The following is a 57,530-nucleotide window of genomic DNA, read 5'->3' on the forward strand; positions in this document are numbered from 1 at the left end:
CTCACCCTCGGCCAGCCAGCGCCGCCGCCACACATACACCGCATTCTGCGACACCCGCAGCCGTCTGGCGATCTCCGGCACCGCAACCTCCTGGGCCAGCATCTCCGCCGCCTGCAACCGAACCACCTCACGCCGGGCCCGGCCCTCGGCCGTCAGCCCACCACCATCGGGATAACGCACCCGAACCAGATACAGCACCCGACCAGCCAATGTCAGCCCGACACGCCGTGATCAAATCCTGACAATTCAACCTCTGTAGCAGATTCTCGATGGGTTGCTTGCGCAGATCTCTGGTCGCGAGGCGTGCTGTCGCGGGAAACGCGGCGTCGGCCATGCAGTGAACGTATCAGTGCAGTGCAGTCACGGACCGTTCGAACATCACTGCTTGAATACACAGAGAACCCCGGTGCGCTGCGAGCACCGGGGTTCTCTCGTGTTGCTGGTCAGACCCTGACGTGGCGTCCCATTGCTTCCAGCATGTACTGGAGGCAGTCCCGCACGTCGCCGAGGTCGTCTTCCAGGAAGGCCGACTCCGGGCTCTCACGCCAGACCTGGCCGATATACACCATGTTCTGCTCCACAACCGTCGCGTCGTCGGCGTGCCCCTCGGCCCGTAGCTGCGCGGCGGCGGTCATAGCTCGCTGCTCCAAGGTCACGGCTCCACCTTTCGCATATGGTCAGCCTCGAACTCGTGCCGCTCGTAGACCTTCCATCGACCGGCGTTCGTCCTGACAAGGTACTGCCCAACCACGGCCACAAGCTCGCCATCACCCTGAGTGATCCAGAACGACCGGGGCCGATGCGTATCCGGGCTGCCCTCCACATCGACTCCGGTGCTGAGCACCAGCGCGGCGGCCTGCTCAATGTTGTCCTCGGTCAGCAGCACGGCCGTGACCTTTTGGGGCTTCACGCGCCAGGTCTCGCCGATCTCCCCGGCCAACCGGCGATACTCGGCCATCCGCCGGCCCCGCTCCCTGCGCTGGTCGGCGCGCTGGGCCTCCAACTCGTCGAACATCCGCACGATATTTAGCTGGAACCGCTCGAATGGCTCTAGCTCGGAATCGTCGGCCGCCATCAGGGTCTTCACGTCGCGACTGGTCACGCTGCCTCCTTATTCTCGATGAGCACCCGGTCGCGGAAGTCGCCCACGAGGTGTTGAGGCTTGCGCCCCTTCTTGCCCTTCAAGATCGTGACCGTGCACAGCGCGTCCACAATCGCCCGCTTCCGCTCGATCGGGGTCTTCTCCGGGTTCATGAACACCTCGGCCGGATTCGGCGCATCAGCGACGCCGCTGAGCACCGAACTGGTGGAGCGGGACGCCAAGTCGGCGTTGACCATATCCAGCTTGGTCATGATCTTGTCCCGCTGCCGGAGGAACGCCGGGCGCGACAGCTCGCCCTCGCCCAACATGTCCTCCAGTTCGACGATCCGCGCCCGCAGCGTGTTCGCCTTGGCACGCAGGTCCATCGCGTCTCCGCTGGGAACCTCGATCAGGTCCGCGCCGTGCTTGGCGAGCCGAGCACAAACGTAGGTGTTCACGATCGCGTCGACCGGGTCCGCAACAACCGACAGGTGATTGAGCTGCCTGCACCGGTAGGTCGCTTCCCCCGACGACCGCATCAGGTCCTGGCACACGGAGCAGTTGTAGAGGTTCGTACCCATCCACTTGAGCGACCGGCTGCCCCAGTACGTGGTCCGGTGCTCGGTGTCGAGCAGGATCGCGCGGACGGCGTGGTACTCGTCCTCGGTGATAATCGGTGGCCAGACGGCCTTCACACCCTCCAGCACGACGCCGCGGTGAGCCACCAGTCCCACGTTGCGGGGACGGACGAGAATGCGCCTGAGCGTGGCCGGGAGCCAACGCTTCGACCCGCACGGGGTCGGTACGCCCGAAGCGGTCCACCTTCGGCAGATCGCGTACAGGCTCTCGCCGGAGATCACCCGCTGCACGGCGTCCTTGATCATGGCCGCCTCGTGCTCGATGATCTTGACGCCGACCTCTTCGCGGTTGAGCACGTTGCCGTAGGCATCCTGGATCGGTCCCGCGTAGCCGAAGGGCCGACCGCCGCCGATCCACTCGCCGTTGGTCAGCGCCCGCAGCTTCTGAGCGGAGATGCGCTCGGACATGTGCTCGACCTCGTACCGGGCGGCGGCACCGAGGTTTCGGGCGACCAGGCGACCCGCCGGGGTGGTCAGGTCCAGGTGACCGGCCTTGACGCAGTGGGTGGCGACGTCGCGGGGTTGGCAGACCTGGATGTACTCCTCCAGCTCGCTTGGCGAGCGATGGAGCCGGTCGGTGTGCCAGGCCAGGATCAGCTCGCCCCGGCCTACGCGGAGGTCCCCGAGCATCCTGAGGTACTGCTTGCGCGGCTTGCCCGAGTATGCGGACATGTCGTTGTCCACGTAGACCTCGACCACGACCACCTGCTTGCCGAACTGCCGGGAGAGCATCCCGGCGAGGTCCCGGCAGTCACCTTCCTGGCGTTCAACACCGAGGCCCGCGCCCACCCTGTCCTTGCTGATCCGGACGTAGATGAAGGCTCGAATCACGTCGTCGGAGACGGTCTGGTTCAGGACTCGGCGGCTCATGCGCGCCTCCCGTAGCTCGCTGACCAGGGGATATGTACACTTCCGTAGGTGTCTGTTGAAATCACTTTAACAGTGTCACACGTGAACCAATGCCCAGGCACGCGAGTTCCCGGTCCAGGCACCCGAGTTCCCGGCTCAGCCGGGCGTGTCGGTGACTGACGTAGTTTCGAAAACCGTTGTTGCGACGGCAGGAACGGCTTCGCGCGCTGACCGCGGTGGGCTCACCTGTGGTGCACTACCTGGCCATTGGCCACGGTCAGCGCGGCGCGCACCAGGTACAACTCCTCGGCCGGGACGGTGAAGGGATCACGATCCAGCACCGTCAGGTCGGCGGGTGCCCCGGCGCGCACCCGGCAGTCGTCCCGGCCGTTGAGCCAGGCCGAACCCACCGTCCCCGCGCGCAGTGCGGTCGTCAGCTCCAACTCCTGCCCCTCCCCCAGCGGCGCCGCCGCGGGGTCGCCGGGCGGCCTGCGGTTCACGGCGACGTGGATCGCGGCGACAACGTCCGGAGTGGACACCGGCCAGTCCGAGCCCAGCGCCAGCCGCGCCCCGGACCGGTGCAGCGCGCCGAACGGGAACTGCCGTTGCGCGCGCTCGGCGCCGAGCACCGGAAAAGTCGTGCTCAGCATCTCGGTGTCGCGGCAGGCCCACACTGCCTGCAGGTTTGCCGCGACGCCCAGGCCGGCGAACCGCGGAAGGTCGGTGTCGTGCACGAGTTGCAGGTGCGCGAGGTGATGCCGGTTGCCGGTACGGCCGTTGCGCGCGCGTGCCCGCGCGAACGCGTCCAGCGCCTCGCGCACCGCCCGGTCGCCGATGGCATGCACGTGTACGGCGAACCCCGCCGCGTCCAACCGGGTCACCACTTCCCCGAGTAGCTCGGACGGTAGGTGGGACAGGCCGGTAGCGCCGCAGCCGCACGCCCCGGCGTAGGGCGTGAGCATGGCCGCGGTGCACGTCTCGGCCACGCCGTCCTGCATGATCTTGACCGCGTCCGCGCGAAACCGGCCGCCGCTGAGCGCGGCACGACGGCGCACCAGTTCGTCCACCCGGTCACCGATCTCGGCGGCGCTCGTCTCCGGTGGCCACCACAGCGCGCCGACCACCCGCGCGGTCAGCGTCCCGCGCGCGGCCGCCTCGGCGTACACGCCGCCGTGGTCGGGGTGGCCGCCGTAGGCGCCGACGATGGCGTCCTGCCAGCCGGTGATGCCGAAGGAGTGCAGGTAGCGCTGAGCGCGCGCGAGACCAGCCGCGGCGTCCACATCGGACGTTGCGGGCACCAGTTTCTCGACCAGTGCGCGCGCCCTCTCGTGCAGCAACCCGCTCGGCGTGCCGTCGGGTGCGCGGTCGATCCGGCCGTTGGCCGGATCGGGCGTGCCGGCCCCGACCCCGGCCAGCTCCAGCGCCGCCGAGTTCACCCAAGCCGAATGGTGCGCGGCGTCGAGCAGGAACGCGGGCCGGTCGGGCACGACCGCGTCGAGTTGCCCGCGGGTCGGCGCGCCGGCCGGGAAATGGTGCGACTGCCACCCACCACCGAGGATCCACGGCGACCGCGGCCGTGCCGCGGCGTAGGCCGCGACCGCGGCGATCGTCGACGTCTCGTCGGCGCAGCCGGAGAGGTCGCACTGATCGAGTTCGACGCCGCCCATGATCGGGTGGACGTGCGCGTCGGTGAATCCGGGCAGGATCATCCCGCCGGGCACCCGCACGGTTTCCCGTGCCCGGCCCACGACCGCTCGCACCTGTTCGTCGGTGCCAACCGCGGTGATCCGCCCGTCCGTCACCGCCACCGTGGTCGCGGTGGGGTGCGGCCGCGTCCCGGTGAACACTGCGGCGCCGCGAAGCACCAGGTCGGCCGCCGCGCTCATTGGACCAGACTAGCGAGAACTTCCCGCGCGGCACGCTCGCCGGAGCGGATCGCGCCGTCGATGTACCCGTTCCACACCTCGGAGGTCTCGGTACCCGCCCAGTGGAGCGGGCCGCACGGCGCACGCCAACCGGCCGCGCCATGCGCCACCCAGGCGCCGGGCGCCGGGTTGGCCGCGTAGCCACCACCCACCCAGGGATCATGCGGCCAGATCTTCTCGACATACTCCGCGGGTTCGGCCGCCGCCGGCCCGAACAGCCGAGTCAGTGTCTGCAGCATGCAGGCCCGCCGCTCGCCGTCGTCGCCGCGGGACCAGCGGCGCAGGCGGTCGCCATAGACGAAGGCGACCAGTACCCCGGCACCGCCATCCGGCGGGGAGTTGTCGAAGACGACACCGGCCGCGTCTTCGCCGTAGAGCGAGGCGATCCCGGACAGCCCGTCCTCGCGCCAGAACGGCCGCGGGTACACCACGTGCACCTTCGCGACGTCGCCCATCACGCTGCGCTGCAACCAGCGCGCCCGAGCGGTGGGCAAGCCGGGCCGGAACCGGATCGCCGCGGTGGCGGGCGGCGGCGTCGCCACGATGACCCGCTCCGCTCGCACCTCCCCCGCCGCGGTGGTGAGCCGCACGGATTCCCCGCTCCAGTCGATCGCCTCGACCGGACAGCGCAACCGGACCGCCGCGCCGAGGTGATCGGCCGCGGCGAGTGCGGGCGACTGGGCGCCCGCGTGGAACCGGGCATCTTGAGCGGCGTTCCTGGTGTCCATCAGCTGCGCGAAACCACCGGCGCCGGCGACATAGAACAGCAGGTGTAGCAGCGAGATCTCGCGCGGTTCCATCGCCCACACGCCCTGCACCGCGAGCGCGAGCCTGCGGCGGGCGTCGGGGCAGTCAACGGTGCGCTCGAAAAAGGAGTGCACGGTCTCGCTGTCCCACGCCTCGGCCTCGGCAGCGGCGGCGGGATCGCTCACCTCGACTCGCCGGGCCAACTCGTCGATGCGGGCGGTCGCCTCGGCATAGCCGTCCGCGCCGGGGGCTTCGTCGGGGCCGCTCCCGCGGTAGCGGCGGACCGTTCCGTCGTGCCAGGCCTCCAGATGATCCCCGGTGTCCCAGGTCGGGAAGGTCTTACAGCCGAAGCGTTCCGCCCAGGCCAGGATGCGGTGCTGGGTGGGACCGACCCACTGGCCACCATGGTCGATCAGCGTGCCGTTTTCGGTGCGACGGCTCCAGATCCGGCCGCCGACGCGGTCGGAGCCTTCGAGCACCAGGACGGGCACATCTTCGTCGCGCAAACTCAGCGCCGCGGACAGACCGGCGTAGCCCGCGCCGACGACGGCGACGGGCACCGTGGCCGGCAAGGCGGGCATACTGCCGGACGGAGACAGGGATTGTGGCATGGAGCCATGCTCAACATTCTTGGCCGATCAGTCAATCTTCAACACGGGCCGTGTCCAGCCGGTCCGATTTTCCTTGTTACAGAAGATGCCCTTGACAGACTGTGGAGCGGATCACACACTGCAATAACTAATTCGCCAGTCAACTATGGGAGCCGGCATGCCAGAGAAGACAGCCGCCAGTACCGACCCGGCCTTCGAAGCCGAACTGGAGCGCCGGCTGACGTTACTGCAGGATCCCGCCAGTGGTGAGGGCTTCCTGGACGACCTGCCCTGGCATGACGTGGTGATCGCCGCGGTGGTGCTCGCCGCGCTGTGCGTGGCGCTGACCTGGTGGGGGTACCCGGCATGAGCGCCTCCGCCGAGTCCACGACCACACGGGCCACGGGCGCCGATGCCACCCTCAACGAACTGCCACTGCTGCGCGGCGAGCGGCTGTGGGGCTTCTGGGGCTACTCCTCGGTCAACGTCGGCCTGTCCATCGCGACCTGGGCATTCCTGCAGGGCGGCGCGGTCGCGCTGTACGCGGGCGCGAAGGCAGGCATCGCCAGCATCGTGGTCGGCTACGGGATCAGCACGTTGCTGGTCGCGCTGGCACCGTGCCTGCCCTCGGCCAAGTACGGCGTCGAGCAGTTCGTCGGCCTGCGCAGCGCGTTCGGCTCGGCAGGTGCCCGCGTGCTGATGATCGCGATGTCGGCGGTGCTGGCGGCGGCCTGGTCGGCCGTGCTGGCGATCATGTGCGGACACGCGCTGGCCAACGTCGCCAACACGGCCTTCGGCACCCGGCTGAATGCCGCGAGCCCCGCGGTCAGCCTGATCGCACTGCTGGCGGTGGTCGTGTGCTGGGTGGTGCTGTCCCGCGGGCCGGTGTCGGTGGAGTGGGTCAACCGGATCGTCGCGCCTGGGCTGGTCGTGGTCACCATCGGCATGCTGATCATGATCTTCACACAGACCTCGTGGTCGGAACTCGCCGCGATCCCGCCACTGTCCCCGTCGGGAGACCCGCACCTGGACTTCATGCTGGCCGTCGAACTCAACATCGCGGGCGGGTTCGCGTGGTGGCCCAACGTCGGCAACCTCGCCCGGCTGACCACCAGCAGCCGCGCCGCGTTCTGGCCGAACATGCTCGGCCTGTTCGTCACCTCGGTGCTGGCCGCCGTGGTCGGCGCGTTCGCCGCGCTGGCCCTCTCCTCCGAAGACCCGACGAAGTGGATGGTGCCGCTCGGTGGGGTCGTCCTCGGCATGATCGCGCTGGCCTTCGTCGGCTTCGCCAACATCACGAGCGTCGTGGCACAGGGGTATTCGTCGATGGTGGCGCTCAAGGGCGGTGGCGGCCGGCTGCTGCGCCGGGTGCCATGGCCCGTGCTGGCCGGCGGTATCCTGCTGCCCGCCGCCGTGCTGGTGTTCTTCCCCGGAGCGGTGTACGACAACTATTCACAGTTCGTCTCTTGGGGTGCGACGCTGGTCGCGCCGTTGTGCGCGGTCCAACTGGTCGACTACTTCCTGCTCCGGCGCGGCAGGCTCGCGCTACGTGACCTCTACCTGTCCAGCGCGAAGTCGCGGTACGGGTTCTGGCGCGGAGTCAATCCGGCGGCGTTCGCTTCGGTCGCCGCGGGCGCGGTGACCTACGCGTTGCTGCTCAACCCGGTCACCTACGAGCCCGCGGGACCGTTCCGGTACCTGACCGCGTCCCTGCCCGCCGTGGTGGTCGCGGGCGCGCTGCACTACCTGCTCACGATCTGTGTGGTGCGCCCGCTGGGCAAAGGGGGTTACCGGGACACCGCCGAATCGCCCCACGTTGACTGACGGGTGAGTCAAGTGCGCACGCTACAGTGAACGGGCAGCGTACCCACCGGGAGGAGTAGGAGCGCGAATGCCGCGACCCAACGTCGAAGCGGAGCGCAGGGAGCAGATCCTCCAAGCGGCTTGCAAGGTGATCGCCGAGCGCGGCTTCCGCGCCGTCCGCGTCGCCGACGTAGCCAAGGCGGCCGGGCTGTCCTCGGGCATCGTGCACTACTACTTCAGCAACAAGCGGGATCTCGTGCACGCGGCGTTCGAGCGGAATTTCACGCACTCGCTCGAACGCCGCACCGCGATCCTGGAATCCGAGGACGACGCGGTCACCAAGCTGCGCGCGCTCGTCGACGCCTACCTGCCGGCGGACGACGAGACGGTCGAGGCCTGGCACGTGTGGGCCGAACTGTGGGTAGAGGCCATCCACGATCCCGATCTGCAGGAACTCAATGACCGCGCCTATGGCGAGTGGCGGCGCATCGTGGCCGGGATCGTGCGCGACGGCCAGGCCGCGGGCGAGATCGGCAAGACCGACGCCGTGGAGGTGGCCAACCTGCTGGTCGCGGTGCTGGACGGGCTGGCACTGCAGGTGCTCGCCGGCTCCCGCAACATGGATCTGCGCCGCATGCGGCGGACCTGCCGGGCGTTCGTCGATCGCCTCCTGCCGCTTCGGTGACCTCCTGCCCGCCCGACCCAATGTGACCCTGCTCGAATTTTAACTGATTATTCAGTTATTCATAAGTCGCATGCACGCTGACGGTGCCGACGGAACGGAACACGCACCGACTCCGACTGCGGTTCCGCGATCCAGTTCGGACACCTCAGCAGGCAAGCTGTTCGGCCGACCGCCCCACGGTGCTACGCATGGATGTGCAACACCGTGGGGCGGTCGGCGGCGAATGCGGCTGTCACCGCGTGAGTAAGGGCCGCGGGGCCTGACACGTGTTCGCCGTGGCATCCCATCGATCGGGCCAACGCGGGGAAGTCGATGGACGCAAGGTCGACCGCGACCGGAGTTTCACCGCGCTCGCGCATCTCGTTGCGGATCTCGCCGTAGCCACCGTTGTCCACCACGAGCACCGGTAGCGCAAGCCCGAGTTGGGCCGCGGCGGCCAACTCTGCCACGGTGAACATGACGCCTCCATCGCCGAGAAGGGCCATGACCGACGCTTCGGGATCGGCGAGTTTGGCGCCGATCGCGGCAGGCAGGCCGTAACCCAGGGTGCCTCCCCCGGTGGGATAGAGAAATCCGGCGGGGCGGCGCACAGTGAGCCCGGACAGCGCACCGTAGTAGCAGGCCATCGTGCTGTCGCCGGCGACCACAGTGGACCTTTGCATCAGCGGAGCCAATGCGTCCAGGATTTCGCGATAGAGTGCACCTTCCCGCGCCGCGTCAGCTCGCAGTTCGGTTCGTGATCGGGCGGATCGTTCGGCGCCCGCCCGGTCCGCGCGTGGACGATCGGCCAAACGCGTCAACAGCGCGTCGATCGTGATGGCGGCGTCGCCGAGCAACCGGACCTGCGGGTCGGCATTCGTAGTGAGCGCGCCTGGGTCGACGTCGATCCGCACCAGCGTGCCGGCGGGCGAAAGCGGTCCATACCACAAATCCGAGGGCGCCAACTCCGTGCCGACCGCAAGAACCACGTCGCTGTCCGCCACCAGCGCTCGTACCGACGGCTGGTGCAGTCCTGCGCCCACCGCCAGCGAGTGTGCCTCGTCGAACACGCCCTTGCCGTTGGCGCTCGTCACCACCGGTGCGTCCAAGCTCTCGGCGAGCGCGCACAGCGGCGCGGCCGCGCCCCGTGCCCCACCTCCCGCGATGATCATTGGCCGGCGAGCCCCCATCAGCACGTCCATCGCCGCGTCCAGCGCCTCCGCCGCGGGCATTCCCGCCGCCCGGGGCAGCGGATCGACCGGGGCAACGGCTGCCACGGCAGCCAGCAGATCATGCGGGATCTCCAGATAGGCGGGGCGGGGGCGCCCGGACAGCATCGCCGCGAACGCGGCCGCGACCGCCTCGGGTATTTCCGCCACCGAGTTCACCCGATGGGCGTGCGCCAGGAGGGACGCCATCGCAGCACGCTGGTCACGCACCTCGTGCAACTGCCCGTTGCCCAGACCGCGATGATCGGTGGGCGGGCCTGGGGCGACGAACAGCACCGGCACCGAGTCCGACCAGGCCTGCGCGGCCGCGGCGGAACAGTTCAGGATCGCCGGCCCGGAAGTCGTCACGCAGACTCCCGGGCGGCCGCTCACCCTGGCGTAACCGTCGGCCGCGTATCCGGCACCCTGCTCGTGCCGGGTGAGCACGGTGCGCACGCCCATCTCGCTCAGTGCGGAGAAGACCGGGAGGTTATGGGTGCCGGGGATTCCGAACACTGTGTCCACTCCATGCCGGCACAATCCGTCAACCAACGCGCGGCCACCGGTACACCGCCTCATCGCCCTGTCCTCTCCAACGTCGTTGTTCTGATTCGGTCGACTGTTGTGCGCTGCCATGCCGGCTACCGGAATCAGTGTTGGTCACCAAGATGGCCGAAGTGCGTCGTCAGGTCCGTCAAGCGCTCGGTGGCCATGGCGAAGGCCGCACTGCGCGGACTGACCCCCTCCCGTTCCGCGCGCGTGAGCGTCTGGCGGCTGAGGGTCCCGATGCGATCGGCGATCTTGGCGAACGACTGCCCGGCGCTGCCGTCGATGTCGCCGAACAGAACCCACCACCACCACACGTTCGTACCCGAGTTGGCCAGGAAGTCCGGCATGATGGTGATTCCACGCTCCGTCAGCCGCTCCTCCGCTTCCGGCGTGATGGGCATGTTCGCCGCCTCCGCGATGACACGGGCCTGGACCCGGTCCTGGTTGCCGGAATGGATGCAGTAGGACATCGCCGCCGGCACGAGCAGGTCGGCGGGAACGTCCAACCAGCGCTCACCGGACTCCACGCGATCGCTGTCGCGCAACTCCGCGCGGTTCACCGCCCCACCGCGCCCCCTGGTCAGCAAGAGCCGCTCGACGTCCAGGCCGTCCGGGTTGGTGACCACTCCCTGAACATCGGCGATCCCGACCACGCGGACTCCGGCACGCGCGAGATACCGGGCGGCCGCTCCGCCCATCGAACCGAATCCCTGCACGAACGCCGTGGTTTCGGCCGGATCCAGCTGTCGGTGCCGAAGCGCGGCGAGCGCGGCTTCGGCCACGCCGAAGCCGCCGACCAGCTCATCCAGCGCAACACCGTCGACCTGGGTGCTGAAAGCGCTTTCCATGCGCACCTTGGCGGCATCGAGATCGGCCACGACGCGGTGGGCGGCCTGCACCGAGCTGGTCAGGCCGATGCGGTCGATCAGCCGGTCAACCGTGTCCTGCTGCACCCCGAAGTCCTCACCCATCGTCCAGCGCTGCTCGATCAGCGGAGCCATGGCCGCGAGGTAGCGCTCGAGCACGCCTTCGGCGTCCGGGTGGTACGGGTCGAAGTCGATTCCTCCCTTGGCCCCGCCCAGCGGCACGTAGTGGCCGCCCGGCTCGTAGTGGAGGGCCTCTTTCAGGGTCATTCCCCTGGCCAGCCCGCGCACCTCCGTCATGGTGCATCCCGCGCGCATCCGCAGGCCACCACTGCAAAGACCCCGGACCAGGCGATCGATCACCAGGTACCCGGTCGCGCTCGATTCCGTGTCGTGCCAGGTGATCTCGAAGAACGGTGCGTCCGCGGCTGCGGTTTCCGCGGACACTTCGTGGGGCAGGCTGAGCGTCAACTTCGCCTCCGTTACTAACTGAGCAGTCAGACAGTTAGTAACGGAGGCGAGGCTCTCCCGTCAAGGAGTGACGCCCAGTTCCGCGGCCAGAGCGGTCTTGGTCCAGTTGTCCACATCAGCGCGCGAGACGGCTTCGTCGAGTGCGGTCCGCTGCACGGCCAAGCCGTCGAGCATCGCGGTGATCCGCCATGCCGCACCACGCGGGTCGGCCGTGGAGAACTCGCCCGCCGCCACACCCTGTGCGATCAGGTCGGTGATGACCGCCCGCCACCGGTTGTCGAGCACCCGGATGACCGCGCGCAATTCGGTGTGGTGCAGAGAGGCGGCCCAGCCCTCGATCCACAGCCGCCAGCTCAGCGCGTCCCCGGTCGGCCCGTACTCGTGCAGGGCGGAAAGGAGCCGCTGGGTGGTACTGCCGGCTTCGGAGGCAAGCAACTCGTCCAGCCGGTTGAGATCGCGCTCGGTGGCGTACCGGAACGCGTCGACGATGAGCTTGTCGAGCGACTCGAAGTGGTAGAACACCAGCGCCGGACTGACGCCGAGCCGGGACGCCACATCGGCACCGCGGAGCCCCTTGATTCCCTGCTCCGCGATCAGTTCTCCGACGGCCGCCAGGATCTCCTCGCGACGCGCACCTGCGCTCTTCTTGCCCCTGGCCATGCCGACGAAGTTACCCGAGGGGGTTGACACGGTGTGACCGCTGTCCCAGACTCTGCGCACACTATCTGATTGATCAGTCAGTAATGACGGCCCGGCGCACCGCCACGAGCATCCCCAATGACGAGGAGGATCCGTGCCCGACCAGATCACCGCCGATGGTTCCGATTTCCTGCAGGTGGACAGGACCAAACTCAAGCGCGGGTTGCGGCGGCTGGATGCCTTCTTCGTGCTCCTGTGTTCGCTCGTCGGCTTGGACACGATCGGATCGCTGGCCGCCGCCGGCCACGAGGCGTTCACCTGGCTGCTGATCCTGTCCGTCGCCTTCTTCATCCCGTACGGGTTGATCGTGGCCGAGCTGAGCGCCACGTTTCCTCTGGAAGGAGGCCTGTACACCTGGTTGCGCCTGGCGTTCGGCAAATCCCTCGCCGGCGTGGTGCAAGCCGTGTACTGGTTGTCGAATCCGGTATGGGTCGGCGGCACGCTGTGCGTGGTGGCGATGGAGACCTTCGCCAAGTTCGTCCATCCGCTACCTGGTTTCTGGAGCTATGTCGCGGGTCTGGTGTTCATCTGGGCGGGTGTGCTCTCCACGTCGGCTCCGGTCCGCCTCGGACGGTGGGTTCCGGTGGTGGGCGCCTGGGCCAGGATCGTGCTCCTCGGGTTCTTCTTCGTGTCCACTGTGGTCTACGGCGTCAGCCGCGGAACCCAGCCCTTGCACGGGGCCGACTTCGCCCCCACCTACGTCGGGTTCATCGCACTCGTACCGGTCATCGTCTTCACCTTCGTCGGCTTCGAGGTGTCCAGTTCCGCGGCGGAAGAGATGGAGCAACCACAGCGCACCATCCCACTCGGCGTGCTGCGCTCGGGGGTGCTGTCGTTCGTGATGGTCGCCGCGCCGATCGCGGGGATCCTGCTGGTCCTGCCCGGTGACCAGGTCACCGGGCTTGGTGGGTTCATCGACGCGGCGAAGGCGGTTTTCACCGTCTACGGCGGTGAAGTGCTTCCCGATGGAACCGTCGAGCTGACCGGATTCGGCGCCGTGGTCGGTGTGATCTCGGCGGTGGGACTCATCGTGGCCCTGTTCACCAGCGGCGTGTCGTGGGCAATGGGCGAATGCCGCGCACAGGCCACAGCGTGTGCCGACGGTACGGGCCCGCGGTTCTTCGGCGTGATTTCCGCCAAACACGGCACCCCGGTCCGGATCAACATGCTCTCCGGTGTCCTCGCGACGGGCGTCATGGTCGCCGCGTTCAACTTCACCAACGGCGACACCGGGAAGTACTTCAGCGCCGGGCTGAACCTCGCGATTTCCCTGACGATGCTCGCCTACCTGTTCCTGTTCCTCTGTCTCCCGGTACTGCGCCGCAAGTTCCCGGACGCGCCCCGGCCGTTCCGGATTCCGGGCGGGCGCCTGGGCGTCTGGGCCGCGTCGATCCCCACCACGGCCATCGTCGCTTACACGTTGCTGCAACTGATCTGGCCGGGGCTGGGTTTGGGCTGGTTCGGCACGGGCGGCCAGTCGGACGACGCGTTGCCGAGCGGTTTCGCGGATCAGCGCTGGCCCTACACCCTCGCCCAAGTCGTGCCACTCGCCGCGTTGCTCCTGATCGGCGTTGCGTTCGTCGCTCTCGGTCGCCGGCAAACTCGCGGCGCCGTCCCGGCACGCACTCGGTCCGAAGGCACCGAGCCGGTCGGCTCGCGAACATCATCCGAGTGACAACGGACTCGCGGTTTCCCGCAGTCCCAGGAGAATCCGCCCGGAGGGCGCAGCGGGGCTCGTCGACGCACCAGCGCCCTGCGGCCCCTCCTCGCCGGCCGGCCCGGACTGCGCTCGGCCGGCCCATTGACAACGTGTGGCAACGCACTCAGACTGTTCGTACGGCGTCGATTAACTGACGGGTCAATTATCAAACCGCCGCTTCTGGTCCGCACCGTGAGGTTGATTGCTCATGCCCCTGCCACACCCGACACAGCCCGCCTATCAGGTCGTCGATCCCGCGACCGGTGAGCTGGTCGAGTCCTTCCCATACGCCACCGATGCCGAGGTCGGTGAGATCCTGGCTACCTCGCGGTCGGCGTACCTCGACTGGCGAGACCGCGCCCTCGCCGAGCGCACGGATCTCATCCGCCGAGCCGGGGCCAGGTTGCTCGACCGCGCGCACGAACTGGCCGAGACGATGCGGCTGGAGATGGGCAAGCCTGCCGCCGAAGGGGTCGAGGAGATCGAGTACTGCGCGTCGATCTTCGATTACTACGTCGACGAAGGCCGTGGACTGCTTGCGGACGAGGAACTTCCGACCCGCGGTGAAGGCCGCGCGATCGTGCAGCACCGCCCGATCGGGCCCCTGCTTGGCGTCATGCCGTGGAACTATCCGTGCTACCAGGTCGCGCGGTTCGTGGTTCCGAATCTCGTGCTGGGCAACACCGTGATCATCAAGCACGCCGAGTCGGTCCCGCGCACCGCCCGCGCGCTCGAGCAGGTCATGCTCGACGCCGGCCTGCCCCACGGGGCCTACCTCAACGTGTTCGCCACCCACGAGCAGGTCGAAACCATCATCGCGGATCCGCGGGTCCAGGGCGTGTCGCTGACGGGATCCGAACGCGCGGGTTCGGTCGTCGCCGCGGCAGCCGGGCGCCACCTGAAGAAATGCGTGCTCGAACTCGGCGGCTCGGACCCGTTCATCGTGCTCGACTCCGCGGATGTGCCCGCCATGGCGGACCTGGCGTGGCAGACGCGGATCCACAACAACGGGCAGGCCTGCAATTCGAACAAACGCATGATCGTGATGGACGAAATCTACGACGAGTTCGTGGCCGCGCTCGTGGCCAAGGCCGAGGCTGTCGAGGACACCGCGCACCCCCCGCTGGCCTCCCGCGCGGCGGCGGAGCACCTCGCCGCCCAGGTCGACGATGCCATCGCCAAGGGCGCGCGCCTGCTGGCCGGTGGTGTCCTGGCGCAGGACGGGTCGGCTCGCTACACCCCCGCCGTCCTGGTGGGTGTCACCGAGGGGATGCGTGCCTACCACGAAGAGCTGTTCGGGCCGGTGGCCGTCGTCTATCGCGTGCTGCACGACGATCACGCGGTCGAATTGGCCAATTCCTCCGCGTACGGGCTCGGTGGAGCCGTCTTCAGCACCGATCCCGAGCGGGCGCGCCGCGTCGCGGAGCGATTGGAGATCGGTATGGCAAACGTCAACACCCCGTCCGGAGACGGACCCGAACTGCCGTTCGGCGGCGTCAAGCGTTCCGGCTTCGGCCGGGAACTGGGCCCGGCCGGAATGAGCGAGTTCGTGAACAAGCGGCTCGTCTACACGGCGGCGAACCCACATGCCTGACCCGCTCGAGAGCATCGATCAACCCGACCCGGCAGAGTCCCCCGCTATCCCGGAATCCAGGAGGCCATCCGTGTCATTTCCCCAGGCCTTCACCGACCCGTCGTCCGTCGCCGTCGTCGGCGCCACCGAGGACCACGCCAAATGGGGCTACTGGCTCGCCACCGGAGCCCTCGCGGGAGCCGATCGACGGAAGGTGTGGTTGGTCAACCGCCGCGCCAGGCAGGTCCTCGGCCACCCGTGCTACCCGGCGGTGAGCGATTTGCCGGGCACCCCCGCCCTCGTCGTGCTGTGCGTGCCGGCCGAGCACGTCCGATCGGTTGTCCGGGACGCGCTCGCGAAGGGATGCCGCGCGTTCCTGGGGATCACCGCGGGGCTCGGCGCCGACGAGGACGAGCTCGCCGCGATGCTGAGCCGGGCAGGCGCACGGATGATCGGGCCGAACAGCCTGGGGCTGTTCAACGGTGCCACGAACCTCCGGCTCGCCTGGGGAAACTTCACTCCCGGGAGTCTCGCGATCGTCTCGCAGAGCGGTCAGCTCGGCTCCGAGATCGCCGGCCTCGGCGCACGAGCCGGATTGGGCGTGTCGCGGTTCTACTCGATCGGAAACCAGCTCGATCTGGGGGCGGCCGACGTACTCGAATCGCTCATCGACGACGAGTACACCACGACGGTGGCGCTCTATCTGGAAAGCTTCGCCAACGGAGCACGCATCACCAAGGCATTGAAGGACCTCCGCCTCGCCGGCAAGCACGCGCTGGTGCTCACCACCGGCGCCAGCGAAGGCAGCCGCCGGCTCGCGCGATCCCACACCGGGTCGATGACCTCGGCACTCGACGTCGTCGACGCAGCGTGCCGCGCCGCGGGAGCCCTCCGCGTCTCGACGCCGCGCGAACTCGTCGACTTGGCCCGCGTCCTCGACGCAACCGCACCACCAAGCGGACGCCGTGTGGCCATCGTCAGCGACAGCGGCGGTCAGGGCGGGATCGCCACCGACATCGCCGCGTCCCAGGGACTCCTTACCCCGGTCTTCACCGGCCGGCTGCAAACCCGTCTTTCTGCCCTGCTCCCCGCCACGGCGGCGGTGTCCAATCCGATCGACCTCGCGGGCGCGGGGGAAGCGGATCTCGAGGTCTATGCGAAGGTCGTCGAACTGCTGGCCGCCTCCGGTGAGGTCGACTCGATCGTCATGTCGGGATACCTCGGCTGCTACGGCGAAGACTCCCCGAGCATCTCCAGCGCCGAGCTCGCCGTCATCGATCGTCTCGGCCGGCAGACCGGCAACGCGCACGTGCCCTTGGTCGTGCACAGCATGAGCGCGGCCTCGCCCGCGGTCGCTCGCATGTGGGAGCACCGCATCCCGGCCTTCGACACCATCGACGCCACCCTCGGCACGCTGGGCCGAGCGGTCCGGCTGAGCGGGAATCCCGGCCGTGGCCTGGCGACGACGCGAATCGCCACAGCTGCCCCGGCATCCGGCTACTGGTCGGCTCGACAGTTCCTGCTGGCACAAGGCATCGCGATGCCCCAGGCGAGACGAGCCACCGACGCCGGCGAGCTCGCGGCGGCCTGCGGGTCCCTGCAACCGCCGCTGGTGCTCAAGGCCGACTGGATCGAGCACAAGAGCGAACACGAAGCCATCAGGACCGGACTGAGCCGGGACACCGCCGTGGCGGCGTTCAACGAGATGTCCGAGCGGCTCGGCCCGGGGAACTACGTCGTCGAGGAGCAGGACACTCGGCGAGGTGTCGTCGAGATGCTGATCGGCGCTCGCCAGGACCGTGACTTCGGTCCCACGGTGGCCGTGGGCTACGGCGGGGTCCAGGCCGAGCTCTGGCGAGACGTGTCCGTCGAGCTGGCACCGGTCGACCGGCGCACGGCGGCCGGAATGCTCGACCGGTTGCGGTCGCGTCAGTTGCTCGACGGCTGGCGAGGGCAGCCGCCAGCCGACATCGAGGCGCTGATCGACGCGATCGTCATCCTGTCCGAAGCGATCGCGAGCAACCCCGGTGTGGACGACATCGAGGTGAACCCGATCCGGGTCGGACCCGACGGTGCCCTCGCTGTAGACGCACTCGTTGTCACCCGTTCCACACCAGCAGCCTCCGGGGTGAACGGCCATCGGGGAATCACGAAGAAAGAGGAGAAATCGCGTGAGCACGTCCACTGAACCCTGGCCGCTGACCGATGAGCAGCGGGCGATCGTCGAGCTGTGCCGAGAGTTCGCCACGAAGGAGATCCGGCCCCGGGGCCGCGAAGTCGACGAGCGTGACGTCGAATCGCCGCTGGATATCTTCCAGGCGGCCGCCAAGGTCGGCATCACCGACTTCATGTTGCCCGAGCAGTACGGCGGTGGCGGATTCACCGATGTCGTGACCCAGTGTCTGGTCCAGGAGCAGCTGTGCTGGGGCGACCCGGGAATCGGCAACTTCGTGTGCTCGAACGGTTTCTTCGCCGACCCGCTGCTGGAACTGGGCACCGAGCAGCAGCAGGAGGAGTGGCTGCGTCCCCTTGCGGGGCCGAACCCGCTCTACACCGCGCTGGCGACGACCGAACCAGGAGCGGGCTCGGACGCCGCGTCCATCACCACGACCGCGACCCGCGTCGACGGTGGCTACTCGATCAGGGGCCAGAAGGCATGGATCTCCAACGCGGGCCTGGCCGACCAGTACGTGGTCTTCGCCAAGACCGACCCCGCCCAGCGATCCTCGGGAGTCACCGCCTTCCTGCTGCGTAAGGGCGCGGAAGGGATGACCTTCGGCGAGCCCATGCGCAAGATGGGCCAGCGCGCCATCGTCTGCCGCGAGATCTTCTTCGACGACGTCTTCGTCGGAGAATCCGACCGCCTCGGCGACGAGGGGCAAGGCTTCCACGGCTTGATGAAGACCTTCGACATCTCACGCATCGTGCTGGCCGCCGCGGCGACCGGATCGGCGCGGGCGGCCTACGAATACGCACTGCAGTACGCCCGCGAGCGGACCCAGTTCGGCAAACCGATCATCGAGCACCAGTCCGTCGCGTTCCGGCTGGCCGACATGGCCACCCGTATCGAGTCCGCGTGGCTGCTCACCCTGCACGCAGCGCGGCAGCTGGACGCCGGGGCCGACGCCACCAAGCTCGCCGCCATGGCCAAGCTTCAGGCCTCGGAGACCGCGATGGCGGTGACCTGGGGCGCCGTGCAGACCCTGGGTGGCTGGGGTTACTCGCGCGAATATCCCGTCGAGCAGTGGATGCGCGACGCCAAGCTCGAGGAGATCGAAGAGGGCACCTCGGACATCATGCGCCTGGTCATCTCGCGGCGCCTCTGAAAACTTCCGCGCACCCGCTTCCCAGTTCTCCCATCAGGAGTGACATGAGTTTCGACAACGAGTTCACGGAGATGTTCGGGGTCGAGCACCCCATCGTGTGCGGCGGAATGCTCGCGGTGGGGACCGCGGAGCTGATCTCGGCCGTCGCGAACGCCGGTGCGCTGGGCTTCCTCAGCGCACTGACTCAGCCCACCCCGGAGGCGCTCGCGCGGGAGATCGCGCGCTGCCGTGAGCTGACCGACAAGCCGTTCGGCGTCAACCTCACCATCCTTCCCACCATCGAGCCGGTGCCCTACGACGAATACCGGGCAGTCATCATCGACTCGGGTGTGAAAGTCGTGGAGACGGCCGGCAGCAACCCCGCACCGCACCTGCCCGCGTTCAAGGAGGCCGGGGTGAAGGTCGTGCACAAGGCGGTAGCTGTCCGGCACGCGCTCAAAGCCGAGGCCCTCGGCGTCGATGCCGTCAGCATCGACGGGTTCGAGTGTGCCGGGCATCCCGGCCAGGACGACGTAGGAGGCCTCGTCCTGATCCCGGCGGCGGCGCGCAGGCTGCGCATCCCGATCATCGCCTCGGGTGGCTTCGCCACCGGCGGCGGCCTCGTCGCCGCCCTGGCATTGGGAGCGTGCGCGATCAACATGGGCACCCGGTTCGAAGCAACCCACGAGGCCCCGATCCATCCGAACGTGAAGGCGCAGATCGTCGCCAACGACGAACGTGGCACGCAGATCGTCTTCCGGGAGTTCGGCAACACCGCCCGGGTGGCGCGGAACTCGGTCTCGGAGGACATCGCCCGCACAGGCGCGCGACCTGGCGCCACGTTCGCCGAGGTCGCCCAGCTCGCCTCGGGGAAACGGGGCAGGCAACGGGTGCTTCGTGAGGGCGACGTCGAGGGCGGGATGTGGTGGGCTGGTCAGGCCCAGGGCCTCATCGACAGCGTGGAGAGCTGCGAAACGGTCGTCCGCACGATCGTGGAAGACGCCGAGATGATCATCCGCGGACGCCTTCAGCGGCAACTCGCCCCAGCAGCCGGCCTCATGGGCAGGTAGTCAGGCCGGAGGAAGCCCGTTCGCCGGGGCGGGCGGCGGCGTGACCGTGTAGGGCACGATCGGTCCGTCGCCGTCGTCCGTGGTCAAGGCCGTGCCGGAGAACACCTGCTGGCCGCCGTGGATCGTGGCGATCTGCCCGCCCGTGTACCCGGCGTGCGAGGCCGCGCTGTACCGGAACGGCACCAGTCCCGGGCCGGTGAACCCGCCCTTGTTCAGTCCGTCGATCAGTCCCTGCCGGGTCGGCGTCTTTCCCGCCGCTTGCAAGGCTTGCACGAAGGTATAGGCGTATGCCATCGCGTAAACGACGTTGCCGTCGAACGGGACGTTCGGAATGTACTGATCGTGGATCTTCTTGAACAGCGCGGTCCAGGAATTGCTCAGATCACTGGTCGCGGGGAGATACGCGCTGGTGACCAGGCCCTCGATGAGATCCGCGCCGTTGACCGCGGTTCCGGCCTGCTTCGCGAAGTTCTCCAGAAGCCCGGAAACCGTGGTCGGGTCCGCGCCCACGCTCGAAACGACCAGCTGCGGGTTGTAACCGAGTTTCAGCGCGCCGAGCTTGAACAGCGCGGTGTAAGCCGGAATGGTTTCGAGCACCACGACGTCCGCGCCCGAGCGGGCGATCGCCGAGACCTGCGGCGCGATGTCGGTGTTGCCCGGCTGGTACGGCTGCCGGGTGACCACCGAAGCGGGGTCGATGTACTTGTCGAGCCCCTTCATCCCGTCATGGCCGAAGTCGTCGTCCTGGTAGAAATAGGCGACCTTCTTCCCGGCGAGGTTCTTCTTGACGTAGTCACCGAGAATCTTGCCCTCGACCGTGTAGTCGGGCTGCCACCCGTAGGTGTAGGGATGCTGCTGCGGCTGGTCCCAGCAGGTGCACCCCGAGGCGACGAAGAGGTCCGGCACCCGCGAGCTGTTCAGGAAGTCGACCACCTTGGTGTGGGTCGGCGTGCCGAGCGAACCCAGCATGGCGAACACGTTGTCCTGCAACACCAGTTGCTTGGTCAGTGTCACCGTGTTCGCCGGGTTGTAGGCGTCGTCGAGGTACTTGAAGGTGATCTGGCGACCGTTGACCCCGCCGTTCGCGTTCACGTAATCGAAGAACGCCTTCGCCGCCGGGCCCTGCTCGCTGTACCCCGGAGCCGCGGTACCGGTCAACGGGAGCGTGCCACCGATCGTCACCGTCGAGTCGGTGATCCCCGGAGTACTCCCGCCGCCACCGCTTCCCGCGCAGGCGCTCAGCGCCAGTGCCAAGGCCGCGGTCAAGGTGACCGTGGTACTCCTGTGCTTGAGAATGGGCCAGTTTCCGGGCACGGCCATGATCTCTCCCTTACCGTTATTCATCGTTGAACAGCCGTACGGAGAAGGCGTCCCACCCGCACCACACCCGCCTGGATGCCGCCGGGAAAGAGCACGATCACCACGATCAGCACCACGCCATAGAGGATCAGCGGCACATTGGCGTAGACGTCACGCGGCAGGTTCGCCGCTTGCGCCAGGTTGGTGGACCAGTTCGGCAGCAGCGTTACCAACACCGCCCCGTACACCGCACCGGCCAGACTGCCGAGCCCGCCCAGCACGGCCGCCGTCAGCAGGGACAGCGAAAGGGTCAGCGTGAACGCGCCTGGGGCGGCCAGATTGTTGACCATCGCGAACAAGCCGCCCGCGAGCCCCGCGCAGGCAGCGCTGACGCAGAACGCCAGAATCTGCGTCCGTGCCACAGGCACGCCGGACAGCGCCGCCGCTTCCTCGTTCTCGCGGACGAACCGCATGTTCTGCCCGAACCGGCTGCGCACCAGATTCGCCAGCAGGAACAGGGTTATGATCAGACACAACCCGCCGATCCAGGCCTGCCAGCGTTCCAACGGGAACGACTCACCCAGCGAAAGCGGCGGCGGTTGCGGCGTCACGATCAGCCCGTTGGCGCCGCCCAGGACATCCCGCAGCCCGTGATAGTCCGCCAGTGAGGGCAGCCCGACCGCAAGCGCGAGGGTCGCGCCCGCGAGGTAGGGGCCGCGTAATCGCGCCGCGGCCACACCGACCAGCGCGCCCAGCGCACCGGTGATCACGGTGGCGGCGATCAGCACGACACCGAGCGAGGTTTGCTTTCCCAGCAACAGTGCCGCCGAGTACGCGCCCACCGCCACGAACGCGCCGTGCCCGAGCGAAATCTGTCCACTCAGGCCGGACAGCACGGTCAGCCCGGCCGTCGCGATCGCCAGGTAGGAGATCTGCGCGAGTTGCAGGTTCGCGAACGCGTCGAGCGAAACCGACAGCAGGTAGTAGCCGACCAGCCCGAGCAGCGCCCAGAACAGGTGGCGAAGCAACGTGGACTGCCGCCAGATCCGCAGCAAGGCCTTCGGCGGTTTCGCGGTGCCCTCGGTGGTCGCGGCCTTCGTCATACCCGCCGCCCGGTAGCCGCGCCGAACAAGCCGCTGGGACGCACCATGAGCACCACGATCAGCACGACCAGGGCTCCGAACGTGACGATGTCCGAGCCGAGGTATCCCGCCACGTAACTCAGCACCACGCCGAGGATCAGTCCCCCGGCCACCGCGCCCGGCGGGCTGTCCAGTCCGCCGATCACCGCTGCGGTGAACCCGAACACGAGCACCGCGTCAAAGCCCGTGGGGCTGACGAACGTGCTCGGCGCGATCAGCACCCCCGCCACGGCGCCGACGACCGCGGCCAGTGCCCAGCCCAGCGTGAGCATCGGCCCGACACGCACGCCGAGCAGCCGAGCGACCTCCGGCGCGAACGCGGCCGAGCGCATCCGCAGGCCGAGCGAGGTGCGCCGGAACACCACCGCCAGCACGGCCATGCCGCCGAGCACCACCAGGACCACCCACAAGTCGTTGGGAGAGAACAGAAGCTGGTGACCGGCGAGCCGGAACCCGGCGATGCCGAACGCCGGTGGATAGGACCTCGGGGTGCCACCGAAAAGCATGCCGGCCAGCCCCTGCAACAACACGAGCAGGCCGAAGGTCACCACGACCGCGTCCAGCGGCGGCCGCTTCTCCACCGGACGCACCAGCAACCGCTCCACCAGCGCGCCCAGGACCAGCCCACTGACCACCGCGACCAGCAACGCCAGCCAGTACGAGCCGCCATGGCTCACCACCGTGTAAGCCAGGAACGTGGTGATCATCAACATGCCGCCCTGCGCGAAGTTCACGATCCGGGTGGAGCGCCAGATCAGCACCAACGCCAGTGCCACCGCGGCGTAGACCGCGCCGCTGGTCAGCCCGGCCAGAGTCAGATCGAGAAAGCGGCCCATCACATCTCCAGGTAGGCGCGTCGGACCCGGTCGTCGGCGGCCAGACTCGCGGCTTCGTCGTCGGCGACCTTGCGACCGAGGTTCAGCACCACGGCGCGGTCCGCGATCGACAGCGCGGTGGCGGCGTTCTGTTCCACCAGCAACAAGGTGAGCCCGCTCTCGGTCCGCAGGGTGCGCAGCGTGGCGACGATCTGCGCGGCCGTGCGGGGAGCCAGCCCCAGCGACGGCTCGTCCAACAGCAACAGGCGTGGCTTGCTCATCAGTGCCCGCCCGATCGCAAGCATCTGCCGCTCACCGCCGGAAAGGGTTTCCGCCCGCCGGTGGCGGCGCCGCGCCAACGGTGGGAAGAGATCGAACATCGCGGTGGTGCCGGTTCTGAGCCAGGCGCGATCACGCCGCCACAGGCCGCCGAGGCGGAGGTTCTCCTCGACGGTCAACTCGACGATGACGCCCCGGCCCTCCGGCACGTGGGCCATGCCGAGCCGGACCAGGTCCTCCGGCTTACCGCCCGTGATGTCCCGGCCCGCCAGCCGTACGGTGCCCGCCGCGGGTGACAGCAGCCCACTGATCGTCCGCAGCAATGTCGTCTTTCCCGCGCCGTTGGCGCCCAGCACCGCGGTGATCGCGCCCTGGCCCACGCTGAGATCGATGCCGTTCAGGGCGCGAACCGGCCCATACGCGGCGACCAGGCCGGTGATCTCAAGCATCGGTCACCTCGACCCGTTCACCGAGGTAGGCACGCTGCACCACGGGGTCGGCGCGGACCTCGTCCGGCGTGCCACGGGCGATCACCTCGCCGAAGTCCAGCACCACCAACCGATCACACAGGTTCATCACGAAATCCATGTGGTGCTCGACGAGCATGACCGTGGTGTGCTCGCGCAGTCCGCGCACGATCCCGGCCAGTTCGGCGGTTTCCGTTTCGGACAGCCCGGCCGCAGGCTCGTCGAGCATGAGCAGCCGGGGACGGCTCATCAGCGCCCGTGCGAGTGCGACGCGTTTCCTTATCCCATAAGGAAGACTGGCGCACACCCGGCCCGCTTCTCCGGCGATGCCGAGTGTTTCCAGTACCGCCACGGCCTCCTCACGCAACCTGGCCTCACGCCGCTCCGCCCACGGCGCGGCCAGCAACGCCGCGACCAGTCCGGTGCGCGACCGGTGGCTCGCGCCGGCGATCACGTTGTCCAGCACGCTCAGACCGGCGAACAGGCCCAGTCCCTGCAGGGTGCGGGCGATCCCGAGCCGGGTCAACTGGTGGGGCCGGTGGCGTCGCAGCGGCCGCCCGTCGAAGACTATGGAGCCGGATTCGGGCCGAACGAACCCGCACAGAGTGTTGAACAGGGTGGTCTTGCCCGCCCCGTTGGGGCCGATCACGCCAAGCACGGCGCCGGGCGCCACCTCGACCGAGACCTTGTCCAGCACCCGCAGGCCGCCGAATGAGACAGAAAGTTCCTCAGCGCGCAACAATGGAGCGCGATCGACCATGCCCGCGACCACCGCCTCGTTGCAGTGCGGCCCGGTGACGCCGGACCTGGTCAGAATCGGATTCGGTTCGCGGCGAACAGTACCCGTCCGCCGTCGAATTGCCCAGTCCTTCTCCGAAAACAGGCAAGCCATCAGCCGGAATAGTGCCCGGCCGGTAACTTCTTTTTGACCAAACCGAATCTTGTCCCGACATCGATGTCACTCCCGCGTGGACGTGATTTCGCCACGCACACGCGGGTGCGGGCAGGCGGTCGCGAACCCATGTCACCATGCGGCATGCCAGGAGACGGCGTGGCGCAAGCTTGCGAACGCGCGAGCCACGAACGATGTGTTACGGGAGTGAGCCCATCAGCCTCGCCTGGGGTCGTCGTCGGAGCGGGCGGCCGGATTGTGCTCTTCGTCTTCTCGCTCTCGAGGTGTTTTGGGTCGGTAATCGGCGAAACCCCAGAATGGCGGACGCGCGGCCATCTGGCCGCGGGCCCTGCGTTCGAGCCAACCCGGCATCCGCATCTTCTGCTGTCCCCCGGTGCGTCGATCACGCAAATCGACAACGACCGCGACGGCAAGCAAGGCAGCAAGCACGCAACCAACGACGGCGAAAAACATGCGACGCCACCTCCCGTCAGCCCCCTGCAGATAGGACCATACCGGCATCCGCGGGCGCGAGACCTTGCCCCAAGGAGGTCCTTGGTCCCAGCGAAGATCATCGCGCCGCTGACGCGGGTGCGGAGTTTCTCATCCCGCGCACGGCCTGACCCGCCTTGCGGGTAGCCGGTATGTCGCCCCTTCACGACCCCATTCCCCGAACGACGGGCATTCACCCCGGTCGATCGCCCGGATACTGGGCCGGCCGATATGCGCGAACACCAGGCGCCGCACGCCTGCATGGCGTGCCGCCTCGGCGGAATCCCCAACGCAGGCGTGGCCTCCGACGCCACCGGCGAAGCGAATCGGTCGGTCCCACCCGGCCGCGTCCGCGAACATCAGGTCGGCTTGGGCGGCCCAGTCCGGGAACATCCAGTATTCCGGTGCCCACACTGCCCTCCGCCCGGTCACCTCGATGAGATAACCGACGGTCGGATGCGACGTATGCCGCACCGCCAAGGGCCACAGCCGCACGCCATCGCCGTCGTACGATCTCACGGCCGCGGCCACCGCGAGGCCGCCGGCGCGCCGCCGGATGACCGGCATCAGTTCCGCGTCTTCGTCGCAGACCAGCCAAGCATCCAACGGCGCGCCGGGGTCGGCGGTCCCGCCGCCGTCCAGCATGACGCGATGACCGCGCCATGCCACCAGCAACCCCGCGGGGTGAAATCGCGGAGAGTTCATCGCTCCGACGCCGAGCAAAACCAGCCGCACCGCCGGGGAGCGTCGATCGGGACTTCGTCGCAGGCTCGTCACTTTTGGTCGCCGATGCACTACCGACCGAGATGGCCGCGGTCCGCGGCGAACTCGCTGTTGGTCTCCCGTACCCACATGAGATCATCGTGTGTCCTGACCTCGGCCCTGGCTAGTGCGGAAGGGCTCTCCCCACCGGGACGATCGTCCATAACGGACCATCATGGGGACGTCGCCGCCGGCTCGGCGCAGCCTGGCCGAGGCGTTCCTGCCCCCGCTTCGGACCTGAGTCGGCAAGGAACCCCAACGGCGACCGTGCAAGCACGAGGGCCGGAAGTCCCGACCGTTGGTGACCAATTCCCGCCGTGGGCGTCCGGCCACGTTCCTAGCGTTGAGTCGTGCGAAGCCTGGACCGTGTCCCGGATGGTGCGATCATGGCCGGCGTTGACGGCGCGGCCCGGCGATGATCGTGTGCCCGGAGAGTCTGGGAACGCGGTAATGGCGCGCAAGCTGCCACGCAAGACCTACCAGCGGGAGCTGTTCCGGCTGCAAACCGAACTGGTCAAGCTGCAGGAATGGGTTCGCGCCGAGGCGCAGCGGCTGATCGTCGTGTTCGAGGGCCGGGACGCCGCCGGCAAGGGCAGCACGATCAAACGCCTCACCGAGTACCTCAATCCCAGGGTGGCCCGGATCGTGGCACTCCCGCAGCCCGGGGAGCGCGAGCGAACGCAGTGGTATTTCCAGCGGTACGTCGAGCACCTGCCCGCGGCCGGGGAAATCGTCCTGATGGACCGCAGCTGGTACAACCGCGCCGGAGTCGAATGGGTGATGGGGTTCTGCACTCCGGACGAGCACCGTCGGTTCCTGCATCAGTGCCCGATCTTCGAACGGATGCTGGTCGAGGACGGGATCCTGTTGCGCAAGTACTGGTTCTCGGTCAGTGCCGCCGAACAGGAACGGCGTATCCGCGCCCGGCTGGACGACCCGGTGCGCCGGTGGAAACTGTCCTCTGTGGATGTCGCCTCGATCGACCACTGGGACGATTACTCCCGGGCCAAGGACGAGATGATTCTCTACACGGACATCCCGGAGGCACCGTGGTCGATTGTGGACAGTGACGACAAGCGCCGAGCCCGGATCAACATGATCGCCCACCTGCTGGACAGCCTCCCGTATCATGGAGTGCCACCACCGGCGCTGCGGCTGCCGCAACGACCACCGGCCAGCGGCTACCGGCGACCGGAGAAGAACCCCGGGAACTACGTGCCCGACCACGCCGCGACGCTGTGAATACGAAAGTCCTTCCCCATCGTGACGGACGCCCCTGCCCATCGCATCGCGGCGGCCCTACGTTCGAACGACGTTGGACACGCCGCTACGTGGGACCGACGGGTGAGGTGCACCGCAATGCATGCGTGGGAGATCATGAGCAAGCCGGTCGTACGGGTAAACCTGTCGACTCTGGTGCGGGAGGCGTCCGCGCTGCTGATCCGGCATGGGGTCGCCGCCCTGCCCGTGGTCAACGCCGACAACCAGGTGGTCGGCATTTTCACCGAAGCCGACGCCCTGCGGTGCGGTGAGCACCTCGAAGACGTGGTCGAGGCGTTCATGACCAGCCCGGTCAAGGTGGTGCCGATGGACACCGACGTCGACCAGATCGCGCGCCATATGCTCACCGACCGGTTACGGAGCGTGCCGGTGGTCAAGGATGGGGTGCTGGTCGGGATCGTGAGCCGCCGGGACCTGCTGCGGCCGCTCGTCCGGCACGACGACGCCATCGAGGCACAGTTGCGGTCCGTGCTGGCCGACTACGCCGGCGACCGCGACCGGTGGCACGTGCACGTCACCGACGGTGTGGCCGTCGTCAGCGGCGAATTCGACGACGAAGCCGAGCGGCGGGTGATCGCTCTGCTGGCCAAGTGCGTGCCGGGCGTGGTGTGCACCGAATTGCGCAGCCAGGCACCTGCTTGATGCCCAAGCCGGTGCCTGAGCCTGAGCTTCGTGAGGGCGGTGCTGCCCGGGTCACCGCCATCCGGCTGCTTCCCGGCTTCTGAATGCCTTGGCCGTTCGCTCCGCCAATTCATCCAGCTGTGCGGATCTCTGGACGCCGATCGGCTCCGGTACGCGCAGTCGCTTCGCAGCTTCGGGCAGCCAGGCGAGGTCGTGTTCGAAACGCGCGCGGGCGTCGGCGAATTCGTGTCCACTTCCGACTCGTTCACCGGCCCGCATGACCGGTACCAGGAGCGGCAAGGAATCGTGGGGTGCCTGCTCGGCGCGCCGGGTGAGTACGTCCGGGCCCGCGGATCCGTTACGGTAAACCTGTTTCGCGCCCGGGAGGGTGGCCTTGCCCGGTGACGTTTTCATGACCGGCCTGCCCGCGTACTCGACGAGTTTGTAGGCGGTGTCCAGCGATGGCGCGTCCGCGGAGACGCCCATCTTCGTGCCGACTCCGTAGGAATCGATCGGTGCGCCTGCCCTGACCAGGCGCAAGATCGCGTGCTCGTCGAGCCCGCCGCTGGCCATGATGCGCGCCTCGGGCAGGCCCGCGTCGTCCAGGATCTTTCGGGTCACGCGGGAGAGCGCGTCGAGATCACCGGAATCGAGCCGCACGCCGACCCGCGCGCTAGGCAGATGCAGCGTCTTCGCGAGGTCAGCCGCCGTGCGCACACCGTTGACCGTGTCGTAGGTGTCGACGAGGAACACCGTCGCGTCGGGGAAATCTTCGGCGAACGCCCGAAATGCCGCGCGTTCGCTGGGGAACGCCTCCACGTAGGAATGCGCCATCGTGCCCACCGGGCGCAATCCGAACCGGCTCGCGGCCGCCACATGGCTCGTTCCCGCGAACCCCACCATCGCCGAAACCCGCGCGGCCGCGAAGGCGGCATGCACGCCATGCGTGCGACGGGCCGAGAAATCCACCAGCTCGGCCCCGTCCGCGGCGATTCGGCAGCGGGCCGCCTTGGTCGCCACCGCGGTCTGGAAGGTCAGGAAGTTCAGCAACGTCGTTTCCACCAACTGTGACTGCGGCAAGGATGCGGTCACCTCGATCAGCGGCTCGTTCGCGAACACCACATGCCCTTCCGGAACCGCCCAGACGTCGCCCTCGAAACACAGCCGCGCCAAGGCTTCCAGATCGCGCTCTCCCAGCTCGAGTTCCTCACGCAGATAGTCCAGTTCGTCGTCGTCGAAATGGAACCGGGCCAGGAAGTCGAGGCAGTCGGCGAGCCCGGCACACACCAGGAATCCCCGGTCGTGCGGCAGGTCACGGGCGAACAGGCTGAACGTGGCGGGCTCGGTCATCCCGCGTCGCAGGTAGCTGACCGCCATCCGGATCTCGTACAGATCGGTATGCAGGGCTGTCATCTTCTCAGTTCCCGTTGGCGTCTCCCCGGCGGATGCTCAGCCGTCGAGATGTGCCTTCTCAATAATCGACGCGACAAGGCTTCTCGTGCATCGAGCCTCCTTCCCGAGCCATCTGGTCGACGAGACCTGTCGAACTGACGCTATCGATCGCGCGTGGCCGGGTCGTGGGCTGGCCGACCCGGATTCCACGGACTTTGGCCATCCCGTGCGGTTACCTACAGCCCTCCATTGAGGGGACTCCGATGGAGGATCGTCGCGGGCCTCACCGGCGACATCGCCCGCCGGGACCCCGACGGCTACTGCTGGTTCATCGGCCGGGCGGACGACGTCATCGAATCCGCCGCATGAACCCGGCCGCGCTGTGGCGCGCTGGTCGTGTTCCGTCGTCCACTGTCCGATGTGGAGCGACGCGCTGTTCGGTTTCCTGTCAGTTGGGCAAGGTTGGCAGGAAGGTCGGCGGACGGCGGGCGGCGGCGATGTTCTCGAAGGCCTGGGCCAGCGCCAGTAGCTTCCCATCGGCGAATTTGCCTGCCATGAAGGACATCCCGATCGGCAGCGGCCCGGAGAACCCGGCCGGGACCGTGACGTCGGGGTAGCCGGCCACCGCGGCCGGGGTGGAGGAACCCACCGAGACCTGGTCACCGGCGACGTAGTCGGTCTTCCACGCGGGCCCGTTGGTGGGTGCGACGATGGCGTCCAGATGATCGGCCGCCAGCGTCTGGTCGATGGACCTGCGAGCCAGGCTGGTCGCGGTGGCACGCTGCTGCTGGTAGGTGGGATCGGTCAGCGGCGGCGCCGCCAGCGCCTGCTCGAAAAGTTCCTGGCCGAACTTCGACAGCTCGACCAGATCCTGCTGGTTGAACCGGATCAGCCCCGCCAGATCGTGCGGAACGCCGGGCCGGGTGGCGAGATAGGCATCGATGTCGTGGTGGAACTCGGCCAGCAGCGCCGGTGTCTCGGCCGCGCCGATCTGGTCCTGGAAGGGCAGGTCCACCTCGACCACGGTGGCCCCTGCTTCGGTAAGCGTGTCTACTGTGGACTGGACGACCTTGTCCACGGCGGGGTCGAGGCCGAGCATCCGCCACACCCCGATCCGCTTGCCGCGCAGGCCGTCCCGGTCGACCGCGGCGCCCGCCGGCACCGGCGCACCGCTGAGCGCGGCCAGCGTGATGTCCAGGTCCACCACATGCCGTGCGATCGGCCCGGCGGTGTCCTGTTCGGCGGAGATCGGCACGACCCCCTGCCCGCTGATCAGGCCGAGCGTCGGTTTGATCCCGGCCACCCCGTTCGCGCCCGAAGGGCACACGATCGAGCCGTCCGTCTCGGTGCCTATCGCCACCTGGGCCAGTGACGCGGCCACCGCCGCCCCGGAGCCCGACGAGGAACCGCACGGGTTCCGGTCCAGCACATAGGGGTTGTTGGTCTGCCCACCGACGCCGGACCAGCCGGATGTCGAGTGGGTGGAGCGGAAGTTGGCCCACTCCGACAGGTTGGTCTTGCCCAGCAACACCGCGCCGGATGCACGCAGGTGCGATACCAGCACCGCGTCGCTGGAAGGCGGCTGCGGCAGCAGCGCGCGAGAACCCGCCGTGGTCGGCATCGCCGCGGTGTCGATGTTGTCCTTGAGCAACACCGGAATTCCGTCGAGCGGGCCGAGCGACTGGTGTTTGCGCCGCCGCACGTCGCTTGCGGCCGCCTGCGCGACCGCAGTCTTGTCGACGAACAACACCGAGTGCAGCAGCGGGTCGACGGTGCGAATGCGATCGAGGTATTTATTGGTCAGCTGGACCGAGGTCAGCCGCCCCTGGTCCATCAATCGCTGCAAATCGGGAATGGTCGCGGTATCGAGGTTCACCGTCGCCGGCCAGGCGTTCTCGCCGGCGACGGGGGTGGCTGGTGCGGCCATCGCGGTGGCCGGCACGGTCCCGGCTACCGCTACGACAGTGAAAGCGAGCCCGAACAGGGCGAGACGGCGTTTTCTCACGGGCCCAGCACACTCGCGTATATCCGCCCCGTCAACCGCCGTTCGTCGGTCAGTCCCCACCGGGCTCTATCTTGCTTGGCGACCTATTTCATCCTTGAAGCGAAATTCGGCCCCAAATCCTGATGACAGGATTTTCCGCGTCCCCGCCGCTAGGACTCTTGACAGGCCTGCCTAAGGTTTTGGACCAACTCGCGGAGCACTTGCTCGTCCGAGCCGAATGTGAGGCGGACATGCGTGTCGGGGGCGTGCATGTCAGCGCCGCGTACAGTCGCGATGCCATTCCGCAGAAGTGCGCGGTCGATGGCGGCCGGCGTGTCGCCGAGACGGGAGCAGTCAACGAGTAGGAAGGCGCCGGCCGCGGGTCGCACGGGCTCGGTGAGGCCGATCGCGGCGATGCCGTCGCATACGAGGTCGCGCTTCGCCTGGTAGGTGGAAAGCGCCTGGTCGAGCCAATCGCGAGGCCCGGTGAGGGCGGCGACCGCGGCCCGTTGCGGAACCACTCCGCAGCACACCGCCTCCCACTGGAAACGGCGCTCGATCGCGTCGAGGATCTGCGGCGGCGCCAGGACGTAGCCGAGCCGCCAGCTCGCGAGCGCGTAGTACTTGCTGAGGCTGGTGACGGTGACCAGGTGCGGCCAGCGATCCGCGAGGGCCTCCACCGGGTGGTACTGACGACCGTCGAACGTGAAGTGCTGCCATGAGTCGTCGGAAATGACGAGTAGCCCGTGGCGCGCGGCGATCTCGACGACGGCCGTGACGGTCGCGGCGTCGGGCAGGTAGCCCGTCGGGTTGTTCGGGTTGCACAGGAGTATGGCGCGGCTGTGAGGCGTGACGGCGACCTCGATGCCGGCGAGGTCGAGTGCCCAGCCATCGCCCTCGCGGGACGGGACGTAGGCGGGGGTCGCGCCGGCCTCACGGATGGCACCGTCGAAGAAGTACGTGGGGGTCGGCACGATCACCTCGTCGCCTCGAGCGAGCACCGTGCGCAATACGAGGGAGAGGCCTTGCATCGCACCGTGGGTGATCAGGAGGCGGCGCTCGGGATCGATGCGCAAGCCGTGCTCGCGCTCCAGTTCGGCGGCGATCACCGCCCGGAGTTCAGGGAGGCCGCGGCTGTCACGCGGGTCGGGCTGGTCCATTGCCTGCGCGACCGCCCGCCTCACGTGCTCGGGCATGGGAAGGATCGGGGCTCCTACGAGCGGAAGGATCCGCACGCCCTCGCGTGCGCTCCGCGCCGCGCGGTCGCGCGTGCTCATCGCGCCCAGAGCCGGGAGGTCGTTCGAGGCGGGGAGGACCCAAGAATTCGAGGTGCATCGCGGCATGGGAAAAGCATGCCACACTGAGATATCAGCAACAAGGATTAGTATCTCTTAGCCTTCTAATTCGAGTGTTCTGCTGTATCAACGCTTTGCGTTGGTATCCTGACGGGGTGTCAGATATCCATAGCGTGGTCACAGGCACGCCGCATATCCCCGCGCTGCTGTTGGTCGGCAAGGACGAGACCGGTCTCGACCGCACCAGCCAGGCCTACCGGGCGATCAGGCGCCAGATCATCGACCTGACGCTACCGCCCGGCAGCAGCTTCACCGAGACATCGCTCGCGCAGCAATGGCGCATCAGCAAGACGCCGGTGCGCGAGGCGCTCGCGCGGTTGAGGCGCGACGGGCTCGTGACCGCGCTTCCGCGCGCGGGCTACATCGTCAGCCCGGTCACGCTCCAGGACACCGACGATCTCTGCGCCTTGCGGACGCTCCTGTCCGGTGAGGCGGCCGCCGCCGCGGCGCGCCTTGGCGTCACGGCGGCGGCGCTCGAGCGGCTCGAAGTACTGTCCAAGGTGCCTTTCGCGCTCGCAGCGGGCGAAGTGGAACAAGAGGAGTCGCTGCAGGCTGGGATCGAGTTCGAGGGCATCATCGCCAACCTCAGCGGCAACAACCGTCTCGGCAAGGCGATCGTCGACGTGCTCGACGAACTGGAGCGGGTTCTGCGGATGGCCGCGTTGATCGCTCCAGACATCGCGAGCCCGCCCGGAGAACTCGAGACCATCTTCGAGCGACTGCGCGCCCGGGATGCGGATGGCACCCAGGACGCGATGCGCACGCGGTGCGAGCGCGTGCGTCGCGACGTGCTCCAGGTTCTGGCGAAGAGCACATCCGTGAGCAGGGCACACATCGAACTGCCTGCGGCGTCACTCCCGCCCAGTTAGCGCCGCCACACCGGAAAGTCCCCCGGATCCGGCGTGATGCGGTCCGGGGGACGCCTTCCGGTCAGACGGCCGTCGGGAAGTGCAGGTGGCTGCGGTGGTGCGGGCCGCCCTTGGTCTCCTCGGGCCAGCGACTGGTGACGGCCTTCGCGCGCGTGTAGAAGGCGACGCCCTCGGGTCCGTGGATGTGATGGGCGCCGAACAGCGACTGCTTCCAGCCGCCGAACGAGTAGAACGCCATGGGCACCGGGATCGGGACGTTGATGCCGATCATCCCGACCTGCACAGCGCGCTGGAAGCGGCGGGCCGCCTGGCCGCTGGAGGTGAAGATCGCCGTGCCGTTGGCCCAGCTGTTGTCGTTGATGAGGTCGATCGCTTCCTCGAGCGAATCGACGCGCACGACAACGAGCACCGGGCCGAAGATCTCGTCACGGTAGACGTCCATCTCGGGCGTTACGTGGTCGAACAACGTCGGACCGACGAAGAAGCCCTTGCCCTGGATGTCGAGTTCGCGCCCGTCGACCACGAGTTCGGCGCCCGCGTCGACGCCGGAACCGATGTAGGCCCTGACCCGCTCGAGCGCCTCCAGCGACACGACCGGGCCCATCTCGGACCCGGCCTCCAGCCCGGGCCCCACCTTGATCGCCTGCGCCTTCTCGCGCACGAGCTTGACGAGTGGTTCGGCCACGTCGCCGACCGCGACGGCGACCGAGATCGCCATACAGCGCTGCCCCGCCGAGCCGTACCCGGCCGCGATCAGATGGTCGGCGGCGTGGTCGAGGTCGGCATCGGGCAGCACGACGGCGTGGTTCTTGGCGCCACCGAGCGCCTGCACGCGCTTGCCGCTCGCGGTCCCGCGCTCGTGGACGTATTGCGCGATCGGCGTCGAGCCGACGAACGACACCGCCGCGATGTCCGGGTGGTCGAGGATCGCATCGACCGCGACCTTGTCGCCGTGGACGACATTGAAGACACCATCGGGCAGGCCGGCTTCGGCGTAGAGCTCGGCGACGAAGTTGGACGCCGACGGGTCGCGCTCGGAGGGCTTGAGCACGAACGTGTTGCCGGTCGCGATCGCGATCGGGTGCATCCACATCGGGACCATCGCGGGGAAGTTGAACGGCGTGATCCCGGCGCAAACGCCGAGTGGCTGGCGAAACGAGAACAGGTCGACATCGGTCGACACCTGGTCGGAGTATTCGCCCTTGAGCAGATGCGGAATACCGCAGGCGAAGTCGATCACCTCCAGGCCGCGGATGAGTTCGCCCTTGGCGTCCTCGAGGACCTTGCCGTGCTCGGCGGAGACGATCCGTGCGAGGTCGTCGAGGTGCTTCTCGACGAGGTTGCGAAAGGCGAACATCAACCGCGACCGGCGCATGACGGAGGTGTCCGCCCAGTCCGGCAGGGCGGCGCGCGCCGCCTGCACCGCGGCGTCGACGTCGGCGGGCTCGGCCAGTAGCACGTTGGCCTGGCGCTCGCCTGTTGCGGGATTCCACACCGGGGCGGTGCGCCTCGACTCGCCGGTGGTCTCGCGGCCGTTGATTCGGTGCTGGACCGTTCTGATTTTCCCTGTGCTCACGGAAAAGCTCACCTTCTCGTGGGGTTTTCGGTTCTGGCGGCGGTGTTTCGCGTCAGACGATCAGGTCGCCGCCGTTGATGTCGACGGCCGCACCCGTGATGTAGGCCGCGCGGTCGGAGGCCAGGAACGCGACGAGCTCGGCGACCTCCCAGGGCTGCCCCACGCGGGGCACCGGGAACGACCGGGTAGCGCGTTCGAGCGCCGCTTCCGGCAGCAGGCCGCGGGCCATCGGCGTGTCGATGAGGCCCGGGCAGACGGCGTTCACCGTGACCCCGTCGGGCCCGTAGGCCTTCGCCAAGTGCCGGGTGAGCCCGAGGACGCCGTGCTTCGCCGTCGTGTAGTGCGCGCCGCCGGCGGTGCTGATGGTTTTGCCCGCGGTGGAGGAAAAGTTGACGATGCAGCCCCAGCGGCCGTCGCGCATCGCGGGAAGCGCTCGCTGACAGCACAGGAATGTCCCATGCACGCTGACCGCGAGCACGCGGTTCCACTCGGCCTCGGTGATGTCCTCGAACGCGGTCGGCGGTGCGATGCCCGCGGCGTTGACCAGGATGTCGAGGCGCCCTCCCGGCAGCGAGGCGAACGCACGGTCGACCTGGCCTGCGTCCGTGACATCCACCGCGACCGAGGAGACGCGGTCCTCCCCCATCGACAGCGTGGCCGCCAGCTCGCAGGGATCGGGCGCGGCGAGATCGAACACCGCGACGGTCGCTCCCCGGCAGGCCAGGGCATGCACGACAGCCAGGCCCATGCCGCTCGCGCCACCGGTCACGACCGCTACCCGGCCCTCCAGTTCACGGCTGTCGGCGCTCATGGGCGCCCGGAACCCCTCGGCGGTGCTCACGAGCCCGCCAAAACGGTGCGCACGCGCCCGAAGGCGGCCGCCGCGCGTTCGAGGTGCTCGGCCGTGTGCGACGCCGAGACCTGCACCCGGATCCGCTCCTCACCGGCCGGGACGACCGGATGCGAAAGCGCGAAAACGAGAACGCCCTCCCGGCGCAGCGCCGCGGCCACGTCACGGGCCAGCGTGCCGCCGCGCAACATCACGGGAATGATCGGGTGCTCGCCGGGCAGCACCTCGTAGCCGAGGTCGCGCAGCTCCCCACGGAGCCAGGAAGTGTTGGCAGCCAAGCGTTCCCGTAGCTCGGGACGACCCCGTGCGATGCGGATCGCGGTCAGCGCCGCCACGGCCAGCGCGGGAACCATCGCGTTGGTGAAGATGTAGGGACGCGACACCTGACGCAGCGTCTCCACGACCGCACGGGATCCGGCCACGAAGCCGCCGGCCCCGCCGCCCAGCGCCTTCCCGAGCGTCCCCGTCAGCACGTCGATGCGGCCTTTCAGCCCGAAGTGCTCGGCGGTGCCCGCACCGGTCGCGCCCAGCACACCCGTGGCGTGCGAGTCGTCGACCAGCAGCGCCGCGTCGTAGCGCCGCGCGAGTTCGGAAACCTGGGGCAGCGCAACGACGTCGCCATCCATGCTGAAGACGCCGTCGGTGACGATCAGCCGGTGCCGGGCCTCCACGCTGTCGGCGAGGCAACGTTCGAGCTCGTCGAGGTCCGCGTGGGCGAAGACGCGCCGCCGGGCCTGCGCCAGACGGATGCCGTCGATCAGGCTGGCGTGGTTGAGCGCGTCGCTGAGGATTACGTCATCCGGGCCGAGCAGGGCGTCGAAGACGCCGAGATTCGCGTCGAAGCACGAGCTGTAAAGCACGGCGTCCTCGGCTCCGACCAGCTCGGCAATGCCTGCTTCGAGTTCACTGTGGACTGTCCGCGTGCCGCAGAGTACCCGGCCGGCTGCCACCCCGAGCCCCAGGTCCCGCAACGCTTCCTGAGCCGAGTCGAGGACTTCCGGGTCGCCGGCGAGCCCCAGGTAGTCGTTGGAGGCGAAGTTCACGAGCGGCTCGCCGCCCACCCCGAGTGTCGGCCCCTGTGCGCCCGAGACCACGAGGTCGCGGCGCAGCCCGGCGGTGGCCCGGCGTTGCTCGAGTTCGGCGCGGAGCCGATCCAGCAAAGTGGCGTTCACGCAGTCCCTCCCGGCCAGCCGGCGCAGGACACGACTTCGAAGCCCCGGCTGGGGAAGACCGCGTCCATGAAGAAGTCATGCATGGCCGGATCGCCGTCGGCGCACCCGTCACGCAGCACGGTCACGTGGTAGCCGCGATCGGCCGCGTCGTAGCACGTCGCAGCCACCATCGCGCTGGTCGCGACGCCGGCGATCGCGACCGTGTCGACGCCGCGGGCGCGGAGCACAAGATCGAGATCTGTGCCGGCGAACGCGCTGGCGCGGCGTTTCAGCACGACGACGTCCTCGTCGCCGACCGGCAGATCGATCTCGGTTCCGGCCGAGCCCTCATGGAAGGCGTCCCCGGCTTCGTAGAACGTCTTCAACAGCGCGTTGTCCGGCGGCAGGTCGGCCCCGTTGCGCCGGAAGGCGAAGTGCACGAACACGACGAGAGAACCGGCCGCGCGGGCGCGCGGCAGCAGTTCGGTGAGCGGCGGCACGATCTGCCTGGCGAACGGGTAGTTGCCCGTGATACCTCGCTGGATGTCGCCGATGATCAGTGCGGTGGTCATGAAATGCTCCCGTCCAGTCGTTCCATCCGGCGCCCCGTGGTGAGCAGGGCGGCCATTCCGGCTGCCATGATGATCGCGATCGCCAGCAGCGCATAGGTGAAACTGCCGGTCGCGGACGCGATGGCCCCGGTGAAGTAGGGTCCGATGAACCCGCTGAGGTTGCTCACAGAGTTGATCAGCGCGATGCCGGAGGCGGCGGCCGCGCCGGTCAGGCCGATCGCCGGGATCCGCCAGAACTGGGGCATCGCGGTAAGGATCCCGGCGACACTCAGGCAGACCGCGACGACGAAGAGCGTGCCGCTGCTGGCGAACGTCGCGATGAGCAGCCCCACCACCCCGAGGGCCATCGGCACGACCGTGGCCGTGACCGCTGACTGCCGGGCGGCGAAGCGAGCCCACACGAGCAGGGCGACCAACGCCACCGCGTAGGGGATCGCGGACAGCAGCACGCTGCTGACGTCGCCCGCGCCACCGATGCTGTGCGTGATGGACCTGATCATCGCCGGCAGGAAGAACTGCAGCGGATAGAGCCCGAACGCGATCGCGAACCAGGTCACGGCCATCACCCAGACCCGGCCGCTGGTCAGCGCCTGGCGCAGCCCGGTGAGCGCCCCGCGGGCGCGATGCTCGTCGGCTTCGGCGGCCAGGGTGGCCTCGATGGCGGCCTTCTCCTCGTCGTCGAGCCAGCGTGCCTTCCCCGGCCGGTCCGGCAGGAAGACGAAGATCAGGATGCTGACCACGACCGTCAGCGCACCCTCGACGAGGAACAGCGCCCGCCAGCCCGCGATGCCGAACAGTTTCTGCCCCCACTCGAGCAGCGCGGCGGCCAGCGGGGAGCCGATGATCGAGGACACCGGGGTCATCAGGAAGAAGGCCGACAACGCCCAGGAGCGCTGGCGACGCGGGAACCACAACGTCAGGTAGAGCAGGATCCCGGCGGCCAGACCGGCTTCGGCGAAGCCGAGCAGCAGCCGCGCGACGAACAGTGTCGCCGCCGAGTTCACCGCCGCCGTGGCCGCCGTGACCAGGCCCCAGGTGATCATGATCCGGGCGATCCACTTCCGCGCGCCGAACCGCCTCAGCATCATGTTGCTCGGCACTTCGACGAGGATGTAGCCGATGAAGAACAGCCCGGCGGCGAGGCCGATCTGGCTGCTGCCGAGGTTCAGGTCGCGCGACATCGGGGCGGCGATGTAGCCGACATTGGCGCGGTCGATGTAGCTCGCCACGTAGGCGAGGCCGACCAGCGGAATGATCCGGATGCCGACCTTTCGCCAGGTGCGGGGGCTGACAGTGCTCCGGCTGGTTGCAACGTTGGAACTCATGGCGAAGTCCGATCTGCCAGGAGGGAATGGGATGGTGCGGGACCGGCACGGGTCATCCGGGCCGGCCGCTGCGGTCAGTGCGCCCGGCCGCGCAATCCGGCGGTGGCGCTCGCGTCGATCACGCCGTCTTCGGTGATCACGACGCCGTAGTCCCGTTCGGCTCCCTCGTGGGTGACCTTGCCGTCGAGGACGTCTTCGAGGACCCGTTGGGGTGTGCGCTCGAAGGGGATTCCGTGCCCGCCCCCACCCGCCGTCACATGCCGGTGCCGGGTTCCCGCGGTCATCGTGAAGTGCGGTTTGGACTCCAGCACGCGTTCCCCGGGCCCGCCGGGGTCGAGCACGTTGAGCGAGGGTGTCCCGTGCGCACCGCCGGCCAGCCCGTAGGGCAGGAACTTCCGCCGGTCCGACCTGATCTGCACGCTGACCTCGGGCGCCAGAATCGTCATGTCCCGGAAGGTCGCCAGACCACCTCGCCAGCGGCCCGCTCCCCCGCTGTCGGGCAGGTACCCGTAACCGTCGATGCGGATGTGACCGGAGCGTTCCAGCTCCTCGACCGGCGTATTGGTCAGGTTCGCGCCCAGCGAGCTGATCCCGTCCACACCGTCGCGGTCGGGACGGGCACCCCACGCTCCGGCCAAGGGATCCCACAGCACCATGGATTCCCCGTCCGGCCCGACGAGGCCGATCGCGATCCCGTCGGGTCCGCCTTCTCCGGCGGCGGGCACCCGGGTGGGGAACACCGGGGCGAGCGCCCCGAGCACCGCGTCGATGATCCGGAAGCCGACGAGCCCGCGCGCGCCGCGCGCGGCAGGTCGCTGCCCGTTGAGGATGGAGGCTTCCGGGATGACGAAACTGAACGGCCGGTAGAAGCCACTGTTGGCGGGGATGTCCGCGGCGAGGACACCCTGCAGGGCGGCATAGGCAGCGGAGCGGGTGAACGAGGCCGTCGCGTTGAGCGCGGAGTCGACCTGCGGTGAGGAGCCGGTGAAGTCGAGCTCTATCCCGGACTCGGACAGTGTGGCCTTCACGCGGATCGGGATCGGCCCGCTCCCGAGGCCGTCGTCGTCGATATGGTCGATGAACTCGTAAGTGCCGGGAACGGCCTCGGCAAGCGCTGCACGCAGCAGGGTTTCGGAGTAGTCGAGCAGCTCGTCGATGAGCGTGGCGAGTCGTTCGGCGCCGTGCCGCGCCGCGAGGGCACGCAGGCCTTCGGCCCCGGTGTGGCAGGCGGCGAGCTGGGATTCGAGGTCACCGCGCAGCAACTCGGGTTCGCGGACGTTGCGCAGGATCAGCCGCAGGAACGTCTCGTTCATGGTGCCGGCCTCGACCAGGCGCGACGGCGGAATCTGCACCCCTTCGGCGAAGATGCTCGTCGACTGCACGGCCATCGAACCGGCCGCCCAGCCGCCGACATCGGTGTGGTTGACGACCGTGACCGCGAAGCCCAGGAGGGCTTCACCGGCGAACACCGGGGCGACCGCGAAGATGTCGGGCAGATGCATGCCGCCCAGGGATGGATCGTTCAGCAGGTAGATGTCTCCCGGCCGGATCCGGTCGCCGAACTCGTCGAGGATCGCCTCCATCGCGTCCGGAATGGACCCCAGGTGCACCGGCAGGGTGTTGGCCTGGGCGATCACCCTGCCGTGGGCGTCGCACAGGGCGGCCGAGAAGTCCATGCTGGACGCGACGAGCTGCGAGTGCGCCGTGCGCAGGATCGTGATCGCCATCTCGTCGGCAATCCCGGTGACGGCATTGCGGAAGACCTCGAAGGTCACGGCGTCGCGGATCATGCGGCACTCCAGGTGATGACGATGTTGTTGAACCGGTCGCGGTGTGCCCGGGCACCGGGCGGGACGAGGGTGGTGGCGTCCATGTCCTCGATGACCATCGGTCCCTCGACGGGCTCGGTGCCGAGGTCGGACCGTCCCACGACGGGCGTGGGCACGGTCTCGCCGAACCAGCATTCGCGCGTGGTCGGCTCGCGGCCCGCGGCAGCAGGAAGGCTCAGCACGTCCGCAATGGACACCGGAGTGAGTAGCCGGCCGCGTACCCGGAGGTTGACCAGTTCGACCAGTTCGTCCGTGCCGGCCCGGCCGTAGGTCCGTTTGTGCTCGGCGTGAAACCGCGCCCGCGTCTCGGCGAGCAGGTCGTCGGTGAGGTCCCCGTCGGGCACCCGGATCCGCAGTTCGAATCGCTGGCCGCGGTAGCGCATGTCGAGGAGCCGATCCACGACCGCGTCCGCCCCCAGCTCCGCACTCACCTTCGCGGACAGCCGCGCGAACTCCGCGGCGAGCGCGCTCACCACGGCGAACCCGGGCCGGTACGGGGTGAGCTCGTGGCGTTCGGTGTCGGCAACGAGCAGGCCCAGGCTGCTGAACAGGCCCGGGTACACCGGCACGATCACGGTCGAGATACCCAGCTCGCGGGCAAGCGCGGCGGCATAGAGCGGACCCGCGCCGCCGAAGGCGACCATGGTGGCCTCCCGCGGGTCACGGCCCCGTTCGCTGGTTACCGCCTTGACCGCGGTGGTCATGCTGGAGACCGCCACCTGGTACGCGCCACGCGCGGTACCCGGCACGTCCTCACCAAGCTGCTCGGCCACTGGTGACAGTGCCTTCGCGGCCAGGTCCGGGTGAATCGCCACGCGGCCACCGGCGAGCGCCTGCGGGCTGAGGTATCCGAGCGTCACGTTGGCGTCGGTCAGGGTCGGCAGCTCACCGCCCTGGCCATAGCAGGCAGGACCGGGGCGGGAACCCGCGCTGGCGGGCCCGACATGGAGTGCGCCCGCCGCGTCGACGGAAATGATGCTGCCGCCTCCGGAACCGACCTCGGCGATGTCGATCGACGGTGCCCGCACCGGATACCCGGCGCCGGAACTGAGGCCGCGAGCACCGTTCATGCCGCCCCCGACCTCGTAGTCGGCCGAGACGAACGGCTCACCGTGTTCGATCAGGGACGCCTTCGCCGTGGTCCCGCCCATGTCGAACGCGACCACTGTGGACAAGCCGATCAGCTGAGCGAGCTTCTGCACGGCGGTGACACCGGCCGCGGGACCGGACTCGATGATCTGCACCGGCCGTTGCGCGACCGAGGCCGCATCGAGCAGCCCCCCACTGGATTGCATGACCAGCAGCGGCGCACTCACCTTCTCGGCCCGCAACCCTGCTTCCAGACGGGTGAGGTAACCGTGCACGGCGGGACCGACATAGGCATTGACCGTCGCCGTGCTCGTTCGCTCGAACTCGTGCGGCTGCGGGGAAACATCGACCGACGCCGTGACGTACACATCAGGCAGTTCGGCTCGCAACAGATCGGCGACCCGCCGCTCCTCATCAGGGCGGACATAAGAGTTGAGCAGGCACACTGCCACCGCTTCGATTCCGTCCGCACGCAACCGCACGGCCAACGTACGAACCTCGTCTTCACTGGCCGGTGGGTCGAGACGTCCGTCGGCCGTGATCCGCTGGCCGAGTTCGTATCGATTCCGCCGGCGGGCGAGGGGCTCGGGCTTTGACCACGACAGGTCGTAGAGCACCGGCCGGCGCAGTCGGCCGATTTCCAGCACGTCGCGGAAACCGCGGGTAGTGACCACCGCTGTGCGGACGCCGTTCATCGACAGGATCGCGTTGGTGGCCACGGTCGTGCCGTGCAGCATCGCGACCACGGCCTCCGGCTGGGCCCCGGCCGAGGAAAGCACGCCGGTGGTCGCCGCCACCACGCCGGCACCGTAGTCGGGCGGGGTGGACGGAACCTTCATCGGGACGACCTCTCCGGCCGGGCCCAGTGCGATGACGTCGGTGAAGGTGCCGCCGATGTCGGCGCCGACTCGCCAGCCGGCCGGTCGAGGATCGTGACTGGGGGGCACTGAGATCTCCTTCGTTCTGCGAGGGCTGGGATCACAGTAAGAGCGAGTTAAGATATCAGCAACCCTACGTTGCCGTTTTTTAATGAGCCTCGTGGCGGGGCAACGGGGTGCGACTCGGCCGGCACACTGACCGGCGCGGGACCTCCGAAGCAGGCACCGAACCCCGGCGCGTGATGGACCGGGTCCGACGAAGATGGACCGGGCTAGCCTGGCGGGCATGTTCGGTCTGGCTCAGCCGCCGTTGTTCACCCGCTTACAGGGCGCCGGCCGGATCCTGATCGCGGGGGCCGGCGGTGGTTTCGACATCTACGCCGGGCTACCGCTCGCGCTGACCCTTCGAAACCAAGGCGTCTATCTGGGCGCATTCTCCATACCAGGCGACTCACCGGAAGCAGCGATGTACCTGGATGCCGTCGCCCACGCACAGGCGGCGACACCCCGGCGACCCGGCATCGTCAACGGACAAATCGCCGCCGCGATCCGCGGCGAAGTCGGCAACGTGCACGCCACTGCCCGGACCGGCGACAGCGAACTGTTCGTCAATCCTCTTTCTTGGCGCGCGGGACAGTAGGCTCCTATCGGCGCCAGGTCAGGGCACGTGACGCTGCTCTTTCGTAGGGCTGCTCGGTATAGGCCAGCGACGCGATGGGATCGGACGAGACGCCGAAATACAGCTGGCATTGCTCGAAAACAGCGCCGGCTGCCGAAAAGTCCTTCGGTGCTGCGGACACGCTGTCGCATCCCGTGACATCGACCCGCGCTCCGCCGAGCAATGCTCCGGGCCACCCGCCACTGCGCGTGGTGGCCGTCAGCGTCGGCGGCAGAATGTCCGCGAAGTTCACGCCATCGAGATTCACCATTTTGGTCCGCACGAAGAAAAACGTCTTTCCTCGCAGTTTGGCCTTGTCCTCGTCCTTCAGCGGCAGGTAGTCGATATCCTCGTCGAGCGCCGGTGCACTGTCGACGGTGACCGTGATCCCCACCAGGCCTTTGTCGTAATAGCTGTAGAACGGGACCACGGCCTGCTGACCGAATTTCAGTTTCGTGCCCGGCTTCGTCGTGCGGTCGTTCAACTCCAGCGTCGGTGTCACAGTCAGATATGGCTTTGACGGAGTAGTTGACGTCGCCGCACTCGCTACCCCGGCTGACGTTGGCGCCACGGACGGCATTCCGGCCGCTCCGTTTCCGAGGCTGCTGCAACCGGTGCTCACGATGGCTATCACAGCAAGGACACCGACGCTCTTGATCCAGTTACGCACGTCACGCTCCGAACGATCCCGTGCACGATCCCCCGAAACCGCGGCACGCCCCACGCCGGTCCTGCGCCGGCACGCGAACAATCTTGCCCTAACGAAGCAGGAGAACGATCATTCACCCGAACGGACCAGCAGAGGATATAACAGCAAGGCCGCCTGAATCACAGACCGGGCCCGGACCCAGCGTCCGATCAATCAGTCGCGCCGCGCGGCACTCCGGGCTTTGGCGGTGACCATCCGGTTTCGACCACCGAGACGGCAACCCGCGCCACCAGCGGACCAGGAAGCGGCCGAGCCAGTCCGAAAACTGGCAGACGAGTTCGTTGAGATCCGCGAGTTGACGTTGTTCAGTGGAAGATCAGCAGGGCGGCCGTAGGGTGACGCATAACGACTTCAGCTTGTGAGTGTGCCCATCAACTCGGCGGTGCGTGCCTGTTCGGGCCGGGGTGCCCAGCGGCATCGCGACCAGCTCGGTGGCGCCCGCATCGAACAGGCGCCGGATTTCCCGCTCGACCGAGGTCTCGTCACCAAGGATCGCGGTGTGCTCCGGCCCGCTGACGCCTTCCCGGTCCAATGCCGCCCGGTAGCCGGCAATCTGACCCGCCAGGCCGTACCGCTCAGCGAGCACCCTCCTCGCACTGTCTTCGTCCCCCGTCACGCCGACGAAGAGACACACCACCACCCTCGGCTGCGGGCGGCCCGCGGCCGCAGCGGCTTTCGTCAGGGCCGGAACCACGTGCTCGTCCAATACGGACGGTCCGATCCAGGTGTCACCGTGCCATCAGCCAGTTCCCCGGCGACCCGTAACATCGCCGGCCCCAACGCGCCAACCAATACGGATGGCGGCGAGGTTTCCGCGGCGTCGATGCGCCCTACCGCCGTCAGCCGCTCCCCGGCGTGGTGGCCTTCGTGGACAAGGTCACCATGAAGGCGACCGATTCGGCCGGTTTCCGGCAATGGGCCAACGAAATCCTGTCGGCAGCTGTGCTCGAAACCAGGTTCATCCGCCGACGTGTCCACCACCGACTGTGCCATCAAGGACCAAACCCTGGGCGGACGCGCCGCACGAAACATTCGGGTTAGCCGGCAAGTGCTGGACCACACCCATTAGAGTCGCCCCGTGGACGATGATCGACACCAGGCCGGTAATCCGGACCGGTTGAACCGGCTCATCGGCGGGCGGTACCGACTGGAAGCCCCGATCGGCCGCGGTGGGATGGGCACGGTGTGGTCCGGTACCGATGAACTGCTGGATCGTTCCGTCGCCGTCAAGGAACTCTTGCTGCCACCCAACATCCCCGAGAACGAGGCCGCCAAACTGCGCGAACGCGCGCTGCGTGAGGCTCGCGCGATGGCCTCGCTCAACCACCCGAACACGGTGCTGCTCTACGACGTCGTGCGCGAGGACGACCAGCCGTTCATGGTGATGGAACTCGTGTCCGGGGCGAGCCTGTCCACGCTGATCAAGGAGGGCAGGCGGCTGACCGACCAGCAACTCGCGGTGATCATCGACAGCACCGCCGCAGCACTGGATGCGGCGCACCGGGCCGGCATCGTGCATCGCGACGTCAAACCGGGCAACGTGCTCGTCGGACCAGACGGCGTGAAACTCGCCGACTTCGGATTGGTCCGCAACGTGGCGGAGTCCACCATGACTTCGTCGAACCGGATATTGGGCACCCCCGCCTACATTGCCCCGGAAATGGTGCTGCGCGGTGACGCCTCTTCCACCGTCGACCTGTGGGGCCTGGGAGCCACCGTGTTCGCCGCCGCCGAAGGCCGCCCGCCATATGACTCTTCAGGAGATCCGCTGATCACGGTCGGCGCCGTCGTCTACGGCCCGGTGCCCCAGCATCACCAGGACGGGCCGATCGGCGAGGTGATCAGTGGCCTGATGGTGAAGGAGCCGGAGTTGCGGATGCCGCTGAGCGAGGTCCGCAACCGAGTACACGACCTACTCCGCGCCGCAGGCCCGGCCCCGCTCACCGCGACATCACCCACGTCCCCGGCCGCCACAGCCGCTCCCGCGCGGAAGAACTCCAGGCCGAGTCCATCCCGGCCGGCGAACACATACCAGGCGACCACACCCGGCCCGGCCGGGAAAACCGGCCGGCGAAAAGTGGTCTTCATCGCCACGGCGATCCTCGCAGTGGCTGCGGTGCTGGGCGCAGCGGTAATGTACCTGCCCGGCCTCAGCCGCACTCCTGACGGCTCCACCGGGCAGCAACAAACTCAGCAACCGGCGCAGCCGGCCCAGGTCCCCGCTGGCTTCGTGCCTCCACCCGTGCGCCCAACTCCGCTACCCGACCCGGTCAATTGCCAGTACCACCTGGACGGCAAGGAACAGACGGTGAAACCCCCCGCCGACGGCCCGGTTTCCTCGAAAGGCACCGTCCTGGCGACTCTCAACACCACCGCCGGCGCGATCCCGCTGCTCCTTGACCGGTCACTGGCGCCGTGCACGGTCAACAGTTTCATCAGCCTGGCCAAGCAGGGTGCCTTCGACGGGGTCCGCTGCGCCGGAGGACGTACGCAGTGGATTTCCTGCGGCACAAGCAGAAGCCCTGGTTACAACTTGGATACCGAGAGTTTCCCCGGGGAGCAGTACCGTCGCGGCTACCTGATGATGGATGATTTTTCCTTCTTCGGCACCACTTTCTCCTTGTTCTTCGCCGACGCGCAACTGGTGCCGGAATACACGGTGTTCGGCACGGTCTCCGACGAGGGCCTGAAAGTCATCGACAGTCTCATCCCCAAGGACTACGACGGCCAAAGCGACCAACTGGACAAAATCGTCTTCACCAGCGTCGACATCCAGGGCTGACCAATCCAGACCTATGGCTTTTCGGGCACGAGGCCGGCCTGGTGCAGGAGCTTGCCGGCGTGGCTGTACCGAGGTAACGATCACTCCGCTGATCTGGGGTTTTTGCGCTGGTTGGCATTGAAGCGCGCTTTCTTCTGACGATTCCCGCACGTGTTCATGTCACACCATTTGCGGGTGCGGCTTTGGCTGGTGTCGAAGAAGGCGGCTCGGCAGGTTGGTGATGCACACAAGGCCAATTTTCCGTCTCGTTCGCCTGCGATGATGCTGATCGCGTCGGCGGCGATCACGCCGAGAGCGTCTTCCACACAGGAAGCCGAACTGAGCCGCCATTGCCGATTGCCCTCGGGAGTCAGGATAGCCGCGGCCCGACCCTGAGCACTGCAGTCATTGATGACTTGGACAGCAGACGCAGGGAGAGCGTCTTGGATGGCGGTCGCTGTCGCGGCGGCGTGAATTGATTCCCTCAGTTCCCGAGCGCGTTCGAGCTGGGCGGTGGTGCAGGAGTCCACGGCGAGGCCGTTCACTGCCAGCCAGTCGACGAGTCGCTGCGGCGTGGGAATGCGCTCCACAGGTTCGCCACGACGCTCCGTCAGAGTCCCCGTGAAGCTGGTCGCTAGCACGGTACCGAGGCGAAAGTCAGGGAACTCGGCACGCATGGAACCACCTTAGCAGGTTGCTCGCAGACACGAAGCCATGTTAGAACCGTCTAAGCCGGTTCTCGATAGGCCGTAGCCGGTTCCACGATGGCCAGGAGGTCTCATGCCCCGTCCAACCAGCGACGTGCAAGCATTCGAAGCCCACGCAACCGACGCCGACCTCGACGATCTGCGCGCGCGACTGGCCGCCGCGCGGCTGCCGGAAGCTGAGACGGTCTATCGCGCCGCGCCCGGCCCTCGCCGATGGGAACAGGGCGTTCCTCTCGCCGACCTCGTCGACGTCGTGAACTACTGGCGCACCGGGTACAACTGGCGGTCGTTCGAAGAGCGCCTTAACCGGATCGGCCAGTTCCGCACGACCATTGATGAGCTGGGAATCCACTTCCTGCACCGTCGATCCGCGCGCGCGGATGCCACTCCTCTGCTCTTGACGCACGGCTGGCCAGGCAGCATTGCCGAGTTCATCGATGTAGTAGACGAGCTGGCAGATCCGAAAGACGCAGACGCGCCAGCGTTCCACGTCGTGGTTCCATCGCTACCAGGCTTTGGTTACAGCGACAAGCCGGCCACCACCGGGTGGGGAACCGAAAAGATCGCGGCCGCCTGGGTGGAACTGATGGGAAGGCTCGGCTACCGCAAGTTCGCCGCCCACGGCGGCGACTGGGGAGGTGTGATCACCACGATCCTCGGCGGCCGGTTCCCGGCGCACGTTCTCGGCATCCACACAACGACGGCTCAGGCACCGCCCGGGTTGACAACGGACGGGCTGACGGCGGCCGAGCGCAAGTGGACCGAGGACACCCGCGATTTCTGGCGCCACCGCGCGGCTTACGCGAAGCAGCAGGCGACCCGGCCGCAGACCATCGGCTACTCGCTCACCGACTCACCGGTCGGGCTTCTTGCCTGGATCCTTGACAAGTTCGCTGAGTGGACAGATACCGAAGACAGCCCGTTCGAGACGGTTTCCAGAGACAGAGTTCTCGACGACGTCACCCTGTATTGGTTGACGCGGACCGGCGCATCGTCGGCTCGCATTTACTACGAAAGCCATAACTCGCTGGACCCAGAACTTCGGGTCGACGTGCCGTCAGCAATCACTGTGTATCCCCGCGACATCGAGAAGTGTCCGCGCCCCTGGGCACAGGAGCGGTACCGACAGATCGTCCGATGGAGGTCGCCCGAAACCGGGGGACATTTCCCGTCGCTGGAGGTTCCCGGGTATTTCGTCAAAGATCTGCAAGAGGGCCTCGCGGCAGTGCTGGCCGCCAATCGGTGAACGCGGCTGGGTGCCGGCACTCGATCATCCAGGCCCGCTCCGGAGAACGCTGGTTCGGTTTCTCTCCTAGACTGCGGTCATGACCTCCCGATTCGCCGGTGCCCCGACCTCGGTGAAGCCCTCCGGTGCCTGTTGAGCCGCGGATCCTCGTGATCGAGGACGCCGAGGCGATCCGGGTCTCGGTGGAGACGGCGCTGCGGGCAGCGGGGTTCGCGGTGCGCACGCTGGCGGACGGCGATCAGCTGGAAGTTGAACTGGGCCGGTTCCGGCCGGATCTGTTGGTGCTCGACGTGATGCTGCCGGGCCGCGACGGGTTCGCGTTGCTGCGGCTCGTCCGGCGGCTGTGCACGGCCGGGGTGGTGATGCTCACCGCGCGGGACGGTGTCGACGACCGGCTGCGCGGGCTCGGCGATGGGGCGGACGACTACGTGGTGAAGCCATTCGTGCTGGCCGAACTGATCGCGCGGATCACGGCGGTGCTGCGCCGCATCGGACGTGCCCAGCCGGCCGTCGAGGTCGGCGATCTGGTGGTGGACCTTGATTCCGGCCTGGCGCTGTACAACGGGGTCAGGGTCGAGTTGACGGTCACCGAGTGGAAACTGCTGAGCTATCTCGCCACGCGGCGCGACCGTGTCGTGAGCAAAACGCAGATTCTGACCGCCGTGTGGGGCTACGACGAGTACAGCGCGAACCTCGTCGAGGTCAACGTCAGCACCCTGCGCCGCAAACTCGAGGCGCACGGGCCGCGGCTGCTGCACACGGTGCGCGGGCAGGGCTACATCCTGCGCGGTGACCGGTCTTGAGCGGCTTACGCACCACGTCCCTGTACCGCCGGGTCACCGTCACAGCGCTCGTCGTGCTGGTGGCGGTGCTGGTGGTCGTCGGGATCGTGGTCGACGCCGTGTTCCGGGCGCAGGCCGAACAGGACGTCAACCGGGTGCTGGCCGGCCGGGTGCAGCTGGCTCAGCAACTGGCCAGGCAGAACGTGAGCCCGCCGAACCTGCTGCGCCGGGTCGAAACGAACGGGGTGCACGGCTGGATCGCCTTGCCGGACGGCACCTTCGTCGGCGAGCCGGACCAGATACCCGACACCCGGCTGAAGCAGGTGAAGGCGACGCTCACCGGACCGGCACGGATCAACGGCGCGAAGCTGACACTGATCGCCGACGGCTCGGTCGTGGCCGGGGCCGAGCAGAGGCTGCGGAATCTGCTGCTGTTCACCGGGCTCGCCGCGGTGGTGGCCACGGCGCTCGCACTGCTCGCCGGGGTCCGGTTAGCACTGTCCCCGCTGGACGCGATGACCCGGCTCGCCCGTTCGATCGTCTCCGGTGGCCGGGGCGGCCGGCTCGCACCAGCCCGGACGAACACCGAACTCGGCCGCACAGCGGCGGCCTTCGACGCGGCGCTCGACGCGCTCGAAGGAGCGGAGCAGGCGGCCCGGTCCTCCGAGGAGCGGACCCGTCGGTTCGTCGCCGACGCCGCGCACGAACTTCGCACGCCGATCACCGGTGTCCAGGCCGCCGCGGAGGCTTTGCTGCAACAGCAATCCAACACGGACACTGTGGACACTGTCGAACAGCTTCAGTTGCTGCTGGCTCGGGAGGCGCGCCGCGCCGGGAAACTCGTCAGTGACCTGTTGGAGCTGGCCCGGATCGACGCGGGCGCGGAGATCGCGCGCGAGCCGGTGCCGCTGCTCGCGCTGGCCCGCTCGCAGGCTGATCGTGTCGCACTGCTGGCCCCGGCGGTCACCGTCGAGGTGACCGGAGTGGACGCGACAGTGCTCGGCGACGCGGACCGGCTCACTCAGGTTCTGTCCAATTTGGTCGACAACGCGCTGCAGGCAATGGGCGGCGACGGGACGCTCACGGTGTCCGTCGCGCCGGACGGATTCACGGTGTCCGACACCGGGCCCGGCGTTGCGGAGAAGGATCGGGAACGCATCTTCGACCGGCTCGTACGGCTCGATGACGCCCGTGACCGGCGGGCCGGCGGATCGGGCCTGGGGCTGGCCATCTCGCGCGGTTTCGTGCGGGCGCACGGAGGTGAGCTCCGGTGCGTCGAAGCGCCTGGAGGTGGTGCCGCGTTCGTGCTGTCCGGCCTGACCCCGGTTCAGACGAGTAAACCGCCCAAGCGGCCGGCGTAGCCGGGTAGCACGCGTCCCGCATCGGTGCCGAGAACCTGTTCCAATAGCGTCGCATACACATCGCGGAAGTCGGTGGTCTCCTTGAGATCGCCGTCGTCCAGGTCTGTCAGGCTCGGCTCTGCGCCGTGGAAGCCGCCGTGTACCCCGTTGCCGAGGACGAAAACGGGACCGGCGGTGCCGTGGTCGGTACCTTCGCTGGCATTGGCCGCGACCCGGCGACCGAACTCGGAGTAGACGAGCACCACCGCCTGTTTGCCGCGGTCGGTGCGGCCGAGCCGCTGCACGAACGGCGTCAGTGCCCCGTCGAGTTCGGTCAGCAGCCGCTGCTGGGTGCCGCGTTCGTCCGCGTGGGTGTCGAATCCGCCCAGTGACACCGAGTACGCCCGCGTCGGTACCCCGGCCTCGATGAGCCCGGCCACGACGTCGAGCTGTGCGGACAAGGCGCCTTGCCGTTGTCCGCCCTTGGCAGCCCGGTCGGCCGGGTGTGCGGCGGTGCCGAGGGCCTGCTCCGCGTGGTACAGATCGCTGACCGAGCGCGCCGCCTTCGCCTGCCAGTACCCTTCGCCGGGCTGGGCGGCGCCCAGGCTCTGGAATGCCTTGCCCAACGCACCTTTCGGCAGGGTCAGGCCACCGACCGGCATCGAGGCGGCTGCGGTCTGCGCACCGGCCAGCATGGGCGGCAGGACCGGCTCCACCGACAACGCGCGCAACGGGTCGTCGCCGGATATGTCGAGCCATCGGCCGAGCCAGCCGGTCGGCACGGGCGTGTCCGGGGAGGCCGTCTGCCAGATGGCCATCGACCGGAAGTGGCTGTGGTCGGGTTTCGGGTAACCCACCCCGCGCACGATCGCCAGTTCGTGGTTGTCCCACAAGCCTTTCAAGCCCTTCATGCCCGGGTTCAGGCCGAGCCCCTCACCGAGATCGAGGACCTCTTCGGGTTTGTAGGCCAGTTCCGGCCGGGCGTTCTGATAGGCGTGGTCGCCGGCGGGCACGACCGTGTTGAGGCCGTCGTTGCCGCCGTACAGCGTCACCACGACCAGTACACCGGAATGCGGGTCGAGCGGTGCCTGCTGGGCCGCCGACATCAGATGCGCCCAGTCGACCTGGGTGGCCCCGGCGGCGAGCGCACCGGCGGCCGTCACTCCGCTGGCGATAAGGAACCGCCGACGTGTCAGCTTGTTCATGGTTTTCCTATCCACTCACCACGTATTCGGGCGCGCACGCCGCCACCGCAGCCAACTGCCGGGCATCGTTCGCGACTCCGTCGAGGCCGGCGCGGGTCCGATCTGACCAGGCGTCGACGCCGAGAATCTCGCCGACAGCCGCCGGCCTGTTCATCGCCGTCGACACCGCGCGCAGGTCGGCGTGTCCGGCGACGAGCTGCGCGAGATGCAGCCGGGCCAGCCCTGCCGACGTCGTCAGCCAGGCACTGCCCGATGCCCAGCCACCCACGCTCGGCGGCTCGAACGGCACCTGGCCCATCCCCCGCAGCCCCGCCAACAGCTGGGTCCCGGCCTTGTCATCCAGCGCCCCGGGCCGGACCCCGAGCGCGCGCATCAACCCCACGAGCCATTCCACCGGCTGTTTGACCAGCGAGCTCGCCGGGTCGTGGAACGCGGCTTCGCCGGCGATCGCGGACAGCAGTGACCGGATGTCCCGGTTGGGGCCATATGCCGCGACCAGCCTGGTGAGCACGTCATCCGGCGGCGCCGTCGCCGAGACGAGCCGGAACCAGACCCTGCCGACCACGAAGGGCGCCGACTCCGGCCGGCCCAGCACAAGGTCGACGAACGAGGCGGCATCGAAGTCCGCGGTCTGGCCGAGGATGTGCTTGGCCGTGTCGTCGTGCCAGCGACTGACCAGCCGGGCGGTCGGGGTGTCACGGGTGGCCGTCCACCCGGTCAGGGCGCGCGCGGCCTCCCTGACGTCGGTCTCGCTGTAGTGGCCGACACCGAGTGTGAACAGCTCCATGAACTCGCGTGCGAGGTTCTCGTTCGGCTTTCCGGCCTTGTTGCTGTTGCCGTCCAGCCACAGCAGCATTGCCGGGTCGACGATCATGGCGTGCGCGAGCCGGGTGAAGCTGCCCATGCCGAAAGTCCGCAGGGTCTCGTTCTGGGTGAGCATCAGCTGCGGGCTGCGGACCTTCTGCTCGCTGGTCGCGAAGTGTCCGTGCCAGAACCAGGTGAGCCGCTCGGTGGACGGGGCGTTGGTGGCCACCATCCGGTCCAGCCACCACAGGGCCGCCTGCGTCGCCTGTCTCTGAAGTTGTTGCGCCGCCTGCTTTTTCGACGCTGTGTCCGGTTTGCTCGGTTGCCGCGGCGGTGGGCCCAGCTGGGGGACCGGGGTCGCCTGGGCCCCCGGGTCGGGACCCGGCGTCAGCAGCCAGGCCAAGGACTCGGCGAAACCGGCGTCCAGATCACCGCGCCGGGGCCCGAACCCGAACCGGTCGTGCAGCCGGCGCAGCGCCGCGCGCTCGGAAATGACCACCACGCTTCCGATCATCGAGCAGGCGCCACGCGGCAGACTACCGGCCGGGCCTTTCCTTAAGCGGATCCACAGCCGCCGTGCTCCCCCACGATGTCGCGTCGCCGCGGCGGTCAGTCGGCCTGCAGGACGAAGAACAGGAAGCTCGGGGCGGTCGCGAGCAGGTGGAAGTCGTCGGGGAACAACTCGCGGGCGGCCGGCACTGGCTGGGGTTCGCTGATGACGGAGATCCGGAAGCCGGCTGCGGTGAAGGCGTCGGTCATCGCGTGCAGCGGCCGGTTCCAGAAGCTCATCCGGATGGTTCGGTCGCCCAGAGGCCACTCGCCGATCGAGTTGTAGGTCGCGAAGTAGTCTGGCCTGCGCCCGGCCAGGCGCTCGATGACGTAGTCGGCCGTGGGATGGTTGACCGAGGCGATGAGCCTGCCGCCGGTCCGCAGCACGCGCCGCATCTCGGTGAGCGTCGGCCCCCAGTCCCGCAGGTAGTGCAGCACCAGGGACGCGATGACGTCGTCGAACGAGTCGTCGGGGAAGGGCAGCGGGTCGGCCAGGTCGGCGACCCGCAGGTCCGCGTCGGGACCGAGCCGCCGCCGGGCCACTTCCAGCATCCCGGCGCTCGCGTCGATGCCGGTCACAGTGGCGCCCCGATCGCGCAGCGCCGCGAACAGGGGGCCCGAACCGCAACCGGCGTCGAGAATTTGGCGTCCAGTCACGTCTCCGGCGAGGGCCAGGGTCGCGGGCCGTTCGTAGTAGGCGTTGTTGAGGCTGGTCTCGTTCTCGGCCGAATATGCCTCGGCGAGGCTGTCATAGTCGTTCACCGGGGCCGGATCAGCGGGCAGCGCACGGCTTTCTGGCATCGGAGTCATGTGATCAATGCTGGCACACCCAGCCGCCGGCTCGATCGGCCCGGTTACGGCCGCCCCCACAACGAGGACGCCGAGCGGGCCGCGGCAACCACCGCGGTCCAGGGTGGGAGCTTGGTGTGCTGTTGTGGCCATTCCAGCCAGCGCGCGCCGTTGTCGGTGTTGTCCAGCGCGGGCAGCACGATCGTCTCGCCACGCCGTTTCCAGCTGACCTGAATGCGCACGAGGTCCTCCCACACCGGCAGTCGCATCGTGGTGCGAGGCCCGGTAAGGAAGATCCAGTCGGCCGAGTCGCCGGGAACCGTGATGATCGGTGCACGTAACATATGCCGCGCAAGGAAGTTGTTGACTTCGCCCGCGAACCCTGCGCGCATGTAGAGCGCGTCGACGACCTCGCCAAGAAGGAGCCGCACCTCTCCGGTGGTGGGGTCGATCTTGGTTGGCCATTGGCAGACATCGTTGTAGTACTGGACAAGTTGGTCGCGTCGCTGTTCGGTCAGCTCGTGTTCGTGCTCGGTGACTGTCATCGGTCGACTCTCGCTCGGAGGGGTGTACAGGTATCGCGAAAAACAAGGAATCGCGAACCGTCGGGAGAGCATCATCTACTCCGATAATCAGCGATTCACTATTCGATTTCGTCGAGTTGTTGTGATGCACTCAGGCTTACCGCACGGTCCGAGATCGGTGCTTGCCGACCAATCGATACAGCCGGCCACGCCACACCAGTGGAAGATTCCCGATCCGCTGATGGTCGCCGTTGCGAACACCGGATCAGTTAACCGACCGGCGCCGCAGGACGACCACGGCACGCTGCTTGATCACCGACACGGCCAGTCATGATCACATACGACCCTCTCCCCGGCTCATGAACCTCGGTACACCGCTCCCTGGTAGGATCGTTGAACAATACCTCGTTCTGCGATTCGAGGTCAACATGTCGGATCATCGAGGGCGGATACGGCACGGGAACATCCCAACGACCTCCCCGTGTTCGTCAGCCGGCCTTCGTTCGACCGACAGTGCGGTGAACCTGTCGGTCGGCTTTTTGCCTACGGGGTCAGTGGCCGGTCCATTGAGGAGGGCGTTTCTCGGCGAAGGCGCGAGGGCCTTCCGCCGCGTCATCGGAGGTCAGCATCGCCCGATAGCGGGGCAGGTTGCCGTGTCGCAGTCGGCGGTAGCCCTCCTCGATTCCGCAAGCGGCGGTGGCTCGCAGGATCTCCTTGATCGCGGCCACCGCCAGCGGCGCTCCGGCGCATACCGCGCGCGCCACCTCCATCGCCGTTTCCAGAAGCTCGGATCCTTCGACGACGCGGTTGACCAGGCCCCAACGCTCGGCCTCGCCTGCGGGCATGCGCCTTCCGGTCAGGAGCATCTCCGTGGCCACGGCCCGCGGCAGGCGCTGCGGCAGGCGCAGCACGCCCCCGGAGTCGGCCACCATGCCAAGGGTCACCTCGGTCAGGGCGAACTCGGCGTGGTCGGCGGCGACGATCAGGTCGGCGGCCAAGGCGAGTTCGAAGCCACCCCCCAGCGCGAGGCCGTTGACCGCCGCGATCACGGGCTTGTCGAGGTCGAAGAACTCGGTGAGACCGGCGAAACCTCCCGGGCCGTGATCGGCGTCGATCGCCTCGCCTTCCGCTGCGGCTTTGAGGTCCCAACCCGCCGAGAAGAAGCGCTGCCCAGCGCCGGTCAGCACGGCGACGCGCAGCGAGTCATCGCGCTGCAGTCTGTCGAAGGCCATATGCAGCGCACGGCTGGTAGCCACGTCTATCGCGTTCGCTTTCGGGCGGTCCAAGGTCACCACCAGGACGCCGGCGTCGGCCTCCAGGCGTACCGGGTCAGCCATCGGTTTCTCCTCAATCCTCACTCGCGAGCCTGATCAACACGTCGGCGGCCACAACACCGCTTCCTTCCGGCAAAACGAGCAACGGGTTGACGTCGAGTTCTCGCAGTGTGCTCGCGTACCGACGCGCGTAGCCCGCGACCGCCTCCACCGTGTCGATGATCGCGTCGACATCGCCCGGCGCCCTCCCCCGGAAACCTTCGAGCAACGGCCAGATCCGCAGGCTCCGCAGCGCGGCCCCGATCTCCTCCCGCCGCACGGGCGGCAGCAGCGTCGTCACGTCGTTGAGCAGCTCGACCATGGTGCCGCCCGCCCCGATCGTGAGCGCCAGACCGAACTGAGTATCGCGGTGCACGCCGATGATGAGTTCCGCCACCGCGTCCTGGACCATGCGCTCCACGAGGAACTTCTCCGACAGCCCGGCCATGCCTGCCACGGCGTCACGCACCTGCGATTCATCGGCCAGGCCGAGCCACACTCCGCCGACCTCGCTCTTGTGCGCGATGGTGCCCGAAACCGCTTTCACCACCACCGGGAATCCAATGTTCCTGGCCACGTCGACCGTGGTCGCGGCGGAAGCGAGGGCGCCGGGCGGAACCGGCACACCCCACTCGGCGAGGGCTCGCTTGCCGTCCCATTCGTTCAGCTGCACCGTTCCGGCCGGGGTTCCGGTGACCGCGTCGAGTGGCAGCGCGGCATCGGCCGCCTTCTGGGCCAGACCGATCCGGCGCGCGGCCGCGACCGCGCCCAGGCATTCGGCGATGCCCTGCATCGGGGCAATGCCTTCGGCCAGCAGCCTGGTCCGGACCAGCTCCGGTAGCCCCTCCGGCAGTGAGCTGACGACACACGTACGTGCGCCCGTATCCCGGTGGGCCGAAAGGACGGCATCCACCGTGGTGTGCCAGGCCTGGGTGGAGCATCGGTCCTCACGGGGAACATCGAGCACCAGCAGGTGGGTGTCGAACTCGGCGCCGAGGAACTCCCGGAAGCAGTCCCGCTGTGCGTCGAGATCGCCCCAGATGTAGGTGTGGTAGTCCAGCGGGTTGGCGACGGACACCCGCTCACCCAGCAGGGTCCGCAAGCGGCCGGCCGTGTCCTCCGGCAGCGGCGGCAGCTCGATGCCGTACTCGTGGGCAAGGTCGGCCACGAGCGCCGCCTCGCCTCCCGAACAGCTCGCGGACGCGATCCGCGCGTCCGGCAGCGCACCGTGGACGTGGAGGAACTTCAACGTCTCCAGGAAGGCGCCGACCTGGTCCACCCGGGCGATACCCGTGCGGCGGAAGAAGGCGTCGCACAGCACGTCGGCGCCGGCGAGCGAGCTCGTGTGGCTCAGGTTGGCCTTGGCGCCCAGTTCCGATCTCCCCGTCTTCAGCACGACGATCGGAACCCGCTGCCGGAGCGCGCGCAGGGCGACGTGGCTGAGCCCGACCGGATCGTCGATGCCTTCCAGATGCAGGCCGATCGCGGT

The 57,530-nt window shown here is 68.2% G+C and carries 52 protein-coding genes (1 of these 52 running past the window's edge); 17 read left to right on the forward strand and 35 right to left on the reverse strand.

What is annotated here, in order from left to right; translation table 11 throughout:
* From A3CU_RS0138645 to A3CU_RS0138670, 6 genes are all read right to left on the reverse strand, one after another.
* Positions 1-198 (reverse strand): helix-turn-helix domain-containing protein (locus A3CU_RS0138645; RefSeq protein ID WP_027944686.1); only part of this gene is annotated, 198 nt, incomplete at its 3' end.
* Positions 199-443: 245 nt separating this feature from the next.
* Positions 444-656 carry a hypothetical protein gene (locus tag A3CU_RS0138650; protein WP_027946746.1) on the reverse strand — a complete coding sequence of 71 codons (213 nt, stop codon included), beginning with the start codon at positions 654-656 and terminating at the stop codon, positions 444-446.
* Positions 653-1,102, reverse strand: coding sequence for a hypothetical protein (locus A3CU_RS0138655; protein ID WP_027946747.1), 450 nt, complete (start codon positions 1,100-1,102; stop codon positions 653-655). Before A3CU_RS0138655 ends, A3CU_RS0138650 begins: the two co-directional genes overlap by 4 nt.
* A complete protein-coding gene (locus A3CU_RS50375; RefSeq protein WP_052372916.1) occupies positions 1,099-2,589 on the reverse strand; it encodes a recombinase family protein in 1,491 nt (496 codons plus the stop codon). The genes A3CU_RS0138655 and A3CU_RS50375 overlap by 4 nt, the downstream gene beginning before the upstream one ends.
* A 221-nt stretch (positions 2,590-2,810) precedes the next feature.
* On the reverse strand, positions 2,811-4,454 hold the full coding sequence (locus A3CU_RS0138665; RefSeq protein ID WP_027946748.1) for an amidohydrolase: 1,644 nt from the start codon (positions 4,452-4,454) through the stop codon (positions 2,811-2,813).
* Entirely contained in the window at positions 4,451-5,851 is a 1,401-nt protein-coding gene (locus A3CU_RS0138670; RefSeq protein ID WP_052372918.1) for a flavin monoamine oxidase family protein, read from the reverse strand. The genes A3CU_RS0138665 and A3CU_RS0138670 overlap by 4 nt, the downstream gene beginning before the upstream one ends.
* A 157-nt stretch (positions 5,852-6,008) precedes the next feature.
* Between A3CU_RS0138670 and A3CU_RS0138675 the strand changes: the two genes are divergently transcribed.
* The 3 genes from A3CU_RS0138675 (at position 6,009) to A3CU_RS0138685 (ending at position 8,318) form a co-directional block, all read left to right on the forward strand.
* A complete protein-coding gene (locus A3CU_RS0138675) occupies positions 6,009-6,200 on the forward strand; it encodes a hypothetical protein (protein ID WP_027946750.1) in 192 nt (63 codons plus the stop codon).
* Positions 6,197-7,654 carry a cytosine permease gene (locus A3CU_RS0138680; RefSeq protein ID WP_027946751.1) on the forward strand — a complete coding sequence of 486 codons (1,458 nt, stop codon included), beginning with the start codon at positions 6,197-6,199 and terminating at the stop codon, positions 7,652-7,654. Before A3CU_RS0138675 ends, A3CU_RS0138680 begins: the two co-directional genes overlap by 4 nt.
* Positions 7,655-7,721: 67 nt before the next feature.
* Positions 7,722-8,318: a TetR/AcrR family transcriptional regulator gene (locus A3CU_RS0138685; RefSeq protein ID WP_027946752.1), complete on the forward strand. Its 597-nt coding sequence runs from the start codon at positions 7,722-7,724 to the stop codon at positions 8,316-8,318.
* 182 nt (positions 8,319-8,500) lie between these two features.
* Here the strand turns inward: A3CU_RS0138685 and A3CU_RS0138690 are convergent, their stop codons facing one another.
* From A3CU_RS0138690 to A3CU_RS0138700, 3 genes are read right to left on the reverse strand one after another with little or no spacing between them, the layout of a single operon-like run.
* Entirely contained in the window at positions 8,501-10,141 is a 1,641-nt protein-coding gene (locus A3CU_RS0138690) for a 5-guanidino-2-oxopentanoate decarboxylase (RefSeq protein ID WP_342668961.1), read from the reverse strand.
* Positions 10,142-10,155: 14 nt separating this feature from the next.
* Complete coding sequence (locus tag A3CU_RS0138695) at positions 10,156-11,388, reverse strand: Glu/Leu/Phe/Val dehydrogenase dimerization domain-containing protein (RefSeq protein WP_052372920.1); 1,233 nt, start codon at positions 11,386-11,388, stop codon at positions 10,156-10,158.
* Positions 11,389-11,448: 60 nt separating this feature from the next.
* The gene (locus A3CU_RS0138700) at positions 11,449-12,048 is read right to left on the reverse strand and encodes a TetR/AcrR family transcriptional regulator (protein WP_027946755.1); all 600 of its coding nucleotides are present in this window, start codon (positions 12,046-12,048) and stop codon (positions 11,449-11,451) included.
* Positions 12,049-12,181: 133 nt separating this feature from the next.
* Between A3CU_RS0138700 and A3CU_RS48825 the strand changes: the two genes are divergently transcribed.
* From A3CU_RS48825 to A3CU_RS0138725, 5 genes are all read left to right on the forward strand, one after another.
* Positions 12,182-13,762 carry an APC family permease gene (locus A3CU_RS48825; protein ID WP_211246625.1) on the forward strand — a complete coding sequence of 527 codons (1,581 nt, stop codon included), beginning with the start codon at positions 12,182-12,184 and terminating at the stop codon, positions 13,760-13,762.
* Positions 13,763-13,994: 232 nt separating this feature from the next.
* On the forward strand, positions 13,995-15,380 hold the full coding sequence (locus A3CU_RS0138710) for an NAD-dependent succinate-semialdehyde dehydrogenase (protein ID WP_027946756.1): 1,386 nt from the start codon (positions 13,995-13,997) through the stop codon (positions 15,378-15,380).
* A gap of 70 nt (positions 15,381-15,450) precedes the next feature.
* On the forward strand, positions 15,451-17,547 hold the full coding sequence (locus A3CU_RS48830; RefSeq protein ID WP_043844052.1) for an acetate--CoA ligase family protein: 2,097 nt from the start codon (positions 15,451-15,453) through the stop codon (positions 17,545-17,547).
* The gene (locus tag A3CU_RS0138720; RefSeq protein ID WP_027946757.1) at positions 17,531-18,685 is read left to right on the forward strand and encodes an acyl-CoA dehydrogenase family protein; all 1,155 of its coding nucleotides are present in this window, start codon (positions 17,531-17,533) and stop codon (positions 18,683-18,685) included. The genes A3CU_RS48830 and A3CU_RS0138720 overlap by 17 nt, the downstream gene beginning before the upstream one ends.
* 32 nt (positions 18,686-18,717) lie before the next feature.
* Positions 18,718-19,734: an NAD(P)H-dependent flavin oxidoreductase gene (locus A3CU_RS0138725; RefSeq protein WP_483756965.1), complete on the forward strand. Its 1,017-nt coding sequence runs from the start codon at positions 18,718-18,720 to the stop codon at positions 19,732-19,734.
* Here the strand turns inward: A3CU_RS0138725 and A3CU_RS0138730 are convergent, their stop codons facing one another.
* The 7 genes from A3CU_RS0138730 to A3CU_RS0138755 all read right to left on the reverse strand — a co-directional run bounded on the left by A3CU_RS0138730 (position 19,735) and on the right by A3CU_RS0138755 (position 25,855).
* Positions 19,735-21,054, reverse strand: coding sequence for an ABC transporter substrate-binding protein (locus A3CU_RS0138730; protein ID WP_052372921.1), 1,320 nt, complete (start codon positions 21,052-21,054; stop codon positions 19,735-19,737).
* A 20-nt stretch (positions 21,055-21,074) separates the two neighbouring features.
* Positions 21,075-22,136 carry a branched-chain amino acid ABC transporter permease gene (locus A3CU_RS48835; protein ID WP_084144179.1) on the reverse strand — a complete coding sequence of 354 codons (1,062 nt, stop codon included), beginning with the start codon at positions 22,134-22,136 and terminating at the stop codon, positions 21,075-21,077.
* A complete protein-coding gene (locus A3CU_RS0138740) occupies positions 22,133-23,011 on the reverse strand; it encodes a branched-chain amino acid ABC transporter permease (protein WP_027946760.1) in 879 nt (292 codons plus the stop codon). Before A3CU_RS0138740 ends, A3CU_RS48835 begins: the two co-directional genes overlap by 4 nt.
* Positions 23,011-23,718, reverse strand: coding sequence for an ABC transporter ATP-binding protein (locus A3CU_RS0138745; RefSeq protein ID WP_027946761.1), 708 nt, complete (start codon positions 23,716-23,718; stop codon positions 23,011-23,013). Before A3CU_RS0138745 ends, A3CU_RS0138740 begins: the two co-directional genes overlap by 1 nt.
* Positions 23,711-24,496, reverse strand: coding sequence for an ABC transporter ATP-binding protein (locus tag A3CU_RS0138750; RefSeq protein WP_027946762.1), 786 nt, complete (start codon positions 24,494-24,496; stop codon positions 23,711-23,713). Before A3CU_RS0138750 ends, A3CU_RS0138745 begins: the two co-directional genes overlap by 8 nt.
* A gap of 348 nt (positions 24,497-24,844) precedes the next feature.
* Positions 24,845-25,102, reverse strand: coding sequence for a hypothetical protein (locus tag A3CU_RS53195; RefSeq protein WP_156960776.1), 258 nt, complete (start codon positions 25,100-25,102; stop codon positions 24,845-24,847).
* 129 nt (positions 25,103-25,231) lie between these two features.
* Positions 25,232-25,855, reverse strand: coding sequence for an MBL fold metallo-hydrolase (locus A3CU_RS0138755; RefSeq protein WP_027946763.1), 624 nt, complete (start codon positions 25,853-25,855; stop codon positions 25,232-25,234).
* A 477-nt stretch (positions 25,856-26,332) separates the two neighbouring features.
* On the opposite strand from A3CU_RS0138755, the gene ppk2 reads away from it, so the two are divergent.
* Entirely contained in the window at positions 26,333-27,124 is a 792-nt protein-coding gene (gene ppk2 / locus A3CU_RS0138760; RefSeq protein ID WP_027946764.1) for a polyphosphate kinase 2, read from the forward strand.
* Positions 27,125-27,241: 117 nt separating this feature from the next.
* A complete protein-coding gene (locus A3CU_RS0138765; protein WP_027946765.1) occupies positions 27,242-27,805 on the forward strand; it encodes a CBS domain-containing protein in 564 nt (187 codons plus the stop codon).
* Between the two features lie 51 nt (positions 27,806-27,856).
* On the opposite strand, the gene A3CU_RS0138770 is transcribed toward A3CU_RS0138765, so the two are convergent.
* The gene (locus A3CU_RS0138770; RefSeq protein WP_027946766.1) at positions 27,857-29,197 is read right to left on the reverse strand and encodes a nicotinate phosphoribosyltransferase; all 1,341 of its coding nucleotides are present in this window, start codon (positions 29,195-29,197) and stop codon (positions 27,857-27,859) included.
* A 228-nt stretch (positions 29,198-29,425) separates the two neighbouring features.
* On the opposite strand from A3CU_RS0138770, the gene A3CU_RS53200 reads away from it, so the two are divergent.
* The gene (locus A3CU_RS53200) at positions 29,426-29,545 is read left to right on the forward strand and encodes an AMP-binding protein (protein WP_245617525.1); all 120 of its coding nucleotides are present in this window, start codon (positions 29,426-29,428) and stop codon (positions 29,543-29,545) included.
* Between the two features lie 79 nt (positions 29,546-29,624).
* On the opposite strand, the gene A3CU_RS0138780 is transcribed toward A3CU_RS53200, so the two are convergent.
* Positions 29,625-31,103 (reverse strand): amidase, encoded by a 1,479-nt coding sequence (locus A3CU_RS0138780; RefSeq protein WP_052372990.1) that lies wholly within the window; start codon positions 31,101-31,103, stop codon positions 29,625-29,627.
* Between the two features lie 227 nt (positions 31,104-31,330).
* The gene (locus A3CU_RS0138785; RefSeq protein ID WP_245617526.1) at positions 31,331-32,356 is read right to left on the reverse strand and encodes a pyridoxal phosphate-dependent aminotransferase; all 1,026 of its coding nucleotides are present in this window, start codon (positions 32,354-32,356) and stop codon (positions 31,331-31,333) included.
* Between the two features lie 254 nt (positions 32,357-32,610).
* On the opposite strand from A3CU_RS0138785, the gene A3CU_RS0138790 reads away from it, so the two are divergent.
* Positions 32,611-33,384 carry a GntR family transcriptional regulator gene (locus tag A3CU_RS0138790; protein WP_027946769.1) on the forward strand — a complete coding sequence of 258 codons (774 nt, stop codon included), beginning with the start codon at positions 32,611-32,613 and terminating at the stop codon, positions 33,382-33,384.
* Between the two features lie 61 nt (positions 33,385-33,445).
* On the opposite strand, the gene A3CU_RS0138795 is transcribed toward A3CU_RS0138790, so the two are convergent.
* The 7 genes from A3CU_RS0138795 to A3CU_RS0138825 form a co-directional block, all read right to left on the reverse strand.
* On the reverse strand, positions 33,446-34,945 hold the full coding sequence (locus A3CU_RS0138795) for a CoA-acylating methylmalonate-semialdehyde dehydrogenase (protein ID WP_027946770.1): 1,500 nt from the start codon (positions 34,943-34,945) through the stop codon (positions 33,446-33,448).
* Between the two features lie 67 nt (positions 34,946-35,012).
* Positions 35,013-35,771 carry an SDR family NAD(P)-dependent oxidoreductase gene (locus A3CU_RS0138800; protein WP_245617527.1) on the reverse strand — a complete coding sequence of 253 codons (759 nt, stop codon included), beginning with the start codon at positions 35,769-35,771 and terminating at the stop codon, positions 35,013-35,015.
* A gap of 26 nt (positions 35,772-35,797) precedes the next feature.
* Positions 35,798-36,982, reverse strand: coding sequence for a glycine C-acetyltransferase (locus A3CU_RS0138805; protein ID WP_027946772.1), 1,185 nt, complete (start codon positions 36,980-36,982; stop codon positions 35,798-35,800).
* Positions 36,979-37,533 (reverse strand): cysteine hydrolase family protein, encoded by a 555-nt coding sequence (locus tag A3CU_RS0138810; protein ID WP_027946773.1) that lies wholly within the window; start codon positions 37,531-37,533, stop codon positions 36,979-36,981. Before A3CU_RS0138810 ends, A3CU_RS0138805 begins: the two co-directional genes overlap by 4 nt.
* On the reverse strand, positions 37,530-38,858 hold the full coding sequence (locus tag A3CU_RS0138815) for an MFS transporter (RefSeq protein ID WP_027946774.1): 1,329 nt from the start codon (positions 38,856-38,858) through the stop codon (positions 37,530-37,532). The genes A3CU_RS0138810 and A3CU_RS0138815 overlap by 4 nt, the downstream gene beginning before the upstream one ends.
* A 74-nt stretch (positions 38,859-38,932) precedes the next feature.
* On the reverse strand, positions 38,933-40,648 hold the full coding sequence (locus A3CU_RS0138820; protein WP_027946775.1) for a hydantoinase B/oxoprolinase family protein: 1,716 nt from the start codon (positions 40,646-40,648) through the stop codon (positions 38,933-38,935).
* Positions 40,645-42,723: a hydantoinase/oxoprolinase family protein gene (locus tag A3CU_RS0138825; RefSeq protein ID WP_027946776.1), complete on the reverse strand. Its 2,079-nt coding sequence runs from the start codon at positions 42,721-42,723 to the stop codon at positions 40,645-40,647. The genes A3CU_RS0138820 and A3CU_RS0138825 overlap by 4 nt, the downstream gene beginning before the upstream one ends.
* Before the next feature lie 217 nt (positions 42,724-42,940).
* On the opposite strand from A3CU_RS0138825, the gene A3CU_RS54965 reads away from it, so the two are divergent.
* A complete protein-coding gene (locus A3CU_RS54965) occupies positions 42,941-43,294 on the forward strand; it encodes a hypothetical protein (RefSeq protein ID WP_027946777.1) in 354 nt (117 codons plus the stop codon).
* A 4-nt stretch (positions 43,295-43,298) separates the two neighbouring features.
* On the opposite strand, the gene A3CU_RS48840 is transcribed toward A3CU_RS54965, so the two are convergent.
* Together A3CU_RS48840 and A3CU_RS48845 are read right to left on the reverse strand one after the other, a co-directional pair.
* A complete protein-coding gene (locus A3CU_RS48840) occupies positions 43,299-43,814 on the reverse strand; it encodes a hypothetical protein (protein ID WP_245617528.1) in 516 nt (171 codons plus the stop codon).
* Positions 43,815-44,337: 523 nt separating this feature from the next.
* Positions 44,338-44,637, reverse strand: coding sequence for an LLM class oxidoreductase (locus tag A3CU_RS48845; RefSeq protein ID WP_156960777.1), 300 nt, complete (start codon positions 44,635-44,637; stop codon positions 44,338-44,340).
* Positions 44,638-45,099: 462 nt separating this feature from the next.
* Between A3CU_RS48845 and A3CU_RS53750 the strand changes: the two genes are divergently transcribed.
* On the forward strand, positions 45,100-46,803 hold the full coding sequence (locus A3CU_RS53750) for a protein kinase domain-containing protein (protein ID WP_052372923.1): 1,704 nt from the start codon (positions 45,100-45,102) through the stop codon (positions 46,801-46,803).
* Between the two features lie 80 nt (positions 46,804-46,883).
* Here the strand turns inward: A3CU_RS53750 and A3CU_RS51945 are convergent, their stop codons facing one another.
* Positions 46,884-47,459: a CGNR zinc finger domain-containing protein gene (locus A3CU_RS51945; RefSeq protein ID WP_084144182.1), complete on the reverse strand. Its 576-nt coding sequence runs from the start codon at positions 47,457-47,459 to the stop codon at positions 46,884-46,886.
* 103 nt (positions 47,460-47,562) lie between these two features.
* On the opposite strand from A3CU_RS51945, the gene A3CU_RS0138850 reads away from it, so the two are divergent.
* The 3 genes from A3CU_RS0138850 (at position 47,563) to A3CU_RS48855 (ending at position 50,878) form a co-directional block, all read left to right on the forward strand.
* Positions 47,563-48,735, forward strand: a complete 1,173-nt coding sequence (locus tag A3CU_RS0138850) for an epoxide hydrolase family protein (RefSeq protein ID WP_027946780.1) — start codon at positions 47,563-47,565, stop codon at positions 48,733-48,735.
* Positions 48,736-48,860: 125 nt separating this feature from the next.
* Positions 48,861-49,538, forward strand: a complete 678-nt coding sequence (locus tag A3CU_RS0138855; RefSeq protein ID WP_027946781.1) for a response regulator transcription factor — start codon at positions 48,861-48,863, stop codon at positions 49,536-49,538.
* Entirely contained in the window at positions 49,535-50,878 is a 1,344-nt protein-coding gene (locus A3CU_RS48855) for a sensor histidine kinase (RefSeq protein ID WP_052372925.1), read from the forward strand. The genes A3CU_RS0138855 and A3CU_RS48855 overlap by 4 nt, the downstream gene beginning before the upstream one ends.
* On the opposite strand, the gene A3CU_RS0138865 is transcribed toward A3CU_RS48855, so the two are convergent.
* The 6 genes from A3CU_RS0138865 to A3CU_RS0138890 all read right to left on the reverse strand — a co-directional run.
* On the reverse strand, positions 50,845-52,062 hold the full coding sequence (locus tag A3CU_RS0138865) for a DUF1501 domain-containing protein (RefSeq protein WP_027946782.1): 1,218 nt from the start codon (positions 52,060-52,062) through the stop codon (positions 50,845-50,847). The genes A3CU_RS48855 and A3CU_RS0138865 overlap by 34 nt on opposite strands.
* A 7-nt stretch (positions 52,063-52,069) precedes the next feature.
* The gene (locus A3CU_RS0138870) at positions 52,070-53,368 is read right to left on the reverse strand and encodes a DUF1800 domain-containing protein (RefSeq protein WP_027946783.1); all 1,299 of its coding nucleotides are present in this window, start codon (positions 53,366-53,368) and stop codon (positions 52,070-52,072) included.
* A gap of 107 nt (positions 53,369-53,475) precedes the next feature.
* Positions 53,476-54,225 (reverse strand): class I SAM-dependent methyltransferase, encoded by a 750-nt coding sequence (locus tag A3CU_RS0138875; protein WP_063628974.1) that lies wholly within the window; start codon positions 54,223-54,225, stop codon positions 53,476-53,478.
* 44 nt (positions 54,226-54,269) lie between these two features.
* On the reverse strand, positions 54,270-54,749 hold the full coding sequence (locus tag A3CU_RS0138880) for a hypothetical protein (protein WP_027946785.1): 480 nt from the start codon (positions 54,747-54,749) through the stop codon (positions 54,270-54,272).
* A 530-nt stretch (positions 54,750-55,279) separates the two neighbouring features.
* Complete coding sequence (locus A3CU_RS0138885; RefSeq protein ID WP_027946786.1) at positions 55,280-56,065, reverse strand: carnitinyl-CoA dehydratase; 786 nt, start codon at positions 56,063-56,065, stop codon at positions 55,280-55,282.
* 10 nt (positions 56,066-56,075) lie between these two features.
* Positions 56,076-57,530, reverse strand: the 3' portion of a protein-coding gene (locus A3CU_RS0138890) for an acetate--CoA ligase family protein (protein ID WP_027946787.1). Its footprint extends 609 nt past the window's final position; 1,455 of the gene's 2,064 nt are visible here — the last part of the coding sequence; its start codon lies beyond the right edge, outside the window; the stop codon is at positions 56,076-56,078.

Origin of the sequence: Amycolatopsis taiwanensis DSM 45107, from assembly GCF_000519205.1 — a bacterium.
In the GTDB taxonomy this organism is placed as follows: Bacteria; Actinomycetota; Actinomycetes; order Mycobacteriales; family Pseudonocardiaceae; genus Amycolatopsis_E; species Amycolatopsis_E taiwanensis.

What these genes read in the sequence shown, in the direction of transcription:
- A3CU_RS50375 (WP_052372916.1), bottom strand. Translation starts at nt 2,589, where the DNA reads ATGAGCCGCCGAGTCCTGAACCAGACCGTCTCCGACGACGTGATTCGA.
- A3CU_RS0138665 (WP_027946748.1), bottom strand. Translation starts at nt 4,454, where the DNA reads ATGAGCGCGGCGGCCGACCTGGTGCTTCGCGGCGCCGCAGTGTTCACC.
- A3CU_RS0138670 (WP_052372918.1), bottom strand. Translation starts at nt 5,851, where the DNA reads ATGCCACAATCCCTGTCTCCGTCCGGCAGTATGCCCGCCTTGCCGGCC.
- A3CU_RS0138675 (WP_027946750.1), top strand. Translation starts at nt 6,009, where the DNA reads ATGCCAGAGAAGACAGCCGCCAGTACCGACCCGGCCTTCGAAGCCGAA.
- A3CU_RS0138680 (WP_027946751.1), top strand. Translation starts at nt 6,197, where the DNA reads ATGAGCGCCTCCGCCGAGTCCACGACCACACGGGCCACGGGCGCCGAT.
- A3CU_RS0138685 (WP_027946752.1), top strand. Translation starts at nt 7,722, where the DNA reads ATGCCGCGACCCAACGTCGAAGCGGAGCGCAGGGAGCAGATCCTCCAA.
- A3CU_RS0138690 (WP_342668961.1), bottom strand. Translation starts at nt 10,141, where the DNA reads ATGGCAGCGCACAACAGTCGACCGAATCAGAACAACGACGTTGGAGAG.
- A3CU_RS0138700 (WP_027946755.1), bottom strand. Translation starts at nt 12,048, where the DNA reads ATGGCCAGGGGCAAGAAGAGCGCAGGTGCGCGTCGCGAGGAGATCCTG.
- A3CU_RS0138710 (WP_027946756.1), top strand. Translation starts at nt 13,995, where the DNA reads ATGCCCCTGCCACACCCGACACAGCCCGCCTATCAGGTCGTCGATCCC.
- A3CU_RS0138730 (WP_052372921.1), bottom strand. Translation starts at nt 21,054, where the DNA reads ATGGCCGTGCCCGGAAACTGGCCCATTCTCAAGCACAGGAGTACCACG.
- A3CU_RS48835 (WP_084144179.1), bottom strand. Translation starts at nt 22,136, where the DNA reads ATGACGAAGGCCGCGACCACCGAGGGCACCGCGAAACCGCCGAAGGCC.
- A3CU_RS0138740 (WP_027946760.1), bottom strand. Translation starts at nt 23,011, where the DNA reads ATGGGCCGCTTTCTCGATCTGACTCTGGCCGGGCTGACCAGCGGCGCG.
- A3CU_RS0138745 (WP_027946761.1), bottom strand. Translation starts at nt 23,718, where the DNA reads ATGCTTGAGATCACCGGCCTGGTCGCCGCGTATGGGCCGGTTCGCGCC.
- A3CU_RS0138750 (WP_027946762.1), bottom strand. Translation starts at nt 24,496, where the DNA reads ATGGTCGATCGCGCTCCATTGTTGCGCGCTGAGGAACTTTCTGTCTCA.
- A3CU_RS53195 (WP_156960776.1), bottom strand. Translation starts at nt 25,102, where the DNA reads ATGTTTTTCGCCGTCGTTGGTTGCGTGCTTGCTGCCTTGCTTGCCGTC.
- ppk2 (WP_027946764.1), top strand. Translation starts at nt 26,333, where the DNA reads ATGGCGCGCAAGCTGCCACGCAAGACCTACCAGCGGGAGCTGTTCCGG.
- A3CU_RS0138765 (WP_027946765.1), top strand. Translation starts at nt 27,242, where the DNA reads ATGCATGCGTGGGAGATCATGAGCAAGCCGGTCGTACGGGTAAACCTG.
- A3CU_RS0138770 (WP_027946766.1), bottom strand. Translation starts at nt 29,197, where the DNA reads ATGACAGCCCTGCATACCGATCTGTACGAGATCCGGATGGCGGTCAGC.
- A3CU_RS0138780 (WP_052372990.1), bottom strand. Translation starts at nt 31,103, where the DNA reads ATGGCCGCACCAGCCACCCCCGTCGCCGGCGAGAACGCCTGGCCGGCG.
- A3CU_RS0138785 (WP_245617526.1), bottom strand. Translation starts at nt 32,356, where the DNA reads ATGCCCGAGCACGTGAGGCGGGCGGTCGCGCAGGCAATGGACCAGCCC.
- A3CU_RS0138800 (WP_245617527.1), bottom strand. Translation starts at nt 35,771, where the DNA reads ATGAGCGCCGACAGCCGTGAACTGGAGGGCCGGGTAGCGGTCGTGACC.
- A3CU_RS0138810 (WP_027946773.1), bottom strand. Translation starts at nt 37,533, where the DNA reads ATGACCACCGCACTGATCATCGGCGACATCCAGCGAGGTATCACGGGC.
- A3CU_RS0138815 (WP_027946774.1), bottom strand. Translation starts at nt 38,858, where the DNA reads ATGAGTTCCAACGTTGCAACCAGCCGGAGCACTGTCAGCCCCCGCACC.
- A3CU_RS0138820 (WP_027946775.1), bottom strand. Translation starts at nt 40,648, where the DNA reads ATGATCCGCGACGCCGTGACCTTCGAGGTCTTCCGCAATGCCGTCACC.
- A3CU_RS54965 (WP_027946777.1), top strand. Translation starts at nt 42,941, where the DNA reads ATGTTCGGTCTGGCTCAGCCGCCGTTGTTCACCCGCTTACAGGGCGCC.
- A3CU_RS51945 (WP_084144182.1), bottom strand. Translation starts at nt 47,459, where the DNA reads ATGCGTGCCGAGTTCCCTGACTTTCGCCTCGGTACCGTGCTAGCGACC.
- A3CU_RS0138850 (WP_027946780.1), top strand. Translation starts at nt 47,563, where the DNA reads ATGCCCCGTCCAACCAGCGACGTGCAAGCATTCGAAGCCCACGCAACC.
- A3CU_RS0138865 (WP_027946782.1), bottom strand. Translation starts at nt 52,062, where the DNA reads ATGAACAAGCTGACACGTCGGCGGTTCCTTATCGCCAGCGGAGTGACG.
- A3CU_RS0138875 (WP_063628974.1), bottom strand. Translation starts at nt 54,225, where the DNA reads ATGACTCCGATGCCAGAAAGCCGTGCGCTGCCCGCTGATCCGGCCCCG.
- A3CU_RS0138880 (WP_027946785.1), bottom strand. Translation starts at nt 54,749, where the DNA reads ATGACAGTCACCGAGCACGAACACGAGCTGACCGAACAGCGACGCGAC.
- A3CU_RS0138885 (WP_027946786.1), bottom strand. Translation starts at nt 56,065, where the DNA reads ATGGCTGACCCGGTACGCCTGGAGGCCGACGCCGGCGTCCTGGTGGTG.